Raw genomic sequence first — 55938 nt, 5'->3', positions numbered from 1 at the left:
AGCAAAGCGCACTTCATGGGTCACCATGATCATGGTGCGGCCCTCCTGCGCCAGCTCACGAATCACGGCGAGTACTTCGCCCACCAGCTCGGGGTCGAGTGCCGAGGTCGGCTCGTCGAACAGGATGACTTTGGGTTGCTGGGCCAACGCGCGGGCGATAGCCACCCGCTGTTGCTGGCCGCCGGACAACTGCTCGGGATAGACCTCGGCCTTGTGCCGCAGGTGGACCTTTTCCAGCATGGCATCAGCCAGCTCGTAGGCCTGCTTGCGCGGCATGCCCTGCGCCTTGATCGGCCCCAGCGCAACGTTGTCGCGCACGGTCAAATGTGGCCAGAGGTAGAACAGCTGGAACACCATCGCGATCTCGCGACGCTGCGGGGCCATTTCCCGATCACTCATAAGGCGTATGCGCTTGCCGTCCTTGACCTGACCGATCAGCTCGTCGCCCAGCCAGATATCGCCTCGGGTGGGTTTTTCCAGGTAATTGATGCAGCGCAGGCAAGTGGACTTGCCCGACCCGCTGGGGCCGATCAACGACAGCGTTTCCCCGGCTTTCAACTCCAGGTTGATGCCCTTGAGCACCTCCAGATCACCATAACTCTTGTGCAGGTCATGCACGCGCAGCAACGCAGGTTCGGACGGGGTCGACATCTTGGTTAACCTCTTTATTGTTATAGGTGTGGCGATGAACCGGCATGGGGCCGATTCATCCGCTCAAGCGCTTACTTGCAGCCAGGCAGTTGCCAGTCCGCCGGGCGGTCGACACCCAGCCTCAGGTTGCTGCCTTGCGGCACATACCAGACATCCTGGGTCAGGCCGTAGCGGGCACCGATCTTGCGCATTTCACAGCTTTTCCAGAGGGTCTGGATCTGCTCGTTGACGGCGGCCACCAGCTGCGGGCTGGCCTCTTTGTTGAAGCCGTACACCACCTGCCCCAGGCCGGTCAGCAGGGGGAACTTCGGATCGTTGTCGGTGAATGCGTTGAAGCGCAGGTGCCATCGTGGATTGCGGAAAATGGCGTACTGCATGACTGGAGGGTCGCCAATCACTGCATCGATGCGCCCGGCGAGCAGGTCACGCACCGCAGCATCGGAGGTGTCGTACAGCGCCACTTGCAGCCCTTCGATCTTGCGCATCTCCGGGATGAACGAAAAACCCGTGATGGTGCCGACTTTCTTGCCTTGCAGATCCTTGAGGCTGCTCCAGTTGGTGTTGTCGGTCTGGGTGATGCCGTTCTTGAAATAGTGAATCGGGTCGCTCACGGTCATGATCTTCGCGCGCTGCTCGGTCCAACCCATGGTGCCGGCCATGACATCCACGCGGTTGGCTTGTACCGAGGCAATGGTGCCGGCCCAGTCCATCAACGCAGGTTTGACCTTCAAACCCAGTTTCTCGGATATTTGTTGAAGGATTTCACCGTCGTAGCCGACCATCCGGCTGTCTTGATAACCGGTCCCTGGCATGTCCCCGGTGAAGGCGATCGTCAGGCTTCCCGGCTCTACCGTTTCCAGTGCGAATGCCGGTAGCGAGGCCAGCATGGATACCAGCAAACCCGCGTAGATACCGGCCAACCGTTGAACAATGGGCTTCTGCATCACGTGCTCCTTGATTGTTTTTCTATGAACAGCATGGTGTTAGGCAGGCGCTCATCGTATGGTGATCAGCGGCATAACTGGTTGGATGGTTTGCAGGAATGATTGAACATTTGCGACATTTCGGAGATGTGCTGCCCAACGCCTCCAGCGCAAGCCTCGTGGAAGCACTCGACAAGGGCCAGGCACGGCATCCGCCAAGCCGGCGCGGCACCACCGAGTTGTCTATCGGGATCGTGCTATGGCCGCGCTTCCCCTTGCTGTCTCTCTCGGGGCTGACCGATGCGTTGCGACATGCTGCCGACACCGGCGATCAGAGCCGCCCGATACGCTGCCGATGGAATGTCCTCGGTAGCCCCGGGCAAAGGGTCGTTTCCAGTTGCGGGCTGGATGTACCCATCGACAGTGAACTCAGCGACCCTCATCAATTCGACTACATCGTGGTGATAGGTGGGTTACTGGACTACCTGGAGACAGCGCCGAAGACTTATCCGGCATTCCTGCATCAGGCGGCTGCCGCTGGCGTGCCATTGATCGGCCTGTGCACGGGCAGCTTCGTGCTCGCACGCCATGGCCTGATGGAAGGACGTACCGCCTGCGTGCATGCCTACCATTGCGACGACTGGAAACGCCTGTTCCCCCGCTTGCGCTTTGTCAGCAACAGTGACTTCCTCATCGACAAGGATCGCATCACCTGCGCAGGGGGCATCTCGGTGATCGAGTTGGCCATCCATCTTGTCGGGCTGCATTGCGGTCCGGATCGGGCCGGCAAGGTGGTGCACCAGATGACCGTCGCGAAAAGCAGCTCTGGCAGTTTCGTCGACCGGCGCAAGGCGCTGGGCTACGCCAGCTCTTCGAACCGGCGCCTGCACGAAGCCGTGATGCTGATGGAAAAGCACATGACCGAGCCTTTGGCTATCGACGCCATCGCCAACCTGGTCGGGACCAGCAAACGCCAGCTGGAGCGGCTGTTCGTTGCTGAAACCAGTAGCACTCCGGCCCAGTTCTATCGCCAGGTTCGCCTCAGGTTTGGCCGCTGGCTGCTGATCAGCTCGGATCGTCATATCGGCGAGATCGCTTTTGAATGCGGCTTTGCCGATGCGCCCCACTTCATTCGGAATTTCCAGAACCTGTTCGGCATGTCTCCCGGCAAATTGCGCAAAGAGCTGCTGCGAAACGCCAACCCGAACCAAGCGGGGAAATAGCTTCATAGACAGTGAGCATTGATCCGCCGTGGGGCAGAATGTGCCTTCGCGCGCATAGCCGCCCACACCGATACTGCCCCAACCCTGTGGGAGCGGGCTTGCCCGCGAAGAGGCCCGATCAGCCAGCACACAAGGACTCGCCATGCACCTGACCCACCGCCCGGTACGGCCCGACGACATCCCTGCAATCTGCAGCTTCCCGCAAAGCCCGGCCGAACTGTTCTATATGTTTCCCAAAGCCGCCTACCCCCTCACCCCCGCCCAGTTGAGCGATGCCATCGCCCAACGCAGCGGCTCCACGGTGGTGGAAGGCAACGGCACGGTGCTGGCCTTCGCCAACTTCTACAAGGCCGAACACGGCGGCGTGTGCGCCCTGGGCAATGTGGTCGTGGCCCCCGCTGCACGCGGCCACGGCGTGGCGCGCTACCTGGTAACGGCCATGATCGAACTGGCCCGCCAACAATTCGCCGCCCGGGAGGTGTGGGTGTCATGCTTCAACCACAACACCGCGGGCCTGCTGCTTTATCCACAGCTGGGCTTCGTGCCGTTCGGTATCGAGGAGCGGCAGGCGTGGGATGGCTCGCGAGTGGCGTTGGTGCAGATGAAACAGCTGTTGATTCAGCCCGGCTGAGTCAGCGTGGCAGTGCGTGGGGCTGGACGAGAAGATCCACGCCCAAGGCACGAATGACTTTCAGCACAGTGTCAAAGCGAGGCTTTGCGCCTGGGCTCAGCGCCTTGTACAGGCTTTCTCTGCCCAACCCGCTCTGGGTTGCGATCTGTGTCATCCCTCGTGCCCGAGCGATATGGCCAAGCGCTCGGATGATTTCCTCGGTGTCTCCATCCGATAGCACTTGGCTAAGGTACTCACTGATCGCCTTGCAACAATCAACCAGCGAACCTTCGCCCTACCTCGACGTCGGATCCTGCATCTGCCCATTCTCGAGGTACCCCGCGTGAAAGACATCATCATCCGCAAGTACCGCCTGGCCGTGAAGACCATCGGTTATATCGGCTGGTCGCTGTTCTGGCTGCTGATCTGGGATGTGCTGGTCACCATCGACTTCATGCTGTTCTTCAACAGCAAGTTCACCCTGCCGCTGATCCCGTTGACCTTGCTGGGTTCTGCGCTGGTGGTGCTGGTGAGTTTTCGCAACAGCAGCGCCTACAACCGCTGGTGGGAGGCACGCACGTTGTGGGGGGCGCTGGTCAATAGTTCGCGCAGCTTCGCCCGGCAGACACTGACCTTGATCGACGACCCGGATGGCGCGCTCAACCCGGTCAAGGCCACCCTGCTGCGCCGGCATATCGCCTATGTGAACTGCCTGGCGGCACACCTGAAGGGCGAGAGCTGCCCGGATGAGCTGATGGCCTTCATCCCGCCCGCCGAGTTCGAACGGCGCAACCGCTCGAACAACTTCGCCAATGACATCCTCAGCGGCTCGGCGGCCCTGCTGGCGCGGGAGTACCAGGCCGGACGGCTGGACAGCATTCGTCTGGCGCGCTTGGAGTCGACACTGGTAGACCTGTCCAATGCCCAGGGTGGCATGGAGCGGATCGCCAACACCCCGCTGCCCTACCCTTATGTGTATTTCCCGCGGCTGTTCATTACCCTGTTCTGCCTGATCGTGCCGGTGGGGCTGGTGGAGTCGCTGGGCTGGTTCACGCCGCTGGCGTCGACGGTGGTGGGGTTCATGCTGCTGGCGATCGAGCGGATCGGAACGGACTTGCAGAGCCCGTTCCGCTTCAGTGAGCACCAGATCCAGATGGACAGCATTTGCGAGACGATCGAACGCAACCTGGAGTCGATGCAGCGGGAAGCGCAATGTGCCGAAGTGGCTGGTTCGTGAACGATTCCGATAGCACGCAAGCATCTGCCTTGCTCGGGGTCCTAAACCCCTGCGCGATCCTTGTGGGAGCGGCTTCAGCCGCGATCACCGGCACAGCCGGTGCCAACCATCGCGTCGCCTGCTTCGCGGATAAATCCGCTCCTACAAGAGCAGCCCCCGGCTAGCGATCAGGCGCGCACGTAGCGCTGGCGCAATACATCGCTCAAGGCATCCACCAGCAACACCAGCACCAGCATGCCCATGATCACCGTGCTGGCTTGCGCCTCCTGGAACAGGCTCAGGGTGGTATACAGCATCTGCCCCAAACCACCAGCGCCGACAAACCCCAGCACGCTGGCCATGCGGATGTTGTTCTCCCAGCGGTACAAGCTATAGGCCAGCAACTGCGGCCACAGGTTAGGCAAGGTGCCGAAGCAGAACGCCGCCAGCTGGCTGCCACCCTGCAGGCGGATGGCCGCCGCCGGCTCCGGCGGCGCGTTCTCCAGGGCCTCGGCAAACAGCCGCCCGAGCACGCCGGCGGTGTGCAGCGCCAGGGCCAGGGTACCGGCATTGGGCCCCAGCCCGGCCGCCAGTACCGTCAGCGCGGCCCACACCAGTTCCGGAATGGCCCGCAGGGCATTGAGCAGCAACCGCGCACAGCCCTGCAGCGGCCAACCAAAGCGGCCCGCAGCCGGTAGCGCCAGCACCAGGCCCAACAACATGGCCAACAAAGTGCCCAGCCCGGACATGGCCAAGGTTTCCAACGCGCCATGCGCGACCGCGCGCAGGTGCCCGGCAGACAGGTCCGGGTGCAGAAAACGCCCGGCATATTCCGCCATCTGCCCCAGCCCGCCATTGCCGAACAGGGCCTGCCAGTCCAGCTCGAGGTAGGCGAACGAGGCCACCACTGCGGCGATAATGGCCCCGAGCAGCAGCAGGTTGGTCGCCCGGTTCATGCCAGCCTCCAGCGCAGCAAGCGGCTGAGCAGGTCGGCCAGCATCACCAGCACCAGGAATGTCAGCAGCATGCTCGCCACTTCCGCACCGGCGAACATGCGCATCGACAGGTCGATCTGCTGCCCTAGCCCACCGGCACCGACGAAGCCCATCACCACCGAGGCCCGCACCGCACACTCCCAGCGATACACGGTATACGACACCACCTCCGACGCAGCGCTGGGCAAAATGCCGTAGAGAAACGCCGCCAACCTGCCACTGCCCGCTTGCAACAGCGCATGGGCCGGGCGCTGGTCGACCGACTCGAAGATTTCGGCGTAGACCTTGCCGAGCATGCCGCTGTAAGTAATGGCGATAGCCAGCACACCGGCCGTCGGCCCCAGCCCGACAGCCCGCACGAACAGCAACGCCCAGACGATTTCCGGCACACTGCGCAGGAATATCAGCAGCCAGCGCACCGGCAGGCGCAGCACGCGTGACCTTAGCCCGGCACGACCGCCACGCGAGGCCGCGCGCAACGACAGGGCCCGGCTGGCCAGCAGCCCGGCAGGGATCGCCAGCAACAAGGCCAACGCCATTCCGGCGGTGGCCACGGCCAGGGTCTGCAAGGTGGCTTCATACAGCAGCGCCAGGAAGTCTGCTGTGTGAGCCGGCGGCCAGAAGGCGCTGGTAAAACTGGCGATCTGCTGGCGATTCTGCGCCTGGAGCAGCACCCCCGGGTTCAGTTCGCTCAGTTGCACGCCCGGCCACAGCAGCAGTACCGCCAGCAGCGCCAGCAGCAACCTCGGCAGCAAGGCCGGGTCGCGCACGTCAGCCTTCAGCATCGCGGAATCTGCACAGTCAGCGTCGGCCCCTGAGGCGGCGCCGGCACCAGCTGTTCGTTTGCGTACAGCGCATCGAGCAACTGCTCGGTCACCGCGTGCGCCGGGCAGTCGAATACCACCTGCCCTTCGCGAATCCCCACCACCCGCGGAAAGTGCGCCAGCGCCAACTCCACCGCGTGCAGGCTGGCCACCAGGGTTATGCCATGGGCCTGGGCGTGACGGTTGAGCAAGGCCAGGCTGTGGTCAGCCAGTACCGGGTCCATGGCCGACACCGGCTCATCGGTCAACAACAGCTGTGGCTGCTGGTACAACGCCCGGGCAATGCCCACGCGCTGCAACTGGCCGCCGGACAATTGCCCGCACTGCACGAACAATTTGTCGGCCAGGCCCAACTCGGCCAGGACCTGGCGCGCGCCAGGCACATCGCTGGGGTACAACAGGTTGAGCAAGCCACGCAGCACACCCCACTGCCCCAGGCGGCCGGCCAGCACCGCCGTCACCACCCGCTGGCGTGGCGGCAATGGCGGGGCCTGATGCACCAGGCCGACCCGCGCACGCAGGCGCTGCCGCGCCCTGCTGGACAAAGCCCAGGGCTGTTCGCCCAGCAACTCCAGGCGCCCGCTGCTGGGCTGGATCGCCGTGGCCATCAGGTGCAGCAAACTGGACTTGCCTGCCCCCGACGGCCCGATGATGGCGACGCGCTCGCCCTGGCAGATACGCAGGTTCACCGCGTCAAGCGCACGCACCTGGCCATGGCGCAGGCTGGCGCCGTGCAGCTGAATAGCCACTTCGCAAGAGACTGTCACTTGAGCAGGCCGGCCTCGCGTGCAGCCTGCTCGGTGCCCACGTAGTTCTCAGGCTTGGTCTCGATGAAGCGGCTGGCCGCCTGCAGGTCGAGAATGGCCTTGTGCTCCGGGTTGGCCGGGTCGAGGTCGAGGAATGCCTTCTTGATCTTTTCCTTCAGCGCCGGGTCCATGTTGCCGCGCACGGTCCAGTTGTAGTCGTAGTAGGTCGGGGTGGTGGCGAACACCTTCACCTTGGCGGTATCGACCTTGCCGGCATCGACCAGCTTCTGCCAGACACTGGCGTTGAGCACGCCGCCATCGACCTTGCCGGCTTGCACCCAGGCCACGGTGGCATCGTGGGCACCAGAATAGGCCACTCGGCTGAAGTAGTCTTCAGGCTTGATATTGTCCTGCTTGAGCATGAAGTAACGCGGCATCAGGCTGCCCGAGGTGGACGAGATGGAACCGAAGGCAAACGACTTGCCCTTGAGGTCGGCCAGGCTCTTAACGTCGGGGTTGGCGGTGATGAACTTGGAGGTGAACTGCGCATCCTGCTCACGCTGCACCAGCGGCGTGGCGGTCGGGTCCTTCAGGTGGACCTGAACGAAGGTGAAACCGCCCAGCCAGGCCAGGTCCAGGCGACCGGAAGCCAGCGACTCGACCACTGCCGGGTAGTCGGCCACCGGCACGAACTTGACTTCCATGCCCAGTTGCCTGGCCAGGTACTCGCCCAACGGCTTGAACTTGCGCTGCAGTTCGGTCGGCGCTTCGTCGGGAATGGCGCTGACCCGCAGGGTTTCAGCAGCCTGGGCGACTACGGCACAGCAGGACAGCACGAGGCCGGCGGCGAGCGCCAGGGGGCGTTTGAGCATGGGTGTTCTCCGGTTCAATAGCGGGGAAAGGCCGGCCGTCAGGCCGACCACGGGAATTATAAGAGGCGCGGGCGCAAAGGCCAGCTTTGCTACAATCGCGCAATAATTTGACCTGCCGAGGTACACATGAGCGAGCCGATTCGCCTGACCCAGTACAGCCATGGTGCCGGCTGTGGCTGCAAGATCTCCCCCAAGGTGCTGGATGTGATCCTCGCCGAAAGCGGCGCCCAGGCACTGGACCCGAAGCTGTGGGTCGGCAACGCCTCGCGCGACGACGCTGCCGTGTATGCGCTGGACGACGAGCGTGGTGTGGTTTCGACCACCGACTTCTTCATGCCGATCGTCGATGACCCCTACGACTTCGGCCGCATCGCCGCCACCAACGCCATCAGCGACATCTATGCCATGGGCGGCGACCCGTTGATGGCCATCGCCATCCTCGGTTGGCCAGTCAATGTGCTGCCCCCGGAAGTGGCCCGCGAAGTGATCCGCGGTGGCCGTGCGGTGTGCGCCGAAGCCGGCATACCGCTGGCTGGCGGCCACTCCATCGACGCCCCCGAGCCGATCTTCGGCCTTGCTGTCACCGGCGTGGTGAACAAGCGCCACCTCAAGCGCAACGACACCGCCAGCGCAGGTTGCCGCCTGTACCTGACCAAGCCACTGGGCATCGGCATCCTCACCACCGCCGAGAAAAAGGCCAAGCTGCGCCCACAGGACCAGGGCCTGGCCCGTGACTGGATGTGCACCCTCAACACCCCCGGCAGCCGCTTCGGCAAGCTCGACGGGGTCAAGGCGATGACCGACGTCACCGGCTTTGGCCTGCTCGGCCACCTGGTGGAACTGGCCGAGGGCAGTGGCCTCACCGCGCACCTGGACTACGCCGCTGTGCCGCGGCTGCCGAGTGTCGAACACTACCTGGCCGAGGGCTGCATCCCCGGCGGCACCCTGCGCAACTTCGACAGCTACGGGCACAAGATCGGTGCCCTCACTGACGACCAGAAGCACCTGCTGTGCGACCCGCAAACCAGCGGCGGCCTGCTGGTGGCGGTCACCCCTGACGGGGAAGCCGAGTTCCTCGCCGAAGCCGCCGGGCTGGGCCTGCAATTGGCAGCGATCGGCCAGTTGGTCGAGCGACAGAGCCACGCGGTCGAGGTGATCTGATGCGCCCCGACTGCACCGACTTCCGCCAGCTGTTCCTCGATGACGTGCCGATGATGGACATGCGCGCCCCCATCGAATTTGCCAAGGGCGCCTTCCCCGGCGCCGTCAACCTGCCGCTGATGACCGATCAGGAACGGCAGAAGGTCGGTACCTGCTACAAGCAGCAGGGCCAGGCCGCCGCCATCGCCCTCGGCCACCAGCTGGTCAGTGGCGCCAGCAAACAGGCCCGCCTGGAGGCCTGGGCGGCATTTGCCCAGGCTCACCCGGAGGGTTACCTGTACTGCTTCCGTGGTGGCTTGCGCTCGCAGATCGTGCAGGGCTGGCTGCGTGATGAAGCGGGTATCCATTACCCGCGGGTCAAAGGTGGCTACAAGGCCATGCGTACCTTCCTGCTGGAAACCACTCAGCAGGCAGTGGAGCAATGTGATTTCGTGCTGGTTGGTGGCCTGACCGGCACCGGCAAGACCGACGTGCTGCACCAGCTGGACAACGTGCTCGACCTGGAAGGCCACGCCAACCATCGCGGCTCCAGCTTCGGCAAGCGCGCCACCGCACAGCCGGCGCAGATCGACTTCGAGAACCAGCTGGCCATCGATGTACTGAAGAAACGTGCCCGCGGCATCGAGCAGTTCGTATTGGAAGACGAAGGCCGCATTGTCGGCAGCTGCACGGTGCCGCTGGAGCTATACCAGGGCATGCAGCAGTACCCACTGGTGTGGCTGGAAGACACGTTCGCCAACCGGGTGGAGCGCATCCTGCGCGATTATGTGATCAACCTGAGCGCCGAGTTCGTCAGCGTGCATGGCGAAGAGGACGGCCGCCGGCTGTTCGCCGAGCGTCTGCTGCAGAGCATGGCCAACATCTACAAGCGCTTGGGCGGCGAACGCTATCAGCGCCTGTCGGACATCCTCCGCCTGGCCCTCGAGGAACAGCAGCGCAGCGGTGCGGTGGACTTGCATCGAGGCTGGATCGAAGGCTTGCTGAACGAGTACTACGACCCGATGTACGCCTACCAGCGCGCAGCCAAGGCAGAGCGTATCGAGTTTGCCGGGGATGCCGTGGAAGTACGCGAGTACCTCAAGGCCCGGGCGCTACGCGAACCGCGCAAGTAGCTCCGAGGCCGCTTCGCGCCCCATCGCCGCGGTTCGTCGCCACGACAAGCCTGCTCCCACAGGTACAGCGTGAGCCTCGGGACTGCGCCGCCCCCTGTGGGAGCGGGCAAGCCCGCGAAGCAGGCGATGCGGGGGCTGGCACCGGCTGCGCCGGTGTTCGCGGGCATGCCCGCTCCCACAGGAATCGCGCTAGCTTTTGGAAATTGGGCATGACAGTTGCTCTCACCCCGCCCGCGCTGCCCTCAGGGCCTGCGCAGTACATGTGGGCGATCGCCCAACCCTTTGGGCTGCGCTGTCGCGCAGAGAACCGAGTTCGCGAGCGGCCTGCGTACCTGTGGCAGCGGTTCACCCGCGAAGAGGCCAGATCAGGCGGCCTTACTGCCCCGGGCTGAGCACCCGCTCCAGCTCCGCTGCGCGGTCACGGGTCATGTCCATCAGGCAGGTACCACCTTCCAGTACCGCCATGGTCCCGCCACTGGCCTGCACATGGAACTGGCAATTGCCATCGCGGTAAGCCAGCCACGTGCGCTGCACATCCCGCAAGCTCTTCTGCTGCCCGGCATCGAGCTTGCCCATCAGTTGCTTGTACACCCGGTTCAGGCGCTGGTCCTGCACCTGCGTTTCGGCCTTGATGCATTCACTCATGGCCAGGGTGCTGGACGCCTTGTCCATGCACTTGCCATAGGCCGCCGTGTAGTCATCGGCCAGTGCCGATGGCAGCGAGCAGGCCAATGCCAGGCCGGTCAGGTAATGCTTGATCATGCAAACTCTCCTTGTGGATTTCAAAGCGTCTGCGGCTGCTCTTGCGGCATCAGCACCCTGCCCGGTTCAAAGCGCAACGTCGGCATCTGCGTCGCGGCATAGAACGCCACGCCCAACGCCGCAACCAGCACCACGTCCAGCCAGCTCCAACCCGGCATATCGGCGGCACTGCGCGCCTTCCAGCAACACCAGGCCTGTCCCAGGCAGAACACCATCATCGCCGCCAGCCACAGGTAGAACCCGGCCCCAAAGCCGGTACGCTCATGAAACGCGTAGCTCTGGTTGTCCGGCAAGCGGTCAATTCCGAAACTGCTGGCAGCCAGGTACAACGCAACCAGCCCAGCCAGGAGCGCCAGCCGGCGGAACCGCCGATGGGCCAGGACCGCCAGCGCCAGCAAAGGGTTGGCGAACCACTGATACATCCCGAAAGGCAGGCCCCATGGCCCATACAACAGCATCTGCAAGGCCGGCATGTGACGGTCGCCACTCATCAGCGCGCCATCGAAGAACAGTGCGAGCAGGTACAGCAGCAAGCTGGCGCTCAGGTAGAAAACGGGCAAGGGGCATACCTGGGGAAAGGAACAGGCTGTGACCATAACCCAGGCCCTGCCCCGCTTCCAAACCTTCGATGGGATGGCATGCGGTCAGGCAACCGGCGGCTCCAGCAGCAGGCCATAGATGCCGGAGTCGGACAGTTCGCCAGCCACACACCAGCGCGCGCGCAAAGTACCTTCGAGCACGAAGCCCTGGCGTTCGAGGGTACGTGCCGAGCCTTGGTTACGTGGGTCGATCTCGCCCTCCAGGCGGCGCATGTGCAGGGTGTGGGCGAGGTAGTCGATGAAGCAGGTCAGCGCCTCGTCCATGTAGCCTCGGCCCTGCATGGCGCTGGCCAGGCAATAACCGATCTCGCCACGGCGAGAGACATCGTCGATGTTGAACAGCTGGACCATGCCGATCAGTTCACCGTTGTCGCGCCGGTACATGCCCAGCTTGAGCTGGTCACCGTTGGCATAGGCTTCACGATCGGCGGCCAGGGCGCTTTCGGCTTCGGCCAGGTCTTGCCAGGGGGCATGGTGCCAATAGCGCATGACCTCGGGGTCGGCCATGATTGCCAGCCACTGTGCTGCATCGGCATGGCGCATGGGGCGCAATTGCAGGCGCGGGCTGTCAAGGCAGAGGTCACTGGGGAAACTGCGGGGTGGGGTCACGCCGGATCTCCTGTCCATGGCTGGGGAAATGACAGTTTAACGTCAAGCGCATGGTTCAGGCATCCGGGTGGCCCGCGCAGGCTGGCGCTCAGGCCACCTCAGCGCCGTCATCCGGCCAATGCGGCTCATTGGCCCCTGGCGGCGTCAGCGGTGGCAGCCCATATGCCGCCCGCGCATCGTCACAGCTGGGGTTGTGTACCCCACCCACCCACGACGCCTCGAACTCGCGGCAGGGGCTGGAGCGGTTGGCGTAGATGGTGCACGCCACCTGCTGGCCAATCTCGCCCTGCAGGCTGATGCAGCGGCATGGCTTGGCATCGGTGCCGATCATGGCGACACGGGTGGGGTTGATCTGTACCACCAGGTCATCCGGTACCAGGCCGCCGGATGACTGGCATTCGCCCCAGAAGAAGGACACACGGAAGTACCCGCAGCAGGCGCCGCAGTCAAGGCAAGGGTTATATTCGGACATGATGGCACGGAGGGAAGGTTGTTGTTATCGGGGCTGGCCCGCGGCGCCATTTTCAATCCAAGCCGGGGCTGCTGGATAGGGGGGCAATGCAAAAATATTCGCCGTTGATCCGGCGGCCGGCCGAGGGCGGCCAACACCTGCGCCGACCGCCCGTTTCCATTAGCAGATAGCCTTGTAAGTCGAGGCATCCGCGCGCTGCAGAGCAAGCCCGGCGTTTGGCTCATAATGGCTGCCTTGCACCTTGCTGAAGTAGGTACGCGCTTCACCACAGTGCACCAGGCGGTCGTCCGTTTCACCCTCGGTGAGGACGGTGTAGGACTCGCTGCGCATGGCCTGATATTGGCTATCTGCTGTCGCCATGGCCTGGTGATGCTTCATCAGCTGGCTGTCGTCCAGCGCCAGCCGCTTGTCGAGCTGCACACCCCAGCGGGTCAGGCAGACCTCGGCAAAATGACGAACGATCAGCCCCGGCTCCGCCAGCACCTTGCCGGCACCGGCGCCATCCGCCGAGGCGTTGCCGACCAGCGTGGCATGGCGGCCTGGCATGGGGTAAATGCATATCCGCGTCCCGCTCGCTACCGAAGGGATCACACAGGCAAACCCTTTGGAACGCTCATCCCGCGAGTAGAAGCCCACGTACTCTTTGACGTTCTCCGCCAGCGTCACACGCTCGGTCTGCACGTTGCCGACGCCTGGCACCGGGTCGATGGCAAAGATGTTCACGGGTATGTGGCGCAACACCGGGTCCTGGGCCATGGCATTGGCCAGCATGTGGCAGCTGATCCCTCCCCGGCTCCAGCCGATCAGGTTGACCTGGGCCGGAATGCGCGGCTTGCGGAAGATGCTGATAATGCGTTCTTGCAACTGCTGCGGTGTCGGATGGCGGTCACCATAGTAATGGGTACGCCAGAACCAGGAGGCAGTGGAAGATGGGTCCGGAACCGGTACTCCGGCATCTTTCAGGCGCAGGTATTCTTGCTCGCTCAGCTCGGTACGCTGCCAGCTGCTTTCGCCTTTTATCACTTGCAATACATGCTTGACGTTCTCTTCCCAGCCACGCCCGAACAGCTGGCCGGTCCAGTTGAAATAGCCACCGGGCTCGACGAACAGGTTGTCATCCTGCAGGTTGCCGCTGCCGGGGCCATCCACGGCGATCCAATGGGCGAACTCGCGGCCTAGATCGTTGCTGGCCAGGGTAGATACCAGCTCGCCGTTCCAGAAATTGGGGTTGGCGTGGTCGAAGCGGTGGGAGCCGGTGCCGCAGAAATAGGCAGTGAAGACACTCATTTGTGGGCCTCTGTGGTGAGAAATGAGTGCACAAGGTAGGGCGATGGACAGTGACAAGGCAGGCGGAAGGCCGATCCCTTTACCCCCTGCTATTGGGGGCTGCTTCGCAGCCCATCGCCGGCACGCCAGCTCAACAGGCCCCAGGGCGTGCGCATACCTGTGAGGCGATGGGCCGCAAAAGCGGCCCAAATGGCTTACTTGCGGGTCAGACCATCGGCCCGGAACATCTGCCGGATCCCGCGAATCGCCTGGCGAATACGGTCCTGGTTCTCGATCAGGGCAAAGCGCACGTGGTCATCACCGTAGTCACCAAAGCCGATTCCCGGCGACACGCACACCTTGGCCTCGGCCAGCAGCTTCTTGGAAAACTCCAGCGAACCCAGGTGCGCATACTCCGGCGGGATCTTCGCCCACACGTACATCGAGGCCTTGGGGTTCTCGACCATCCAGCCCAGCTCGTGCAGCCCTTTCACCAGCAAGTTACGGCGCTGGCGGTACTGTTCGGCAATGTCGCGAACGCACTGTTGGTCACCTTCCAACGCAGCGATGGCGGCTACCTGCAGCGGGGTGAAGGTGCCGTAGTCGTGGTAGCTCTTGATCCGCGCCAGGGCGCTGACCAACTCGGGGTTGCCAACCATGAAGCCGATGCGCCAGCCGGCCATGTTGTAGCTCTTGGACAGGGTAAAGAACTCCACGGCGATATCCTTGGCCCCCGGCACCTGCATGATCGACGGCGCTTTCCAGCCATCGTAGACAATGTCGGCATACGCCAGGTCATGCACCACCAGAACCCCATACTGCTTGGCCAGGGCCACCACGCGCTCGAAGAAATCCAGCTCCACGCACTGCGCGGTAGGGTTGGACGGGAAGCCAAGGATCATCATCTTCGGCTTGGGGATCGACTCGCGTATGGCCCGCTCCAGCTCGTTGAAGAAGTCCACCCCCGGCACCAGCGGCACCGAACGCACCTGGGCACCGGCGATCACCGCACCGTAGATATGGATCGGGTAGCTGGGGTTGGGCACCAGCACCGTATCGCCCTGGTCGAGCGTGGCCAGCATCAGGTGCGCCAGGCCTTCCTTCGAACCAATGGTGACGATGGCTTCGCTTTCCGGGTCGATGTCGACCTCGTAGCGTTCCTTGTACCAGTTGGAAATGGCCCGGCGCAGGCGCGGAATACCGCGAGAGGTGGAATAGCCGTGGGTGTCTTCACGCTGGGCGACCTGCACCAGTTTTTCGACGATGTGCGGCGGCGTCGCGCCATCGGGGTTGCCCATGCTCAGGTCGATGATGTCCTCGCCACGGCGGCGGGCAGCCATCTTGAGCTCGGCAGTGATATTGAAGACGTAAGGGGGGAGACGATCGATGCGCGCAAAGCGGCGCGGCGAACCTGGGTTGGCCATGGCTTCCTCTGAGTACGTAAGCGCCCGGAACCGTCCGAGCGACGTTGGCCGATGTGGCGGCCTGATTTAGAAGATAATGCCGAAACAGGATGCCTGTAAAGGACAATTTCCTGTTTTATTAGAACTTTTCAGATGTATTTTTTGAAAATAAAAGATCTATGTTTCCAGGCTTGGCCTCTTCGCGGGCTCGCCCGCTCCCACAGGGGACAGCGCTTTACCTGTGGGAGCGGGCGAGCCCGCGAAGAGGCCGGCACAGGAAAACGCCCATAAAAAAACCCCGGCACATGGCCGGGGTTTTCGTGAAACAGGCAGCAGCCTCAGCGTGCGTAAGTCATCAGCACGTCCGCAGCGGTCTGGCTGTCCACACCCATCATCACGCTGAGCGCAGTGACGGTGAGGATGGAGAAGCCGAACACCTTGCGTGCCCATTTGCTGTCGTCCTCGGCCTTGTAGCCACCCCAGGCCATGTACAGCCAGTACAGGCCCATGGCAGCAGCCACGGCCAGGTAGCCGAGGCCGGCGTAACCGCCGAGGGTAAGCATCAGGGTGGCGAGCACGAAAGCCAGCACGTACAGCACGATCTGCTTCTTCGCCGCGAGGACACCGCGCGCCACCGGCAGGACCGGAATGTTGGCAGCGCTGTAGTCCTTGAAGCGGAAGATCGCGATGGCAAAGCTGTGCGGCATCTGCCACAGGCTGAACATCACCAGCAGGGTGACTGCAGCCAGGTCGAAGCTGTTGCTTACGGCGCAGTAGCCGATCACCGGAGGCATGGCACCGGACAGGCTGCCAACCAGGGTGCCGTGCACCGATTTACGCTTCAGCCACAGGCTGTAGAAACCGACGTAGACGATGAAGCCGATCAGCGCGCAGAACGCCGACAGCGGGTTGGCCTGGACATACAGCAGGCTGAAACCCGCCACCCCGAGCAGGGTGGCGTAGATCAGCGCGAGGGGCAGCGGCATGCCGCCCTGAACCATGACGCGGTTCTTGGTGCGTTCCATCTTCTGGTCGATGTCGCGGTCGATGCAGTTGTTGAACACGCAACCGGACGCGACTACCAGCGAAGTACCCACTACCACCGCCAGGAACAGGGCGAAATCCACATGGCCCTTCGCGGCAAGGAAGAAACCGCCTGCCACGGAAAGCACGTTACCGAAAATGATCCCCGGTTTGGTGATTTGGATAAAGTGCTTAACGGACATGCAGTCTTACCTCACTTGGCCAACATTTCGAAGTGGATGCTGAACATGATCCACAGCGACAGGCCGACCAGCAGCGCGATCACCAAGGTGGTGAACAGGAACGTCGAAACGTTGTTGCGTTGCTCTTTCGAGCGGTCCATGTGCAGGAAGTACACGAGGTGTACGACTACCTGGATCACGGCCATGGCAACAATGATCAGAACGGTCAGGTTCTTCGGCAGGCTTGGCGACATGGCCAGGCCGAACGGAATCGCAGTCAGGATGATCGACAGGATGAAGCCGATCATGTACGACTTGACGCTGCCGTGGTTACCTTCGTGATGAGTGTCGTGTGCGTTAGCCATTACAGAACTCCCAACAGGTAGACGACGGTGAATACGCAGATCCAGACCACGTCCAGGAAGTGCCAGAACAGGCTCAGGCAGCTCATGCGGGTCTTGGCGGTCGGCGTGATGCCGTGCTTGTTGATCTGGTACATCATGATTGCCATCCAGATCAGGCCGGCGGTCACGTGCAGACCGTGGGTACCTACCAGGGCGAAGAAGCCCGACAGGAAGCCACTGCGGTTCGGGCCGAAGCCTTCGCCGATCAGGTGATGGAATTCATAGATTTCCATCGCGATGAAGCCTGCACCGAACAGGAAGGTCACAGCCAACCAGCCCAGTACGCCAGCTTTCTTGCCATCGAACATCTTCAGCATGGCGAAGCCGAAGGTGATCGAGGACAGCAGCAGGAACAGCGTTTCAACAGCTACGAAATCGAGCTGGAAGATGTCATGACCCGACGGGCCGCCGGCAAAACTGCCGGACAGCACCGCGTAGGTGGCGAAGAGCGACGCAAACAGGATGCAGTCGGTCATCAGGTACAGCCAGAAGCCCAGTACGGTCATCTGGCCCGAGTCGTGGTGGTGGTCGTCATGCCCATGGTCGTGACCATGAGCAGCACCGTGCATTACTTGACTGGACATTGATTACACCCGCTCAAACGATTCGACACGTGCGCCGGCAGGCAGAGCACCTGCTTTGGCCAACGCTTTCATGCGCTCGCCTTCGATGCGCGCCACTTCTTCGGCCGGAACCATGTAGCCCTGGTCGTCACGCGCAGCGTGGCGAACGAAGACAGCGATGGTTGCAACCAGGCTCGCGCCAACCAGCCACCAGATGTGCCAGATGAAGGCGAAGCCGAAGACGGTCAGGAACAGGCCCATGAACAAACCGGTGGAGGTGTTGCTCGGCATGTGGATCGCTTCGTACTTGGCCGCTGGCTTGTAGGCGACACCGGCTTCCTTGGCTTCGTGCCAGGCGTCCAGGCCAACCTTCTCAGGCATGTGGGCGAAGTTGTAGAACGGAGGTGGCGACGAAGTCGACCATTCCAGGGTACGGCCGCCCCATGGGTCGCCGGTCACGTCCAGGTTCTGGTTGCGGTCGCGAACCGATACGTACAGCTGGATCAGCTGGCAGGCGATACCGAACAGGATCAGCACGGCGCCGACAACGGCTACGTACAGGTAGGGTTCCCACAGCGGGTTGTCGGAGTGGTTCAGACGACGGGTCATGCCCATGAAGCCCAGGGCGTACAGCGGCATGAACGCTACGTAGAAGCCCGAGATCCAGAACCAGAAGGCAGCTTTGCCCCACTTCTCGTTCAGGGTGAAACCGAAGGCTTTCGGGAACCAGTAGGCGAAGCCGGCGATGTAGCCGAATACCGCACCACCGATGATCACGTTGTGGAAGTGAGCAATTACGAACAGGCTGTTGTGCAGGACGAAGTCAGCACCCGGAACAGCCAGCAGAACGCCAGTCATGCCACCGATGGAGAAGGTGATCATGAAGCCCAGGGTCCACATGATCGGCGCGGTGAAGCGCAGACGGCCCTGGTAGATGGTGAACAGCCAGTTGAACAGCTTCACACCGGTCGGAATGGAGATCAGCATCGTCGCCAGGCCGAAGAAGGTGTTGACGCTGGCGCCGGCACCCATGGTGAAGAAGTGGTGCAGCCATACAGCGAAGCCCAGCACGGCGATCGCGCCCGATGCATAGATCATCGAGTGGTGGCCGAACAGACGCTTGCCGGAGAAGGTCGAGGTAACTTCCGAGAACACACCGAAGGCCGGCAGGATCAGGATGTAAACCTCAGGGTGACCCCACGCCCAGAACAGGTTGACGTACATCATCGGGTTCCCACCAAGCTCGTTGGTGAAGATGTGGAAGTCCAGATAACGGTCAACAGTCAGCAGAGCGAGTGCAGCGGTCAGGATCGGGAAGGAAGCCACGATCAGCACGTTGGCCCAGGTGCAGGTCCAGGTGAAGATCGGCATGTCCATCAGCTTCATGCCAGGTGCGCGCATCTTCATCACGGTGACGAGGAAGTTCACACCGGTAAGCGTCGTACCCAGGCCGGATAGCTGTAGCGCCCAGATGTAGTAGTCGACACCCACCCCAGGGCTGTACTGGATGCCCGCGAGCGGCGGATAGGCAACCCAGCCGGTCTTGGCGAATTCACCAACGCCCAGCGAGATGTTGACCAGCAGCACGCCTGCCAGCAGCAGGTAGAAGCTCAGCGAGTTCAGGAACGGGAAGGCAACGTCACGTGCACCGATCTGCAGCGGAACCGCCAGGTTCATCAGGCCGGTGAAGAACGGCATCGCCATGAAGATGATCATGATCACACCGTGAGCGGTGAAGATCTGGTCATAGTGTTCAGGCGGCAGGTAGCCTTCGGAGCCACCGGTAGCGGCAGCCAGCTGGGTACGCATCATGATGGCGTCGGCAAAGCCGCGCAGCAGCATGACCATCGCGACGATGATATACATCACCCCGATCTTCTTGTGGTCGACAGTCGTCAACCACTCGGTCCACAAGTAGGTCCACTTGCGGAAGTAGGTGATAGCACCGACGACAGCGATACCACCGAGCGCGATCATGGCAAGTGTCACCATGACTATCGGCTCGTGATAGGGTATCGCCTCCAGGCTTAGTTTACCGAACATCTCTTACTCCTCTGCACCGGCAGCTGGTTGCATACTCGATTCCACACCCTTGGTAGTGGCCAGATCTTTGCTGCCTGCTTCTTCGTGGCTCGGACGACCGCGGTTCATGCCTTCGTACTTGTCGACGATCAGCTGGAACTGGTCAGGCGAAGCCTCGCTGTACAGCGCGACCGGGTTGTTTTCGCTTGGTTTGGCCAAGGCGTCGTATTCGGCCTTGTCCAGCTTCTTCGGCGACTGCTTGACCTCGGCGACCCACTTGTCGAAGTCTTCCTGGGAGGTGGCAGTAGCCTTGAATTTCATGCCGGTGAAGCCAGCACCGCTATAGTTGGCGCTGATACCGTCGAACTCGCCGTTTTCGTTGGCGATCAGGTGCAGCTTGGTGGTCATGCCGGCCATGGCGTAGATCTGGCCGCCCAGGCCCGGGATGAAGAACGAGTTCATCACGGCGTCGGAAGTGACGCGGAAGTTGACCGGGGTGTTAGCCGGGAAGACGATCTTGTTGACCGTGGCAATGCCCTGCTCCGGGTAGATGAACAGCCATTTCCAGTCCAGCGCGACCACGTCGATCTGCACCGGCTTCACATCGGAATCCAGCGGACGATACGGGTCCAGCTTGTGGGTGGAGTGGTAGGTGAAGTAACCCAGGGCGATGATGATCAGGATCGGGATGATCCACACCGCAGCTTCGATCTTGGTCGAGTGCGACCAGTCAGGGGTGTAGGTGGCGGCCTTGTTGGAAGCACGGTACTTCCAGGCGAAAACCACGGTCATGATGATGACCGGAATCACCACCAGCAGCATCAGGCCGGTAGCGATGAGGATCAGGTTCTTTTGCTCAATGCCGACCTGGCCCTTCGGGTCGAGCAGGGTCCAGTTGCACCCACTGAGTAAAAGCATGCCTAAAAAGGGCAATATGCCAAACAGTCTGGGGTAACGCTTTTTACTCATCTCACGACCTCTAGATCAGCTTGCTTCAATGCAATTTGTGTTTTGGTAGCCAACACTTCGTCCTGCCAAGTGCGGCATTTCGCGCCCGTACTCGCTCCTGCCCGGGTCCGACTGCAGGGCCTTGGCGTCAAGCGGGTTAGCGGTGCTTATGGTTTCGTAGGCAACAGGCCTGTACTTCAGACCAAGTCCATTTGGTGCGGGAAAACGCGGAGGGGGGTCCGCCCGGTATCGCCGTTGGGCGAAACTTGACGAAGTCAGCAAAAAGGAGCGCTGGGGCTTCCTTCAATCCTGCGACTCGCAAGCAGTGCCGAACGGAAATTGGGGGCGATTGTAGATAGGTCGCCAACCCTTGACTATGACTTATTGAGCAACAGTCTTTTACAGATTCCGCAACAATACTGCTCAAAAATTCAACTTCGCGACAGTTTGTCGCACCCCGCTTGCTAGGCCCCAAAGCCGCATTCTGCAAGGCCTGCGGGTTGATCTGGATCAAGCGGGGAGCAACTTTTCACTGTTCTCGTGGGGCGCAAAAGACCCCACGCAATTCGGTACTTTTGTCTAAGCCTGGCGTCGGTTGCGGTAGATCCCGAGCGGAACCAGCACAGCCGTCAGGACAAACGCCAGCAACGCCCACTGCGCCAGGGACAGGCCGAGGATCGGCGGATACGGCGTGCTGCAGAAACCATCGACCTGGAACACCAGCGGCCACAGCTTGGCCAGAGGCAGGTCGTCCACGATCGGCTGCAGGGTATCGATGCCACAACTGACCATGGGGTTGGCGAGTATATACACATGGTTGCCGGCCGCAACGATTCCGCCAATGGCGCTGAGCACTACCAGTGCCTCGAAGAAGGTCAGGCTGCGGCGCCCGGGCATTGCCGCCGCGATGAAGGCGAACAGGGCAATGAACAGCAGCGCATAACGCTGCAGGATGCACAGAGGGCACGGCGCCTCGCCGAGCACGATCTGCATGTACAGGGCGCCGCCGATCAGCGAAATGCAGATCAGGCCCAACAGCACCAGAAAGCGCCGTTCCCGATTCAGGCGCGATGTTTGTTCGTTCATTGCCGATTCCTTCGATGGATAGTGGCAGCGTGGTCCGCCTGCCTGGGCGCAAGTCTACACGCTGGGCAGGGCCTTTGAGCGTGCCGAGGAAGCGGCGCGATAGCGCGGCGCAGGGCTATCCGGTGTGGCTGAGACCGGCCGCAGCGACGTCGGTTCAACGTCAGGCGGCAAAAAGCGGCTGCCCAGGTGCCGCGCAGGGCCAAGCCCCTCGACACCCGGGAGTGAAGGATACCGTGATTAAAGGAGAATTAAAGATCAAACCTACGCTGCGGTTTTAATCCTTCCTTATATATAGGCACAAGGTGGGGAAGCCCAGCCGCTGGCAAGCCAGCCCCCAGGCAGCGAATGCTGTCGACCGTTTCGTTCTCGATTACCCACGGGCGGGAGCAAGGCTGCAAGGGAGCTGGCTTGCCAGCGGCTGGGATGAATAGTTTCCACAAGCCTGTAGCGGCCATTTCGCGGGTGAACCCGCTCCTGCAGGGACCGCGCCAATCGTGAATGCGGCGCTGCACTGTGGGGAGCGAGTTCACCCGCGAGGAGAGCCGCTACCGGGGCTGCATCACTCCAGCGCCGCCGCCGGCCCGAAGAACTCGTAGCGGCTCTGCTGCTCCGGCACACCCAGGCCTTTCAGCTGGCGCTTGACCGCCGCCATGAAGCCCTTCGGCCCAAGGAAGTAGGCATCCACATCGCGCTCCTGCGGCAGCCACTCGGCCAGCAGGTCTTCACTCAGCAAGCCCACCGCATCGGCTGCAGCAGCACCTTCCGGCTCGGCATAGCAATAGAAGCGCTTGAGCTGTGGATAACGCTCGGCCAGGCCGTCGACCCAGTCACGGAAGGCATGCACGGCGCCGTTACGCGCACAATGAATGAAATGCACCTCGCGCCGGGTTTGCAGAGCCGCCTGCAGCATCGCCAGGGTCGGGGTGATGCCCACGCCACCACTGATCAGTACCAGCGGCTTGTCGCCCGCGGCCAGGGTGAAATCACCTGCCGGCGGGAACAGCTGCAGGGTATCGCCCAGCGCCAATTGGTCATGCAGGTAGTTGGAAACCTTGCCGCCCTGCTCGCGCTTGACGCTGATGCGATATTCCTTGCCGTCGCACAGCGCCGACAGGGAATAGTTGCGGCGCTGCTCGGCACCGTCGATGTCCAGTTTCAGGCCGATGTACTGGCCAGGCTCGGCCTTGAGCACCGGTTTGCCATCCACCGGGGCAAAGTAGAACGAAACGATCTCACTGCTTTCCTGCTCGCGGCGGACCAGGCGGAATTCACGGGTACCACGCCAGCCGCCTGCGGCTTCTTCCTTCTGTTTGTAGAGGTTTTCTTCAGCGCCGATCAGAATCTCGGCCAGTTGGCCATAGGCCGCGCCCCAGGCCTCGATGACGGCGGGGGTGGCGATATCCTTGCCCAGCACTTCCTCGATGGCGCGCAGCAGGCAGCTGCCGACGATCGGGTAGTGCTCCGGCAGAATCTGCAAGGCGACATGCTTGTTGATGATCTGACCGACCAGGCCGCCCAGCTGCTCCAGTTGATCGATGTGGCGGGCATACATCAGCACGCCGTTGGCCAGGGCACGCGGCTGGTCACCGCTGGCCTGGTGGGCCTGGTTGAACAGCGGGCGTACCTGCGGGTACTCGCTGAGCATCATCTTGTAGAAGTGGGTGGTCAGCGCTTCGCCGCCGCTTTCCAGCAGGGGGACCGTGGCCTTGATGATTGCACGTTGTTCGGCATTGAGCATTGCGACAACTCCTGAGCCTGTGGCTTCGAATGACTGCCGCGGTTATTACAGCAATCGTGCCAACTTTTATTCCCAGCAAAATCAGGGCTTTGACCGGCGTCATGTCAAAACGACCCGCCCGCGCGTATAGTCATATCGACCCACAGGAGTCTATATGACTACAAAGCCACTGCTCACCGCCCTGCTGCCCCTGGTCAGTGACCTGTCCCGCGACTTGCCGGACCAGGAACGATACCGCCGCCTGTTACAGGCCATGCGCGGGCTACTGCCCTGCGATGCCGCCGCGCTGCTGCGCCTGGACGGTGAGTGGCTGGTGCCGCTGGCAGTGGACGGCCTGAGCCCGGATACCCTTGGCCGGCGCTTCCGGGTCAGCGAGCACCCGCGCTTCCAGATCCTGCTCAGCCGCCCGGAGCCCACCCGCTTCGCCAGCGACTCCGAGCTGCCCGACCCTTACGATGGCCTGGTCAACGCCGCCCATGCCAACCTGGAAGTACATGACTGCATGGGCTGCCCACTGATGGTCGATGAGCGCCCCTGGGGCCTGGTCACCCTCGACGCCCTCACCCCCGGGCAGTTCCAGAGCCTGGAGCTGGATGCCCTGCAGGCCTTCGCCAGCCTGGCTGCCGCCACGGTTACCGTGGCCGAACGAATCGAGCACCTGGCCCTGCGTGCCGAAGACGAGCACCACCGCGCCGAGATCTACCGCCAGGCCAGCGGCCAGGATAGAGAACTGATCGGCCAGAGCCCCGCCCACAAGCGCCTGGTGGAGGAAATCCGCCTGGTTGGTGGCAGCGACCTGACCGTGCTGATCACCGGTGAAACCGGGGTTGGCAAGGAACTGGTGGCGCAGGCCTTGCATCAGGCCAGCAACCGCGCCGACAAACCGCTGATCAGCCTCAACTGCGCCGCCTTGCCCGACACGCTGGTGGAAAGCGAACTGTTCGGCCATGTCCGCGGCGCTTTCACCGGCGCCCATGGCGAGCGCCGCGGCAAGTTCGAGCTGGCCAATGGCGGCACGCTGTTCCTCGACGAAGTGGGTGAACTGCCGCTGACGGTGCAGGCCAAGTTGCTGCGTGTCCTGCAGAGCGGCCAGTTGCAGCGCCTTGGCTCGGACCGCGAGCACCGGGTGGATGTGCGCCTGATCGCCGCCACCAACCGCGACCTGGCGGCGGAGGTGCGCAGCGGTAACTTCCGCGCCGATTTCTACCACCGCCTCAGTGTCTACCCGCTGCACGTGCCGCCGTTGCGCGAACGCGGGCGCGACGTGCTGCTGCTGGCTGGCTACTTCCTCGAACAGAACCGTTCGCGCCTGGGCCTGAACAGCCTGCGCCTGAGCAGCGGCGCCCAGGCGGCACTGCTGGCCTACGACTGGCCAGGCAACGTGCGGGAACTGGAACACCTGATCGGCCGCTCGGCGCTCAAGGCGCTGGGCCAGCACACAGACAGGCCACGCATCCTCACCCTGGAAGCCATCGACCTCGACCTGCGCGCAAACGCCGCGCCTGGCACCCCGCCCTCCCCTGCTGCCCCCATACAGGCGGCGGCCCTGGCCGACGGTGGACTGCGCGCAGCCGTTGACGTCTACCAGCGCCAGCTGATCGAAGCCTGCCTGCAGCGGCATCAGCACAACTGGGCGGCCGCAGCCCGAGAGCTGGGCCTGGATCGGGCCAATCTCAGCCGTTTGGCGCACCGCCTGGGATTACGCTGAGGGGTTGCCGCTTGGCTCTGTACGAAAAGTCTTGAGACGCAGGTCAGGCAAGACGAAAACAGCCGAGGAAGCGGAGTGTACTGGAGTACATGAGCATTCCGAGGCTGTTTTCAACGCAGCATGAACAAGTATCAAGGCTTTTCGTACAGAGCCTAAAGCCCGAACAGATCAGGCCGATAACCGGTTACCCCTGTTCCCGACGAAGGTCACCATGGCCACGCAAAATGCCCGCGCGGACTCGCTGTCCCTGCTGCTGTTCACGCTGCGCAGCGGCAAGTTGATGGCAATCAACCTGCTCAAGGTCAGCGAGATCATCCCCTGCCCAGCGCTGACCAAGCTGCCCGAATCGCACCCCCACGTGAAAGGCGTGGCGACCCTGCGCGGCCATTCGCTGTCGGTCATCGACCTGTCCCGCGCCATCGGTGAACAGCCTTTGACCGACCCGGACGGCGGCTGCCTGATCGTCACCGAGATCAGCCGCTCGCGCCAGGGCCTGCATGTGCAGGCGGTCAGCCGTATCGTGCACTGCCTGAGCACCGACATCAAACCGCCACCCTACGGCTCGGGCAACCGCTCGTTCATTACCGGCGTGACCCGGGTCGACAACACCCTGGTGCAGGTGCTGGACATTGAAAAGGTCATCCACGCCATTGCCCCGCCGCTGCCTGAGCCGCCGCAGAAAACCTTGAGTGAAGAAGACATCAGCCTGCTGGCCGCCGCCAACATCCTGGTGGTGGACGACAGCCAGGTGGCCTTGCAGCAGTCGGTGCATACCTTGCGCAACCTCGGCATCGAATGCCACACCGCGCGCAGCGCCAAGGACGCCATCAACGTGCTGCTGGAGCTGCAGGGCACCGCGCAGGAAATCAACATCATCGTATCCGACATCGAAATGTCCGAGATGGACGGCTACGCATTCACCCGCACCCTGCGCGAGACCCCGGATTTCCAGCACCTGTACATCCTGCTGCATACTTCGCTGGACAGCACCATGAGCGCCGAGAAGGCCAGGCTGGCCGGAGCCAATGCCATCCTCACCAAGTTCTCCTCGCCGGAGCTGACCGATTGCTTGGTGGTGGCGGCGCGTACCGTGGTGTTTGCCGAGCGCTGATAAATTCAGCGACAAAATCACCGGCTTGCCGCCGGGGCCGAGCCAGGCATAATCGCGGCCTACGCATGCAATTTGCCGGTATCGCCATGAAATGCTTCAGCTCCATCCTGGTCGTCTACGCCCTGTTCAGCGCAGCCGCCCAGGCCTCGACCAGCCAGGCCTGGAACGAGCAGCGCCAGCAGATGCTCAAAGCCTGCCTGGCCGCCAGCCAGTTCAAGGATGCCCACGCCCGCGGCAAGCCCGCCGAGTTCGATGACCAGGTCGGCATGAGCGCCCTGCTGATCGAAGGCGTCTACCCACAGCAGCACATGCAGCAGCGTACCGGCAGCGAACTGTGCCTGTACGACCGCCGTCAGCAGCGCGCCTTCGTCAGCGAATGGAGCCCCGAGGCCAGGTGACCGGCAGCTTGCGTTTCGCCTGCACTGGCTGCGGCAAGTGTTGCACCGGCCACCACGTGCCACTGACCCTGGCCGAAACCCGTCGCTGGGCGGCAGACAACGGCCAGGTGATCGTGTTGCTCGAAGCGTTCGTGACCGACGGCCCAGGCATGCCGCAGGAGCAGCGCGAGCACGTACTACCCCGCTCCCATCCCGTGCGCTGCGGCGAAGGCGAAATACGCGTCGCGGTGACCTTTGCCGCGTTCAACCCTGGCCGCTGCCGCAACCTCGACGCCAACGACCGCTGCACTATCTATGACCAGCGCCCGCTGGTCTGCCGCATTTACCCGGTAGAGATCAACCCGCATATCCCGCTGCGCCCAGGCAGCAAGGACTGCCCGCCACAAGCCTGGCAGCAGGGGCCCGTGCTGATCCACGGCACGCGCCTGGTCGACACCGAGCTGGAGGCGCTGGTGCAAGCGTCGCGTCAGGCTGACCGGGATGACATCGCGGCCAAGGTGGCGCTATGCCAGGCGCTGGGCATGACCACCAGTGCGCTCAAGGGCAATGGTTTTACTGCTTACCTGCCCGACATGCACGTATTTGCCGCGGCGCTGGCGCAAATGCCGGACGATGCCGGAGCACAATGGACCCTGCACGTGGAGGATGAAGCGTTGCTGGCGGACTTGCGACAGCAGGGATTGCGCACCACCCACAAGCCCCCGGTGTACTACGCCTTCATCGGCTTCTGACCAGGCCGTACGCGCCCCCGTGCACGGGCCTGTCTAGCACGGGGCTTTCCGGCGAAAGTCCAATTGATTTCCGTGCAATCATTACCTTTTGCGCAACAGTTCTTATCGCGCTTCGCTCTGTTTCAAATGCATTGAAAGGACTAACTTTAGCCCTGTCCTCATTAGCACTTGCACTGCAAGAAGGTAGTTTCAAATGTCCAACAGTAAGGGTATTGCCAGCCTCTTCGTCCTGTCGTCCCTGTTGTTGTCGCCGCTGGCCATGGCCGAAGAATCCCAGGCTTTCATCACCCGTAACGCTGAGCTTGCCGCCATTCATCAAGAGGCCCGCGAAGCCGTACCCGCACAGAAGGCTGATGCCGCCAAAGGCGCAAAACAGACAGCTTCGAAAGCTGACGTCGATGCCAATGCCGACAGTTGAGCAAACGCTGTCGCTGCTCCCGTTTTCCCTTGGCTACGCCATGGGCACCACCGGTGCCGATATGTTAGCCTTTTAAAGCCGCTGCCGATCAGCGGCTTTTTTTATGTGCTTCAACTATCAGCCCGGCTGTAACGTACATCAATAAAAAGACGCACATTCGAAAATAAAAACTGCCCCACCGCCAGACCAAAGGAGCGAGTACCGGTGCCTTCCGCGTTTCGTTTTACCCCGCTGTTCATTGCGTTGACTGCAACGATCCCTTTCGCCGCCCAGGCAGATGAAGACAAGGCTGATGGCTTCATCGAAGGGTCGTCGCTCAACCTGCATTTGCGTAATGCCTATTTCAACCGCGACAACCACAACGCTGGCGTGCGTGACACCCGCGAGTGGGGCCAGGGCGCGGTTGCGCGCTTCGAATCGGGCTACACCCCAGGGGTGCTTGGCGTTGGCCTGGATGCCCATGCCATGCTGGGCTTGAAGCTCGATGGCGGTGGCGGCCACGCCGGCACCAGCATCCTGCCCGAGCACATCAAGGACGATGGCGAGCTGGGTGCAGCGCCGCATTCGTTCTCCACTGCCGGGGCCGCGATCAAATTCAAGGCATTCGACACCGAGCTCAAAGCCGGTGACCTGTTCCTCACCAACCCGGTGATCGCCGGTGGCGAAAGCCGCATGCTGCCGCAGACCTTCCGTGGCGTGAGCCTGACCAACACCAGCATCGACGGGTTGCTGCTCGAAGGCGGCCAGGCGAGCTTCACCAAGCCCTACAACCAGAGCGGCCACCGCCGTATCGACACCTACTACGGCGCGCTGGACGAGCACGACAAGAGCAAGCACCTGAACTGGGCCGGCGCGTCGTGGAGCGGTACCCCGAACATTACGGCCAACCTGTATGCCGCCGAGCTGAAGGACATCTGGAACCAGTATTACGCCGACTTCGACTACACCTATGTAGTCAATGACCTGGTCAGCCTGAACCCGGGCGTGCATTTCTATCACACCCAGGACACCGGCCAGGCACTGCTGGGCAAGATCGACAACAATACCTACAGCGTGCACTTCACCGTCAACGCCGGGTACCACAGCGTCACTGCCGCCTACCAGCGGGTCAACGGCAACACGCCGTTCGACTACATCAACCTTGGCGACAGCATCTACCTGGACAACTCGCGCATGTACTCCGACTTCAATGCGCCGAACGAGCGTTCGTGGAAGCTGCAGTACAACTATGACTTCGCTGGCTGGGGCGTCCCAGGCCTGACCAGCGCGCTGTCGTACTCGCGCGGTGAGGCCGACCTGACCAAGGCCACTCAGGACACCAGCCACTACGACTACTACCGTGCCGATGGCAAGAACGCCATGCACTGGGAGCGCGACCTGGACCTGAAGTACGTATTCCAGGAAGGTGACCTGAAGGACTTGTCGGTGCTGCTGCGCTATGCCGTGCACCGTGGCAGCCAGGGTTATGCCTCGATCGACAGTAACAGCGACAACGATGAATTGCGGGTGATCGTCGATTACCCGTTGAACGTGTTCTGATTCGAAACCGCCAGCGAAGGCTTTGCCCTCGGTTCGCTAAGAAGGTGGATGGCACCGGCTTTGCCGGTGATCGCGGCTGAAGCCGCTCCTACAGGGCAGTTCACATCTGTAGGAGCGGATTTATCCGCGAAGCAGGCAACGCGGTAGCTGTGGGAGCTTGCCGGCGATGGGCTGCGCAGACTCGCCTGCGTAATTCCGTCGGACAAATCTTGTTCGACAATCCCCACTTCCCTAGAATGTGGCCGCCGCGAATGGCCCTGCCCACGCAGTAGCGAGCATGACCCCCCGACCCCCGCGTTTCGCACTTTACAGGTCACACCCCGAGCTGTTCCTCAACCTGGGCAGTTGCCTTGCCGTGCTCGCCATCGTGGCCATCGTCAGCTACCTGCTGGCCCTTGAGCGCGATAGCGTCGAGCTGTCGGCGATCCGCTCGTCCAACAACATCGTCCAGCTGATCGAAAGCGATATCCTGCGCAATGTCGAACTCTACGACCAGTCCCTGAAGGGCCTGATCTGGGCAGTCGGGCGCCAGGAGCTGCCAGACATACCCAGCCCGCTGCGCCAGCGCCTGCTGTTCAACGAAGCCTTCGTCGACCGCAAGCGCGGTGATGTGCTGTGGCTGGACAAACAGGGCAATGTGGTAGGCGACTCCACCAGCAGCGTACCGCGTAAAGCCAACTTCGGCGCTACCGGGGTGTTTCAGGCGCACCAGCGCGATGCCAACCTCGGTCTGCTGGTCGGCCCACCGTTCAAGGCGCAGCTCGGCGACCTGGACTGGTGCATCAGTTTCAGCCGACGGATCTCCGGCGCGGATGGCGAGTTTGCCGGGGTGGCAGCTGGCGCACTGCGCCTGTCGTACTTCAGCGAACTGTTTCAGCGCCTGGACATTGGCGACGACAGCAGCATCAACCTGATCAACACCGACGGCCAACTGCTCGCACGCCAGCCATCACGTGCACAGGACCCGCTGATTGGCACCAACTTCGCCGACCGCCCCAATTTCAAACGCATCCTCAACGACCAGAGCGGCAGCTTCACCGCCCGCTCCGGCAGTAGTGCAAAACTGCGCATCTATACCTTTGCCCGGGTCCCGCAGCTGCCGCTGATCGTACTGGTGGCGCACTCGGCCGACGAAGTGTTCCAGTCCTGGCGCCGCACCGCGATCATGGTCAGCGTCGCCACCGGCGTACTGTGCGTGGGCATCCTCTGGCTGACCCTGCTGCTGGGCCGCGAATTACGCCGCCGCCACGAGGCCGAACAAGGCCTGGAAACACTGGCCTCTACCGACAGCCTGACCGGCCTGGCCAACCGCCGTCGCCTGGACCAGGTGTTGCGCCAGGAGTGGGCGCGCGCGCAACGCAACCGCAAGCCGTTGGCGGTATTGATGGTGGATGTGGACCATTTCAAGGCCTTCAACCAGCGCCATGGCCACGCGGGAGGCGACCATGCCCTGCGCGAAGTGGCCAAGACCATCGAGGCTTGTATCCGCCGCCCTGCCGACCTGGCGGCGCGCTATGGTGGGGAGGAATTCCAGGTGGTGCTGCCGGAAACCGACCTGGCAGGCGCACACTGGCTGGCCGAACGTATCCGCGCCAGTGTCGAAGCGCTGACGCCATTCGCCGATGATACCCACTCGGTCACGGTGAGCATCGGCATTGGCGTTTCCGGCACCCAGCACGACCTGGCAAGGGTGCTGGGTGCTGCGGATGAAGCCCTCTACCGGGCCAAGGCCAAGGGCCGCAACCGGGTAGAAGGGCCGGCCGATTAGGAACTGGCGCGTGCAGCGTTACGCAGTGCCTTGACCTGGTCATGATTGCGCTGCACGCCCTGCAGCTGCTTTTCCACCAGGTTGTAGGTCTGGTCGCTGGCGGTGCGGCCCAGTTTTACCAGTTTTTCCCGGGCGTCCTTGTAGGCCTTGAGTGCGTAGTCTTCACCACGCTCGACCTCGTTCAACACGGCCTCTTCGCTCTTGCCGGTAAGCATCGACTTGAAGTTGACCCAGCCACGGTGCAGGTCGCCGCTCAGGCTGGTCGAGGTTTCCGGATCACCGCCCAGGCGCCGCACCTCGCTTTGCAGCTCACCAGCAGCATTGGCGCACTCGCCGGCACGTTGCACGAAGAAGGCTTTCAGCTCCGGGTTCTTGACATCATCGGCCGATTCACGAAAACCCTTTTCGCCGTCCTTGCTGTACTCGATCAGGTCGTTCAGTACGTCGATCACATCTTTGTTCGGGTTGCTCATGGCAATACTCCTTGGCAGGTGATAGTCCACTAGATGAGAGCAGTGATCGTGCCAACCCGTTTGAAAAATAAAAAACGCCTGATATCAATGACTTGGCCTGATGACCACAACCCCGGCAAGCGGCGTTCTGCATGATTGCCGCTTGGGCGTTCGTGCACTTTGCAGTATGGTCGGCGCTCTCTACTGCCAGGTGCGCCGATGATGAAGCCGGAAACCCTAGAACTGCTGGTGACCCGCAGCATGCCGTTCGGCAAGTATCAGGGCCGGCTGATAGCCGACCTGCCGGGGGACTACCTGGCATGGTTCGCCCGCAAAGGCTTCCCGGCAGGGGAACTGGGTGGGTTGTTGGCGTTGATGCACGAGATCGACCATAACGGGTTGGGCGACTTGCTGGTGCCATTGCGGCAGAAGCATCGACGCTAGCCGGCAGCGGCCACCTCGCGGTTGAATCCGCGAAGCGGCCAGTGCGCCAACCCAGGCCTCTAGCCTTTCGCCGGTGCTACCGCCAGCTCTACCCCTTCGCTCTTCTTGATCAGCGCATACACCACCGCCGTCAGCAAGCTGCCGGCCACGATCGCCAGCAGGTACAGCGCCGCATGGTTGATCGCATTCGGGATCAGCAGCACGAACAGGCCGCCATGCGGTGCCATCAGCTTGCAGCCGAAGTACATCGACAAGGCCCCGGTCAGCGCGCCGCCGGCGATGCTGGCGGGGATGACCCGCAGCGGGTCCTTGGCGGCAAACGGTATCGCCCCTTCGGAAATGAAGCACAGGCCCAGCGCCAGGGCTGCCTTGCCCGCCTCGCGCTCGCTTTGGGCGAACTTGCGACGGGCCAGGAAGGTGGCAATACCCAGGCCGATCGGCGGCACCATGCCCGCGGCCATGGTCGCCGCCATCGGCGCGTAGCTCGACGAGGCCAGCAGCCCCACCGAAAAGGCATAGGCGGCCTTGTTGATCGGCCCGCCCAGGTCGACGCACATCATGCCGCCCAGCAACAGCCCCAGCAGGATGGCGTTGGTGGTGCCCATGCTGTCGAGGAAGTGGGTGAGGCCGTCGAGCATCGCCGCCACCGGCTGGCCAACCACGTAGATCATCACCAGGCCGGTGAACAGGCTGGCCAGCAACGGGATGATCAGGATCGGCTTGAGCGCCTCCAGGCTGCTGGGCAAGCGGGCCCAGCGGGCAATGGCCTTGGCGCTGTAACCGGCGAGGAAGCCGGCGACGATGCCGCCGATGAAGCCCGCACCCAGGGTGCTGGCCAGCAGCCCGCCGATCATGCCGGGGGCCAGCCCCGGGCGGTCGGCGATCGACCAGGCGATGTAGCCCGCCAGCAATGGCACCATCAGCTTGAATGCCGCCTCGCCACCGATCTGCATCAATGCCGCTGGCAGGGTCCCCGGCTGTTTATAGGCCTCGATACCGAACACGAACGACAGGGCGATCAGCAGCCCGCCCGCCACCACCATGGGCAGCATGAACGACACACCGGTGAGCAGGTGCTTGTACACCCCGGTCTTCTCGCCCTTGGTTGGCGTAGCCGCTGCCGAGGCATCGGCGCCGCTTTCCACCTTGGCTTCGGCCAGGGCCTTGTCCAGGGTGGCACGGGCCTGCTTGAGGGCGATGCCAGTGCCGCAGCGGTAGATGCGCTTGCCGGCGAAACGCGCGGTGGGCACTTCGATGTCGGCAGCCAGCAGGACCACGTCGGCGGCGGCGATGGCTTCGGCAGACAAGGGGTTGCGCGCACCGACCGAACCCTGGGTCTCGACGGTGAGCTGGTAGCCCAGCTGCTGCGCGGCCTGCTGCAGGGCCTCTGCGGCCATGAACGTGTGCGCGACGCCGGTCGGGCAGGCGGTGACCGCGACGATGCGTGCACCGGCACTGGCCAGCTCGGCCGGGCCGGTTGCCACTGAAGTCAGCAGCTCGGCATTGGCGGCGGCTTCATCGAGAAAGCCCTCACGATCGGTCAAGGCCTGGGACGGCGTACTCTGGTAGACCCGCTTGCCGACGAAGCGGGCGAGGTCCACCGGCCCGGTGCTGATCACCAGCACCCAGTCGGCCTCGGCGATCTGCGCGGCGCTCAGTTGCCGCTCGGGGTGCTCGACGTCCTGTACCTCGACGCTGGTACTCCAGCCGCGCCGCTGGGCCGCGGCGGACAGCAAACGCGCGCTCAGCACGCTCGACACCTGGCCGTTGGGGCAGGCGGTGACAATGGCAATGTTCATCGGCAACCCTCTTGTTGTTCTGTCAGTTGCACGGCGGCTTCCAGGCGCGCCAGTTGCTCCCGGTCACAGATGCCGAACCCCACCTGGGTAACGGCCTGGGCGGCGATAGCGGTGGCGCGGGCCAAGGTCTGTGCCGGGGCTTCGCCCAGCAGCAAGCCATGGACCATGCCGGCCACCAGCGAATCCCCCGCCCCTACCGTGCTGGCTACCTGCACCTTGGGCGGGCGGGCATGCACGGCGAGCTCGCGGGTGAACCAGCTGACCCCCTGCTCGCCCGCCGACACCACCACGTGTTCGATGCCACTGGCCACCAGGCGGGCGGCGGCGGCACGCTGCTGTTGCGGGTTATCCACAGCCAGGCCCAGCACTTCGCCCAGCTCTTCGGTATTCGGCTTGACCAGCCAGGGAATGCTCTGCAAGCCAGCACGCAGGGCTTCGCCACTGCTGTCCAGGGCAACCTTCAGCCCCAGGGCTTTCAATCGTTCGAGCAACTGGCAGAACCACTCGGCACTGATGCCGCGCGGCAGGCTGCCCGCCACCACCACCGCGTCATGCCCCGGCGCAACCTGCTCCAGCAGGCGCAACAAGGCGCTGCGGGCCGCCTCGTCGACCTCCGGGCCCTGGCCGTTGACGTCGGTGACACGGCCATCGGCCTCGACCAGCTTGATGTTGCTGCGGGTCTCGCCGGGCACACGGACAAAGCAGTCGGCAAAGCCACGCCACTGGATCAGCGCTTCGAACGGCTGCAGGTTATCGCGGCCGAGGAAGCCGCCTACCGTGACACTGTGCCCCAGGTCGGCCAGTACCTGGGCAACGTTCAGCCCTTTGCCCGCAGCGTGGCTGTGCTGCGTCTGGCTGCGGTTGACCTGCCCCGGGCGCAGGGTCCCCAGGCCGATGGTGATATCCAGCGCCGGGTTCAGGGTGAGGGTGAGGATCTTGGCCATTCAGTAACGCTCCACCAGCGCGCGAACCGCTGCGGCGCTGTCCTGTTGCAGGGCCTCGCGCGCCAGGGCGCGGGCCGTCTGGTGATCGGCCTGGCGGACCAGGGCCTTGACTTCGGCAATGCTGCGCGCCGCAACGCTGAGCTCGTCCACGTCCAGGCCGAGCAGCACCGCCACCGCCTGCGGGTCGGCCGCCAGTTCGCCGCACACGCCCACCCACTTGCCATGGGCATGCGCGGCGCGCACGGTCATGTCGATCAGGCTGAGCACCGCCGGATGCAGGCCATCGGCCTGGGCCGAAAGGCTCGGGTGGCCACGGTCGATGGCCAGGGTGTACTGGGTCAGGTCATTGGTGCCGATGCTGAAGAAGTCGACTTCGCGCGCCAGTTGCGCGGCCAGCAGGGCTGCCGACGGCACTTCGACCATGATGCCCAGTTGCAAATCGGCCACCGGGATTTCCGCCCGCAGGCGCTCGACCATGGCCCGCGCTTCGCGCCACTCGTGCACCTGGCCCACCATCGGGAACATGATGCGCAGCGGGCGCTGGTCGGCGGCCCGCAGCAAGGCGCGCAGCTGGTCCTCCATCACCTGCGGGCGCTGCAAGGTCAGGCGTACCCCACGCACGCCGAGGAACGGGTTTTCCTCGGCAGCGATCGGCCAGTACGGCAGCGGCTTGTCGCCGCCGACATCGAGGGTACGCACCACCAGCGGGCGACCGTCGAGGCCATCGAGTACGCGCCGGTATTCCGCCTCCTGGGTGGCCACGTCCGGCACCTGGGGGTGGGCCATGAAAATCAGCTCGGTGCGCAGCAAGCCCACGCCTTCGGCGCCCTGCTCCACCACCTTGGCGATGCCGCTGCTTTCGCCGATGTTGGCGAACACCTCGATGGCATGCCCATCGCGGGTGACTGCCGGCTCGAAGCGGTTGGCCCAGGCCGCCTGCAGGCGTTGCTCGCGCAGGTCCCGCTCGGCCAGGGCACGTTGCAGTTCATCTGCCGGTGGCGCCACGCTGACCACGCCGCGCTGGCCATCGAGCAGCAACGGCGTGCCCGCCTCCAGCAGCAGGATCGCGGCGCCGGCGCCAACCACCGCCGGGATGCCCAGGGCACGGGCGACAATCGCGCTGTGGGCGGTGGCGCCGCCCTGGGCAGTGACGATACCGGCAACACGGCTCGGGTCCAGCCGGGCGACATCGGACGGGCCGACTTCAGTCATCACCAGGACGTACGGTTGTTGCGGTTCGGCTTGCGCCTGCACGCCACACAGTTGCGCCAGCACCCGGCGACCGATGTCGCGCAGGTCAGCGGCACGCTCGGCGAGCAAGGCATCGTGCAGCGACTCCTGCTGGCGTGCCGCCGCCTCGATCACCGCCATCCACGCCGCCGCGGCGCTCTCGCCCTGGGTCAGGCGCTGCTCGACATCGTCGCTCAGGGCCGGGTCGGCGAGCATTTCCTGGTGGGTCACGAAGATCTCGCCAATGGCCTTGTCACTGCGCTGGACCAAGGCTTGCAATTCGCTGTTCACAGTCGCCACGGCTTCACGCAGCTTCTGCCGCTCCTGGGCGTACGACTCGCCGCGCAGGGGGTAGTCGAACTCGCGCTCGACACACACGTGGGCCGGGCCACTGGCAATACCCGGGGCGGCGCCCACGCCCTGGACACGGCTACCGGCCGGCGGTGCCTGCAGCACTTCGGCGGTGGCGCTGACGGCAGCCGCGCTGCCCTGCGGCAACGGTTCCACCTCCTCGCCCAGACCTTGTTCGATGGCAGCCAACAGCACCGGCAAGGCATCGGCGGCACTAGTGGGTTCAGCCACCAGTTCCAGCGCCTGGCCACGACGGGCGCCGAGGCTGAGCAACTTGCTCAGGCTCTTCACCGATACCGCTGGCTGCGCGCTGTCGACCAGGCGCACGCGGATTTCCCCCTCGAAACCTTTGGCCAACTGCGCCAGCACCTTGGCTGGGCGGGCATGCAAGCCATGCGGGTTGGCCAGCACGATACGCGCGCTGGGCCAGTCCGCCGGCGCCTCTCCGCCCAGCACTTCCAGGACTGCGCGGCTGCTGGTGGCCTGGTAGAGCATCTGCCCGCGCCCTTCGATCAGTACTTCACACAGGCGTTCGAGCAAGGCCTGGTGGGCTGCGCCGAGGCTGGCCAGGCAGAACAGGCCGTTGAGCGGCTGGTCGCGATAGCGCAATGGCTGTTGCGGGGTGATGAAGGCCAGCCCCGGCTGACGCACCTGGCGTTCGCTGTGCAGCCACCACAGGCCCTCGCCCAGCGGTAACGGTTCGGCCTGCTGCAGCACGGCAGCGAACCCGCTGTCGACGCACTCGGCCCGCTGCAACAGGCGAGCGCCGCGCCAGGCCAGTTCGTCGAAGTCTTCAGCAGGCAGGTTCAGGCCGACCAGTTGCGCATCCAGGGCCAGTTCCTGGGGCGCGCCTTGCAACAGCTTCAGCAATGCCTCGGCGGAGCCGGCGCGACGCAGCGCTTCGGCCAAGTCGGTCTCGCCCAGGGCGCGGGTCAGCAGCTGCAACAGGCGCAGGTGTTCGTCGGAACGGGCGGCGATGCCAATGGCCAGGTAGACCATTTGCCCATCGCCCCAATCCACACCCTCGGGAAACTGCAGCAGGCGCACGCCGGTGGCGTACACCAGGTCGCGTGTCTGCGGGGTGCCGTGGGGAATGGCGATGCCCTGGCCAAGGAAGGTGGAGCCCTGCGCCTCGCGGGCCTGCAGCCCTTGCAGGTACCCTTCGGCGACCAGGCCGTCGGCGACCAACCGGTCGGCCAGCAGGCACAAGGCCTCGGCCTTGGTGGCGGCCTTCTGGCCCATGGCTATCTGCTCCTTGGCGAGCTCGAGCATGACCTTCTCCTTTTGCAGTTCCCGGTCGGGTACTGGAGTATTGTTGTGGAATTCACATGAACGGCCAGTTCGACAGCCTTGCACGATGGCAGCCGAGGCAGAAAAATCGGCAGCTGAAACGTTTAATCTGACCAGGCGGCCACGTTACTCGATAATCTGCCAGGGAAAAAGCCCCATCCTGTCGGACAATTGCGACAATGGTCGTCTGCGCGTGGCGCCGCTGCCGGGTCAAACTACCCGGTCAGGCTTCACAGCCAGCCCCGGTAATAACAAGGAAAATTCGGTGAAACTCAGCGATATCGCCCGTCTGGCCGGTGTGTCCGTGACCACTGCCAGCTACGTCATCAATGGCAAGGCCGAACAACAGCGCATCAGCAACAGCACCGTCGAGCGGGTGCGTGCGGTGGTCGAAGCCCATGGCTTCACCCCCAACCCGCAGGCTGCTGGCTTGCGCAGCCGGCATACGCGTACCTTGGGCTTCATTCTCCCCGATCTGGAGAACCCCAGCTACGCGCGCATCGCCAAACAGCTCGAACAAGGCGCCCGAGCCCGTGGCTACCAGTTGCTGATCGCCAGCAGCGACGACCAGCCCGACAGCGAGCGCCAGTTGCAGCAGCTGTTCCGCGCGCGCCGTTGCGATGCGCTGTTCGTCGCCAGCTGCCTGCCACCGCAAGACGACAGCTACCGCGAACTGCAGGACAAGGGCCTGCCGGTGATCGCCATCGACCGCCGCCTGGACCCGGCGCACTTCTGTTCGGTCATCAGCGACGACCGCGATGCCAGCCGCCAACTGGCCGCCAGCCTGCTCAGCGCGGCCCCGCGCAGCATCGCCCTGATCGGCGCACGCCCGGAGCTTTCGGTCAGCCAGGCGCGTGCCGGCGGCTTCGACGAGGCCCTGCACGGTTATGCCGGCGAAGTTCGCCGCTACCAGGGCGAAGCCTTCAGCCGTGAATGCGGCCAACGCCTGATGCAACAGCTGATTGGTGACCTCGGCGGCCTGCCGGACGCCCTGGTGACCACCTCCTACGTGCTGCTGCAAGGGGTGTTCGACGCCCTTCAGGCACGCCCGGCCGACTCACGCCAGCTGCAGCTGGGCACCTTCGGCGACAACCAGCTGCTCGACTTCCTGCCGCTGCCGGTGAACGCCATGGCCCAGCAGCATGGCCTGATTGCCGCCACCGCGCTGGAACTGGCGTTGGCCGCGATCGAGGAGAAACGCTACGAACCTGGCGTGCACGCCGTCGGTCGAACCTTCAAGCAACGCATCGCAGCGGCCTGAACATGCGCCTGATCGACACGCACACCCACCTGGACTTCCCCGACTTCGACGCCGACCGCCCGCGCCTGCTGGCCAACGCGGCGGCGCGCGGGGTGGAACGGCTGGTGGTGCTGGCGGTGCACCAGGCCAATTTCCAACGGGTGTGGGACCTGGCCTGCAGCGATCAGCGCCTGTTCGCCGCGTTCGGCCTGCACCCGGTCTACCTCGAGCAACATCGCCCGCAGCACCTGGGCCAATTACGCGAGTGGCTGGAGCGCCTGCGCGGCCACCCGCGGCTGTGTGCGGTAGGCGAGTTCGGCCTGGACTATTACCTCGAAGACCTGGACAAGGCGCGCCAGCAGGGCCTGTTCGAAGCGCAACTGCAAATGGCCTGCGACTTCGAGCTGCCGGCCCTGCTGCACGTGCGCCGCAGCCACGCCCAGGTGATCGCCACGCTCAAGCGCTACAAGCCGCTGCGAGCGGGGGTGATTCATGCGTTTGCCGGCAGTTACGAAGAGGCCCGGGAATACATCAAGCTGGGCTTTCGGCTTGGCTTGGGCGGTGCGGCTACCTGGCCGCAGGCACTGCGGCTGCGCAAGACCCTGGCACGGTTGCCGCTGGACAGCGTGGTGCTGGAGACCGATGCACCGGACATGGCACCGGTGATGTACCCGGGGGAACGGAACAGCCCGGAGCACCTGCCGGAGATCGCCACGGTGCTGGCAGAGGTGATGGGGGTGGACGTCGGGGAACTGGCCGCAGCCAGCAGCCGCAATGCTTGCGAGGTGTTTGGCTGGTAGCAGCTGGATCGCCTCGGTCCCAGGATTTTCACGGTCCTTGCAGGAGCGGCCTTGGGTCGCGAAGGGCCCCAACGCGGCCCCCGACCATCAGGTGGCGAATCTGAATCCCCGGGGCTGCTGCGCAGCCCATCGCGACACAAGGCCGCTCCTACAAAGGGACGCGTCTACGTCAGACCAGCACCGTCCACAACGCAAACCCGGCATACCACAGCACCGCACAGCGCAGCAGCAATTCCCACAGGCTGTCCAGCCGCCCCAGCCCACGCTGGTCGTCTTCTTCCTCTGGAATGTCATCGGCAATGCGCCCGACCCGAGCCACCAGATGCGCGGCGCTGATATGCCAGTTCAGCAACTCATGCAGCATCACCCGTGTGACCGCGACAAAATTGCCCACCAAGGCAAAGCTCAATGCCAACACCCGCACCGGCAACCAGTCCATCACATGCCGTAGCTGCTCGGCACGGGCCTTGAGCGCTGGCTGCTTGCTGTGCTCGCCACACAGTGCCAGCAGACGATAGGCCAGCGCGGCGCCCGGGCCGAGTACGAAGTACCAGAAGATCACCGCGAAAAAGCCTTGGTATACCTGCCACAACAGGTTGCCCTGAACGCTTACCAGCAAGCTGCGGGGATTGTCGGCAGCCAGCCCCAGGTCACGTTCTGCCACGTGCAGCGCGGCTTGGTCATCGCCCCGGCGCCAGGCGTCGCGGAACGGCCCCAGCGATGCCTTGGCATCGCCGCGGCCCAGGCTGTAGATCAGCACCAGCAGATGCACCGGTAAGGCCAGCAGGCCATACGCCACAGGGTCCAGCACATGCAGCAGCAACACCAGCAACGCGACCGGAGCCAACACCAGAATGGCCAGCGTCCACCACGGGTGCACCTTGCCGCTGCGCTCCAGGCGCACCAGTTCGCCAAGGAAGAACCCGTCACGCTGCACCTGATGGCGCAACGCCGAGAACTTCTCGACCCACAGCGCCAGCAACAACACCAGAAAACTCATGCCTTGTCCTCGTTGTGCAGCAGCGCCTTGCGGTAGCGTGGCCAGTCGAAGGCCGGGCCAGGGTCGGTCTTGCGCTGCGGGGCAATGTCGCTGTGGCCTTGGATACGGCTGAGGTCGATGGCCGGCCAGGCGTTGCGGATATGCCGGGTAAGTTGCTCCAGCACTGCGTACTGGGCATCGGTATAGGGCAGCTCGTCAGTGCCTTCCAGCTCGATACCGATGGAGAAGTCGTTGCAACCCTCGCGCCCGTCGAAGCATGACACACCGGCATGCCAGGCGCGGTCGAGCAATGACACGAACTGGGTCACCGCGCCGTCGCGCTCGACGAACAGGTGCGCCGACACGGTCAGGTGGTTGATGCTGGCGAAATACGGATGCTCGTCAGGGTCCAGGCGGTTCTGGAAGAATTGCTGGACCTTGCCGGTGCCGAAACAGGCCGGAGGCAGGCTGATGTTATGGATCACCAGCAGGGAAATCGATTCGCCCTGGGGGCGGGCATTGAAGTTCGGCGAGGGGCAGTGGGTGATTCCGATTCCGTGGAACCAGCCAGTGGCACGGTCCAATTGCATGGGGGCAGATCCTGAAAGCGCCATGAACAGGGCATCAGTATGCCCTGTGGCCAAGGCCGTTTGCATGTGAATGATTGTAATGTTTGCGCCTACAGGCCTGGTTACTGTCGCAACGCCTGGAGCACCGCGTCCAGCGCCCGCTCGAACAGCAGGCCGTCGTCCAGCACCCGCACCTCGCCGCGGTGCAGGGCCCGGGCCAGGCTGGCGCCGTTCCACTCGCGCACTTTCATGCCGGTGCGGTTGGCAAACACCAGCCTGTCGCTACTGTCGATGCGCGCCACCAGCTTGCAGCGCAGCGGCTCGTCCTCGTCGAGCACCTCGACCCAGGTACCGATACGCAGGCGCTGTACCTGACGCAGCGCAGCGGCCTGGCCATGGGCGACATGCAACGGCGCGCAGGCGGGCTCTTCGGCAATGGCCAACACGATATCCTCGGCCACCAGCACGTCGCCCAGGCGTTGGCCCTCTGCGCCAGGCTGTAGCTCGGTGCCGGCGCAGGCGCGCAAGTGCAACTGCTCCAGTTGCAGGAAGAATTCGCGGGTCGCGGCCGAGTCCAGGGCCACGCTGGCGAGGCCATCGCGCAGTGCCTTGAGCAGGCCAGGCACCTGCTGCAACAAGGCTTGTGTTTCATGCGGTGGGGTGATGCTGGCCAGCAGCGCGTCCATGGTCTGCACTGCATCCCGCCAGGCCTGGGAAGCCTCGCCCTGCTTGAGCCAGGCCAGCAGCATGACCTGGCTCCACGACTGCACCAGCATCTGCACCACCACCTGCGGCCATACCCGGCCGCGCAGGCGCAGGTTCAGCGCATGCTGCACCTGTTGCCTGGCCTGCTGGGCGCGGGCACGCCCTTCTTCGGCATCGCGGGTGCGTTGTTCGAGCAGTTCGTTGCGCCGCCGCTCGTCCTGGTTGAAAGCGAGGAAGTCTTCCAGCAGTTCAGCGAACAGGCTGGTATTTTCGGCAAAATCGTTGAGCAGGCGCTGGATGGTCCGCTCCACGCGCAGATGCAGGCTGTCGCGCAGACCATCGCCGGCACATTCCCAGCCGATGGCGGCACCGGCGATCTCGTTGAGCAGTCGCCTGGCCGGGTGGCTGGCCCGGCTGAACAGCCCCTTATCCAGCAGGGCGACTTTCAACAGCGGAATATGAAGGCGCACGATCAGCGCGCGCAGGCTGGCCGGCAGATTGTCGTCGTTGCGGATGTAGCCGAACAACAGGCCTACCAGGTTGATCATGTCCTCGTCGGCCACTTCGATGCGCCGGCGTGTGCCGCTGCGCACGCTGACCCGCAAGAGCAACTGTTCAAGCTGCTGGCCGAGTTCGAAATCCTCGTCTTCGTGGGTAGCGGGCACGTAGTGCTGCAAATGGGAGAGCAGCCGCAGCAGATCGGCGGTGCTGATCGGCTGGGCAGCGGCTACCGCTTGCAGACGCGGCGCAAACTGCCCGCGCAACGGCGCCAGCAGGGGCTGCAACGCTGCAAAGAAGGCCTGCCCTGCCGCATCGGCGCCAACCTCCTGCGCCAGGTTCGCCGTGCCACGTCGAGCGCCCATACGCCGGTCTTCGGCACGCCGGCGCGGTGCCGGCGGCAACTCGGGTAGCACGCCTGCAGCAGCCAGCAACTGGTTGGCTTCGCCATAGATGACGTCGGCATCGCGCAGTACATAGCGCTCGAACAGTTTCAGCAGCACCAGCTTTACCCGCAGGACAACCCCCAGGTTACGCCCGGCATCGAGGAAGTAGCCACACAGTGCAGCCGGCCCCAATGGGTTGTGCTGCTCGTGCAGCGGGCGATCGAGCAGTGCCTGCAAGCGCAGGCCCAGTTGCTGCAGGGCAATGCCGTCACGCGACAGCACCCGCGCGACCATGCCTTCGATCGCGGCGGCCCGCTCGGCCTGGGCCTTGCTGCGCAGGTCGCGAGGATCGCCCAGGTGGGCCAGCAGGTCGACCTGGCCCATCCGGGAAAAGGCGTCGTAGAAGGTGTCGAGAAAGCCCCGTTCGATGCTCTTGCGCTTCAGGCGCAGGTCGCGCATGGCCTCGAAGTAGAGGTTCTGGTCCCCGCGGTCGAATGCCTTGTCGGCCATCTCGAAGAGGGTGTCGTCGGCGTTGTCGAACAAGCCTTGCAAGCCCTGGCGCAACTGCAAGGCGGCTTTGTCGCGCACTTGCAGGAGCAATACCGGAAGGCAAGGCAGGGGCGCACGCCCCCCTCGGTCGATGGCGGCCGCCAAGGGCACCACCTTGCCTTCTTTTTGCATCCTGGACTCCTTGCAGGGTGTCTCGCCCGAAGGGGCTGAAGATCGTCAAAGCTATGACGCCAAATACTGGTCGCTATTATCGGCAAAAAACCATACCGCTGCCAGCGCCGTTTCACTCGCTGGCTAGTGACCCCGATTTGCCCCGGTTGCTCAATGCGCCCGACCGAAGGTCGCTGCCAAGGCGGCTGTACACACCGGCCCCCTGCCCTATAATCGCGGGCATCTAGCTTGTGGAGCCGACCATGCCGAACCTACGCCTCGCCGATCTGACCGCTGAAATCGAAGCCAACGTGCGCCGCGCGCTGTTGGAGGACATCGGCAGTGGCGATATAACCGCGCAGTTGATCCCGGCCGAGCGCCTGGCCAAGGCGACCATCATCACCCGCGAAGACTGCGTGATTGCCGGCACCGCCTGGGTCGATGCGGTGTTTCGCCAACTCGACCCGCGGGTGGCGGTGCACTGGCAGGTGGCCGACGGGGAACGCGCCACGGCCAACCAGGCGTTGTTCCACCTGGAAGGCCCGGCACGCTCGCTGCTCAGCGGTGAACGCAGTGCGCTGAACTTCCTGCAGTTGCTGTCGGGTGTGGCCACCCGTGCACGCTTTCTCGCCGACCTGGTGCAAGGCACCCAGGTACGCCTGCTGGACACCCGCAAGACCTTGCCCGGCCTGCGCCTGGCGCAGAAGTACGCAGTGACCTGTGGCGGCTGCGACAACCACCGCATTGGCTTGTACGATGCCTTCCTGATCAAGGAAAACCACATTGCAGCCAGTGGCGGCGTGGCCGAGGCAGTGGCAGCCGCGCACCGTATTGCACCGGGCAAACCGGTGGAAATCGAAGTGGAAAGCCTGGACGAACTGCGCCAGGCGCTGGCCGCCGGTGCGGATATCATCATGCTCGACGAGCTGAACCTGGAGGAAATGCGCGAAGCGGTGCGCATTACCGCCGGCAAGGCCAAGCTCGAGGCCAGCGGCGGGGTCAACGAACAGACCTTGCGCGTGATTGCCGAGACCGGGGTGGACTACATCTCGATTGGTGCCATGACCAAGGATGTGAAGGCCGTGGACCTGTCGATGCGACTGAGCCTGTAATCGAATTGCAGGCATGAAAAAACCGGCCTCTGGCCGGTTTTTTCATGCGACATCTGGGGCGTAGCCATTCTGTTGCAATGGCCTTGTGTCGCGATGGGCCGCAAAGCGGCCCTGGCATTCCCGGATCAGAACGAGGCGTTGGCCAGACCGTCCAGGTAACGCTCGACGTCCAGTGCCGCCATGCAACCGGCACCGGCCGAGGTGATGGCCTGACGGTAAACGTGGTCAGCCACGTCACCGGCGGCGAACACGCCCTCGACGTTGGTGGCGGTGGCGTTGCCTTCACGGCCACCGTTGACCACCAGGTAGCCGTCCTTCAGGGTCAGCTGGCCTTCGAACAGCGAGGTGTTCGGGGTGTGGCCGATGGCGATGAACACGCCGTCGACCTTGATTTCGTCGCTGCTGCCGTCGTTGTTCTTCAGGCGCGCACCGGTGACACCCATGTTGTCGCCCAGTACTTCATCAAGGGTGGCGTTGAGCTTGAGCTCGATCTTGCCTTCGGCGACACGAGCGTGCAGCTTGTCGACCAGGATCTTCTCGGCGCGGAAGGTATCGCGACGGTGCACCAGGGTAACCTTGCTGGCGATGTTGGCCAGGTACAGCGCCTCTTCAACGGCAGTGTTGCCGCCGCCGACCACGGCAACCGGCTTGTTGCGGTAGAAGAAGCCGTCGCAGGTGGCGCAGGCCGAGACACCTTTGCCCATGAACGCTTCTTCGGACGGCAGGCCGAGGTAGCGGGCGCTGGCACCCGTGGCGATGATCAGCGCATCGCAGGTGTACTTGCCACTGTCACCCTGCAGGGTGAAGGGCTTGTTGGCCAGGTCGACGGCATTGATGTGGTCGAAGACGATTTCGGTTTCGAAACGCTCGGCGTGCTCCTGCATGCGCTGCATCAGCGCCGGGCCGGTCAGGCCATGGGGGTCGCCCGGCCAGTTGTCGACTTCGGTGGTGGTGGTCAGCTGGCCGCCGGCCTGCATGCCGGTAATCAGCAGCGGCTTGAGGTTGGCGCGGGCGGCGTACACCGCGGCACTGTAACCGGCAGGGCCGGAACCGAGAATGATGACGCGCGAATGACGTACTTCAGACATGTCGAACTCCTGTCGAGCGGGCCGCACGGGCCGGCATCGTGTGCACCGGCTGCGCCAGCTGGAATTTAAAAGGGACCCACGCAGCACTTGGGGAAGGCTACAACGCGCAGGCCCGAAAAGCGGAAAGTTGAACGCACTGTAGCGAGGTGGCAAAGATTAAGGAAATATCCTTAGACAATCCACCTCATAGGCATCGCCTATCCATCGATTTGTTCGGATAGCCATGGGCTGGCGCTTTTGTTACACCCCGTTTCCCTGCCGCTGGCCGCCTTTCGTCGGCGCGGCAAACTCGGTAAGGTCAGCGCGTTTACCTTCTCTGCGGAGTCTCCCGATGCAAGCCCCTGTCCTGTCTGGCCCCCAGTACCTGCGCGAAGGCCTGAAACTGGTGCTGAGCCCCAACCTGCGGTTGTTCGTGCTGCTGCCGCTGGCGGTCAACCTGCTGCTGTTCGGTGGCCTGATCTACTTCGCCGGCCACCAGTTCAGCCTGTGGGTGGATGCCCTGATGCCCACCCTGCCGAGCTGGCTGAGCTTCCTCACCTACATCCTCTGGCCGCTGTTCGTCGCCCTGGTGGTGCTGATGGTGTTCTTCACCTTCACCCTGGTGGCCAACATCATTGCCGCACCGTTCAATGGCTTCCTGGCGGAAAAGGTCGAGGTGGTGCTGCGTGGCGAAGACACCTTCCCGGCCTTCAGCTGGGCCGAGCTGGTGGCCATGGTGCCACGTACCTTCAGCCGCGAAATGCGCAAGCTGGGCTACTTCCTGCCACGGGCCATCGGCCTGTTCATCCTGTCGCTGGTCCCGGTGGTCAACGTGGTGGCTGCGCCGCTGTGGCTGATCTTCGGGGTCTGGATGATGGCCATCCAGTACATCGACTACCCGGCAGACAACAACAAGATGAGCTGGCAGGACATGCTCGCCTGGCTGCGCCAGAAGCGCTGGCAGTCGCTGGGCTTTGGCGGCATCACCTACCTGGCGCTGATGATACCGCTGGTGAACGTGCTGATGATGCCGGCAGCGGTGGCCGGCGCCACGTTGTTCTGGGTGCGGGAGCGCAACTGACGCCAAGGCTGTACGCATTCCCGGCAGGAGCGGCCTTGTGTCGCGATAGGGCCGCACAGCGGCCCCAGTCGATTGTATGCCTCAGCGCTGCAATGCCGGGGCCGTGTTGCGGCCTGTCGCGATACCGCGCCGCTTCTACAGGAACCAGGTCCGGCTTGGGTTTCACTGCCCCAACCGGCTGGAAAACTGCCCCACCACATCCACTACGCGCTTCGCCCCGTCCTGGATCTCGACAATCACCTCGCCCGTCTCATCGGCCAGCGCCAGCCCCTGCTCGGCCTGGCGCTTGCTGGTGTCGATGATGGCCACCGCCGCCTGGGCCAGCTGCTCGTTCTGCTGCACCACCCGGGCGATTTCCTCGGTGGCGGTGCTGGTGCGCGAGGCCAGTTGCCGTACTTCATCAGCCACCACGGCAAAGCCACGGCCCTGCTCGCCAGCGCGGGCCGCTTCGATGGCCGCGTTGAGCGCCAGCAGGTTGGTCTGCCCGGCGATGTCGCTGATGGTCTTGATGATCGAGCCGATCACCCGCGACTGGGTGTCCAGCGCCTGGATGCCCTCGGCGGCTTCTTGCATCGAGGCTTCCAGCCCACGCATCACGCTGACCGTCTGGGTCACCACATCGGTCGCCTTGCGGGCACTGGCATCGGTGCCCAGCGAGGTGTTGAACGCCACGTCCGCCGCCTCGGCCACGGCCTGCTCCTGGTTCACCTGGTCGGTGATCACGGTGGCGAACTTGACCACCTTGTACAGTACGTCATGGGCGTCGAAGATCGGGTTGTACGAAGCCTCCAGCCAGACCACCCGGCCGTGGGCATCGATACGCTTGAAGCGGTCGGCAACGTATTCGCCACGGCGCAGCTTGTCCCAGAACGCCTGGTAGCCCGCCGAGTTGACCTCCTCCGGCTCGCAGAACATGCGGTGATGCTTGCCACGGATCTGTTCCAGGCGATAGCCGAGCGCGGACAAGAACCGATCATTGGCGGTGAGAATGGTGCCGTCGAGGGAAAATTCGATCACCGCAGTGGAACGCATCAATGCCTTGATCAGGCTCTCGTGCTCCCGAGAGGTCTCGATGGTACGCGTCAGGTCGCTGGAGTGCAGGGTGAAGTACTTGATGCGCCCCTGGCTGTCCTTGACCGGTTGCAGGATCGACCGCAGCCAGGCTTCCTGGCCATTGCCGCGCAGCAGACGGAAGGCGCCGTTCAGGTGCTCACCGCGGCTGATCGCACTTTTCATGCGCTGGTAGAAGTCCAGTGACTTCACGTGCGCAGGGACGATTTCCTCGATGTTGCGACCAAGCAGTTGTTCGGCACGGTAGAGCATCTCGCTCTCGAAGTTGCCGTTGACCATCTCGATCCGCCCCTGAGGGTCCAGTTGCAGTACCAGCATCTCGCTGTCGAGGCTGCTCTTGACCTGTTCGATGGACATCAGGTCTTCACGCAGTTGCCGGATTTCTTGCTTGAGCTTGTTGTTGAACATCACCGCTCTCCTGGAGCGCATCAGGTCGTCGAATGCTTCTGCATCGGCTGCCGGCCACAGCTTCTTGAGTGCCTTGCAAGGAAAATTTCACAAACCCGGAACGTCAGCGATCAGGCGTCATGCATCCGTCACAACGCCGTCACATCGGCGCAACTCAGGGGGCGGAAACTTTTTGTCATGAACACACCCGCGCTACGTATCACGCTGGTCAGCGAAACCTTCCCACCCGAAATCAATGGCGTGGCCAACACCCTTGGCCGGCTCAGCGAAGGCTTGTGCCAACGCGGCCACATGGTCGAGGTGGTGCGCCCGCGCCAGGCCGGTGAAGGGCCACTGCACAACGACCCGGCCTTGGTGCTGTGCCGTGGCTGGCCACTGCCCGGCTACCCGGGTTTGCAGTGGGGCGAGGTGTCGATGCACAAGCTGTTGCGTCGCTGGCGTCGGCAGCGCCCGGATGTGTTGTACATCGCCACCGAGGGGCCGCTGGGGCTCAGCGCCCTGCGCGCCGCGCGGCGCCTTGGGGTGGCCGTGGTCAGCGGTTTTCACACCAATTTCCCGCAGTATTCCGGCCAGTACGGGCTGGGCCTGCTGACGCGCTTGCTCACCCATTACCTGCGCTGGTTCCATCGGCGCACGGCCACCACCCTGGTACCCAGCCTCAGCCAGCGCCTGGAACTTGAACGCCGTGGTTTCGAACGCCTGGCACTGCTGGCAAGGGGGGTCGATGCCGGCCTGTTCAATCCGGCACGCCGCAGCCAGGCATTGCGCGACAGCTGGGGGCTTGGCCCGGACGATATCGCCGTACTGCACGTCGGCAGGCTGGCAGTGGAAAAGAACCTGAGCTTACTGCGCCCATGCCTTGATGCGTTGCACAAGGCTTATCCGCAAAAGCGCCTGCGCCTGATCGTGGTCGGTGATGGCCCGCAGCGCAGCACCCTCGCCCAGCAGTTGCCCGATGCCGTGTTCTGCGGCGCCCAGCGCGGCGAGGTGCTGGCCAAGCACTATGCCAGCGGTGACCTGTTCCTGTTCCCGAGCCTGACCGAGACCTTTGGCAATGTGGTGCTCGAAGCCATGGCTTCGGGGTTGGCGGTAGTCGCCTATGACGAGGCGGCCGCAGCGCAGCATATTCGCCACGGGCACAGCGGTGCACTGGCCATGCCGGGCGACCAGGCGGCATTTGTCGATGCCGCCTGCTGGCTGCTGGAAGAAGCGGAAACCTTGCGCCGGGTGCGCCTGAATGCACGGCAGCATGCCAGCCGCCAGGGCTGGCCGGCGATTGTCGAGCAGTTCGAGGGGTATCTCCATGCAGCCCGGAACCAGGCTGCGAGTGCAGCTTCGAGGCTGGGTTCCACGCGATCTGTGTAGGAGCGGCCTGGTGTCGCGACCGGGCTGCAGAGCAGCCCCTCGATAGTGTGGCAATGCTGATATCCGGTGCCACCTTGCGGCCCGGTCGCGACACAAGCCGCCCTGCATACATCGCGTCAGGCGCTTCAGGCCAAGGCTTTCTCGATTGCCTGCACCACCGCCGGATCATCCGGTGCCGTGCGCGGCGAAAAACGCGCCAGCACCCGCCCGTCCTTGCCGACAAGGAATTTCTCGAAGTTCCAGGTGATGTCACCGGGGAACTCGGCGCCCTCGCCCGCCAGCAGGCGATACAGCGAATGGCGATGTGGCCCGTTGACTTCCAGCTTGGCGCCCAGCGGGAAGCTCACCCCGTAATTGAGGCTGCAGAACTCCTGGATTTCCTTTTCACTGCCCGGCTCCTGGCCGGCAAACTGGTTGCACGGCAGGCCAAGCACATTGAAGCCCTTGTCCTTGTAGTCCTGGTAGAGGTTTTCCAAGGCCTTGTATTGTGGCGTCAGGCCGCACTTGGAAGCTACGTTGACCACCAGCACCACTTGGCCCTTGAAGGGGGCGAGAGGCAGCTCCCCGCCGTTCAGCGCGTCCAGTTTCAGGTCGTGAAATGCACTCATGATGAATCCCTCTCAGGTTGCCGGTTGCCGCGCAGGCGAATTCCACCCACTAAAAAGGCGCCCGGCCAAGCCGTCCACCTCCCGAAGGAAGGCAAGTCGGCTTGCCCGAGCGCCTGGCGACTTTCTGAGCTTAGCGCAGAAAATCAGTGGTGATGGCCACCTTCACCGTGGATGTGACGGTGAGCGATTTCTTCATCGCTGGCGTCACGCACGTTGACTACCTTGACCTGGAAGGTCAGGCGCTGGCCGGCCAGCGGGTGGTTGCCGTCGACAGTGATGTCGTCGCCGTCGATGTCGCGGATGGTGACGATCTGCATCTGGCCGTCCGGCGCCGAAGCGTGGAACTGCATGCCCACTTCCAGCTCGTCGACGCCTTCGAACAGGCTGCGGTTCAGGGTGCTGACCAGCTCGGCCAGGTATTCACCGTAGGCGTCTTCCGGCTCGACGGAAACGTTCAGCTCGTCACCGGCCTGCTTGCCTTCCAGGGCTTTTTCCAGGCCCGGGATGATGTTGCCGGCACCGTGCAGGTAAACCAGCGGCGCGCCACCGGCGGAGCTGTCGATGGTCTCCCCGGCGTCGTTGGTCAGGGTATAGTCGATGGAGACAGCCTTGTTGGCGGCGATCAGCATGGGGCAAGACCTTTTGCAAAAGAATGTAGAGCGGACAAGTGTAACCAAGCCATCGTCCGATTGCGACCGCACTGCGGATGAGCAGCGGCCCATCAGTCGGATCATCGGCTTTCACCAGGACGAACAAGGCCACTGGGTGGTCGAACTGTCCTGCGGCCATACCCAGCATCTGCGCCACCAGCCGCCGTGGCAGGCGCGCCCGTGGGTGCTGGACCCGGCCCAGCGCGCGCAGCGCATCGGCCAGCCTTTCGCTTGCGGCTGGTGCGCACAGGGGGCCGATAGCGCTACCCTTGGCCGCTAATTTCTTGCACCGCTTATTTCGAGAAGCACGCATGCAGACATTTTTCATTGCGCCGACCGACTTCGGTGTCGGCCTGACCTCCATCAGCCTGGGCCTGGTGCGCACCCTGGAGCGCGCCGGCCTGAAGGTCGGCTTCTTCAAGCCGATCGCCCAGCCGCACCCGGGCGACACCGGCCCCGAGCGCTCCACCGAACTGGTCGCCCGCACCCACGGCATCAAGCCCCCGGTACCGCTGAGCCTGGCCCACGTCGAGCGCATGCTCGGCGAAGGCCAGCTGGACGAACTGCTCGAAGAAATCATCCGCCTGTACCAGCAGGCCTGCATCGGCAACGACGTGGTGGTGGTCGAGGGCATGGTGCCTACCCGCCACGCCAGCTATGCGGCGCGGGTCAACCTGCACCTGGCCAAGAGCCTGGATGCCGAGGTGATCCTGGTCTCGGCGCCAGAAAACGAAGTGCTCAGCGAGCTGTCTGGCCGGGTCGAACTGCAGGCGCAGCTGTTCGGTGGCCCGCGCGACCCGAAAGTGCTCGGGGTGATCCTCAACAAAGTGCGCACCGACGAGAGCATGGCGGAATTCTCCGCCCGCCTGCGTGAGCACTCGCCGCTGCTGCGCGGCAATGACTTCCGCCTGCTCGGCTGCATCCCCTACCAGCCGGAACTGAACGCCCCGCGTACCCGCGACGTGGCCGAACTGCTCGGCGCCCAGGTGCTCAACGCCGGCGACTACGAGCAGCGGCGCATGAGCAAGATCATCATCTGCGCACGCACGGTGGCCAACACGGTGCCGCTGCTGACCTCGGGCACCCTGGTAGTCACCCCGGGCGACCGCGACGACATCATCCTCGCCGTCAGCCTCGCGGCGATCAACGGCGTACCGCTGGCCGGCCTGCTGCTGACCAGCGACAGCAAGCCTGACGCGCGCATCCTCGGCTTGTGCCGTGGCGCCCTGCAGGCCGGCCTGCCGATCCTGTCGGTCAGTACCGGCTCGTACGACACCGCCAACCAGCTCAACTCGCTGAACCGGGAAATCCCGGTGGACGACCGCGAGCGCGCCGAATTCATCACCGACTTCGTCGCCAGCCACCTCGACGCCGCCTGGTTGCACCAGCGTTGCGGTACCCCGCGCGAACTGCGCCTGTCGCCGGCGGTGTTCCGCTACCAGCTGATCCAGCGGGCGCAGCAGGCCAACAAGCGCATCGTCCTGCCGGAAGGCGCCGAGCCACTGCTGGTACAAGCTGCGGCCATCTGCCAGGCCCGTGGCATCGCCCGCTGCGTGCTGCTGGCCAAGCCCGAGGATGTCGACGCGGTGGCCCGCGCGCAGGGCATCACCCTGCCACCGGGCCTGGAAGTTCTTGACCCGGAACTGATTCGCGGGCGCTACGTGGAGCCGATGGTCGAGCTGCGCAAGAGCAAGAACCTCAACGCGCCAATGGCCGAGCAGCAGCTGGAAGACCCGGTAGTGATCGGAACCATGATGCTGGCGCTGGATGAAGTGGATGGCCTGGTATCGGGCCTGGTGCACTCGACCGCCAACACCATCCGCCCGGCCCTGCAGCTGATCAAGACTGCACCGGGCTCGAGCCTGGTGTCGTCGGTGTTCTTCATGTTGTTCCCCGAACAGGTGCTGGTATACGGCGATTGCGTGATGAACCCGCACCCGAGCGCTGCCGAACTGGCCGAAATCGCCCGGCAGAGCGCCGAATCGGCGCAGGCCTTCGGTATCGCGCCGCGGGTGGCGATGATCAGCTATTCAAGCGATTCGGCCAGCGATGAAGAAGTCGAGAAAGTGCGCGAAGCGACCCGCCTGGCGCAGGACGCGGCACACGAGCTGCTGATCGACGGGCCGTTGCAATATGACGCAGCGGCCAACCCGGCGATTGCCCGTGAACTGGCGCCGGGCAGCCCGGTGGCCGGGCGTGCCACGGTGTTCGTGTTCCCCGACCTGAATACTGGCAACACCACGCACAAGGCGGTGCAGCGCAGCACCGACGGGGTCAGCCTGGGGCCCATGCTGCAGGGGCTGCGCAAGCCAGTGAACGACTTGCCGCGTGGCGCCCAGGTGGACGATATCGTGCATACCATCGCCCTTACCGCCATTCAGGCCAGCGTGACGGGCTAGAAACCGGGGCTGCTTTGCAGCCATCACGACACAAGGCCGCTGCTGCAGGGGTTACCTGCAGCAGCGGCCTTGTGTCGTGATGGGCCGCAAAGCGGCCCCAAGGGTCAGTCAGGGATACTGCTGAACCTGGCCTTGCTGGTCATACTGCTGACCCGGAATCGGCTTCAGGTTCACCTCCACCCGACGGTTCTGCGCACGGCCATTGGCATCGGCGTTGCTGGCGATCGGCTGATCCGGGCCCATGCCACGTACCGAGATCCGCGAGGCGTCGACACCCTGCGAAGTCAGGTAGGTGCTGACTGCCTGCGCGCGACGCTGGGACAGGTCCATGTTGTGCTGGCGGCTGCCGGTGCTGTCGGTGAAGCCGACCACCTCGATGGTGTTCTGGTTGAACTGCTTGAACGAGTTGGCCAGGTTGTTCAGCGGCGAATAGAAGCTTGGCGCGATATTCGCGGAGTCGGTGGCGAAGGTGATGTTGCCCGGCATGATCAGCTTGATCTGGTCACCCTGGCGCTGCACTTCCACGCCGGTGTTGGCCATTTGCGCGCGCAGCTCGGCTTCCTGCTTGTCGGCGTAGTAGCCATAACCGGCGGCGGCGGCCCCCACGGCGGCGGCGCCGATCAGCGCACCCTTGCCGCGGTTGTTGTGGTCGATGGCGGCACCGGCAATAGCGCCGGCCAGCGCGCCCAGGCCACCGTACTTGGCGGTCTTGCTCATCCCTGTGGAGCCCTGCGCCTGACCCTGGCTGTCATACGGGTTCTGGCCGGCACAGCCGGTCATCAGGGCAGCGGCGGTTGCGACGATAATCAGACGACGCATGGTGAACATGGACAAGCTCCTACTGAATTCATGAATGCGAGAGATCGCAAACGGATCTATGCCAGCCTTGGATTGCGCAGGCAACGAAAAATTCCGTGAAAGTGCCTTCATGTGCCATCAGGCCCGCACGAAGGGGTTTTCGCGCATCTCGTCACCCAGCCGGGTATCAGGCCCATGGCCGGTCACCACGATGGCCTCTTCATCCAGCCGGTACAGCCGCTCCCTGATAGAACGCACGATAGCCCGCTGGTCGCCGCCCCACAAATCGGTGCGGCCAATACCGCGACGGAACAAGGTGTCGCCGGCGATCAGCAGCTTGGCATCGGCAAACCAGAAACTCATCGAGCCCGGCGTGTGGCCTGGGGTATGCAGGGCCACGCCGTAGCCGCAGGCCAGCTCTTCGTCGTCATTCAGCCAGCGGTCTGGCGCGGGTACCGGGGTATACGGCACGCCGAACATCTGGCACTGCATCTCCAGGTTGTCCCACAACGCCTGGTCGTCCTTGTGCAGGTGCAGGGTGGCACCGGTCAGCGCCTTGAGCTTGCCAGAGGCCAGGAAGTGATCGAAGTGCGCGTGGGTATGGATGATGCTCACCAGCGTCAGGCCATGGGCCTGCAGGCGGGCCAGGATCTTCTCCGGGTCACCGCCCGGGTCGACGACGATGGCCTTCTTGCTCAGCGGGTCGCCAATCAGGGTGCAATTGCATTGCAAGGGGCCTACGGGGAAGGTTTCGCGAATAAGCGCTGGCGATGGACTATGCATGGGGGAATACGGCAGCTGGTTGATCGGAAGAGTTTGCATGCGTGCCCGTCCGAAATGCAAACCCTGCCAGTTTCAAGGCAAGAACAGTTTGAACAGCCCGCCGCCGAGCGCCCCGCCATTGGCGATCTCGATGCGCCCGCGCACCCCGCCGCTTTCATGTAACGCCGCGATGCGTGCGGCAAAGTAAAGGCCAAGGCCGGTACTGCCGCTGGTCGAATCGATGCCCTGGATGAATTCTTCCTGGCGTTCGAGCATGCGCTGTGGATAACCTGGCCCGTCATCGTTGACGCAGATGGCCAGCTGGTTGTCGGCTTCCTCGATGGTGATCAGCAAGGCATGCGCGGCAAAGCGAGTGGCGTTGGTGATGACGTTGGCGACCACCGAGGCCACCAGCTCGCGGTCGAAGAAGCCCAGTGGGTTGTCGGTGTCGACGCGCCAGGTGGCGAGGATGTCCTTGTGCCTGAGCACTTCCTCGTGGGCGGCCAATTGGGCTTCGATGAAGTCGTCCAGCTCGTGGTAGTCCGGGCACACCGGCAGCTGGTTGACGCCTAGTTTGTACAACCCCAACAGCTGCACCAGCATGCCGTTGAGGTGGCGAAACTCATGTTCCATCACCCCCTGCTCGGTACCACCGCGCAGTTCTTCGGGCAAGCGCTCCATCCACTGGTTGTGGGCCTGGATCAGCGCCGACAGGGAATTCTTCAGGTCATGCACGGTGGAGGCGATCACCGTGGAAAAATCCAGCCCTTGATTGTCTTGATTCATGCGCCGAACACCCGAATGTGCAATTTGCGGTAACGGTCGTAACGGTTGTCGCTGGCGGGGATGCCGGCCACGCTGGTCAGTGCGTCGCGGCATTCCTGCATGATCGCTGGCTGGGGGTTCTCACCGCCGATGCGCAGCAGCGCCTGGGCGGTGTTCAGGGCGATACTGATGTTTTTCGGCTGCAAGCCCAACGCCTTGCGGAACAGCTGCAACGCCTCGCCAAGCTGCCCCTCCTGGTAACTGCGCACGCCTTGGCGATTGAGGCTGACGGCTTCGGTAATGGCATTGAGCACGCCCGGGTCGCTGGTCAGCTTGCCCACCTTTTCCATGACCTTGGGGTCATCGCCGTAGCTTTCCACACAGCCCTTCAGCACACCGGCGGCGGCGGCTTCCTGGCCCAT

The 55938-nt window shown here is 63.7% G+C and carries 54 protein-coding genes and 2 pseudogenes (2 of these 56 only partly in view); 20 read left to right on the top strand and 36 right to left on the bottom strand.

The window, feature by feature from the left end:
• A protein-coding gene (locus HG549_RS04450; RefSeq protein ID WP_170028331.1) for an amino acid ABC transporter ATP-binding protein crosses the window boundary here: on the bottom strand, window positions 1–651 show its 5' portion. Its footprint begins 138 nt before the window's first position; only the first 651 of its 789 coding nucleotides appear in the window; its start codon is at window positions 649–651; its stop codon lies off the left edge, out of view.
• 71 nt (window positions 652–722) lie between these two features.
• Window positions 723–1595: an ABC transporter substrate-binding protein gene (locus tag HG549_RS04445; protein ID WP_170028330.1), complete on the bottom strand. Its 873-nt coding sequence runs from the start codon at window positions 1593–1595 to the stop codon at window positions 723–725.
• A gap of 98 nt (window positions 1596–1693) precedes the next feature.
• On the opposite strand from HG549_RS04445, the gene HG549_RS04440 reads away from it, so the two are divergent.
• Together HG549_RS04440 and HG549_RS04435 are read left to right on the top strand one after the other, a co-directional pair.
• Window positions 1694–2797: a GlxA family transcriptional regulator gene (locus HG549_RS04440; protein WP_170028329.1), complete on the top strand. Its 1104-nt coding sequence runs from the start codon at window positions 1694–1696 to the stop codon at window positions 2795–2797.
• A gap of 142 nt (window positions 2798–2939) precedes the next feature.
• Window positions 2940–3428, top strand: a complete 489-nt coding sequence (locus tag HG549_RS04435) for a GNAT family N-acetyltransferase (RefSeq protein WP_170028328.1) — start codon at window positions 2940–2942, stop codon at window positions 3426–3428.
• Window position 3429: 1 nt separating this feature from the next.
• On the opposite strand, the gene HG549_RS04430 is transcribed toward HG549_RS04435, so the two are convergent.
• The gene (locus tag HG549_RS04430; RefSeq protein WP_170034044.1) at window positions 3430–3690 is read right to left on the bottom strand and encodes an addiction module antidote protein; all 261 of its coding nucleotides are present in this window, start codon (window positions 3688–3690) and stop codon (window positions 3430–3432) included.
• A gap of 60 nt (window positions 3691–3750) precedes the next feature.
• On the opposite strand from HG549_RS04430, the gene HG549_RS04425 reads away from it, so the two are divergent.
• On the top strand, window positions 3751–4644 hold the full coding sequence (locus HG549_RS04425) for a bestrophin family protein (RefSeq protein WP_170028327.1): 894 nt from the start codon (window positions 3751–3753) through the stop codon (window positions 4642–4644).
• Between the two features lie 167 nt (window positions 4645–4811).
• Here the strand turns inward: HG549_RS04425 and phnE are convergent, their stop codons facing one another.
• From phnE to HG549_RS04405, 4 genes are read right to left on the bottom strand one after another with little or no spacing between them, the layout of a single operon-like run.
• A complete protein-coding gene (phnE, locus tag HG549_RS04420) occupies window positions 4812–5579 on the bottom strand; it encodes a phosphonate ABC transporter, permease protein PhnE (RefSeq protein ID WP_170028326.1) in 768 nt (255 codons plus the stop codon).
• Window positions 5576–6403, bottom strand: coding sequence for an ABC transporter permease (locus HG549_RS04415; protein ID WP_170028325.1), 828 nt, complete (start codon window positions 6401–6403; stop codon window positions 5576–5578). Before HG549_RS04415 ends, phnE begins: the two co-directional genes overlap by 4 nt.
• Window positions 6397–7191, bottom strand: coding sequence for a phosphonate ABC transporter ATP-binding protein (locus tag HG549_RS04410; RefSeq protein ID WP_170028324.1), 795 nt, complete (start codon window positions 7189–7191; stop codon window positions 6397–6399). The genes HG549_RS04415 and HG549_RS04410 overlap by 7 nt, the downstream gene beginning before the upstream one ends.
• Before the next feature lie 14 nt (window positions 7192–7205).
• The gene (locus tag HG549_RS04405) at window positions 7206–8060 is read right to left on the bottom strand and encodes a putative selenate ABC transporter substrate-binding protein (protein ID WP_170028323.1); all 855 of its coding nucleotides are present in this window, start codon (window positions 8058–8060) and stop codon (window positions 7206–7208) included.
• 126 nt (window positions 8061–8186) lie between these two features.
• On the opposite strand from HG549_RS04405, the gene selD reads away from it, so the two are divergent.
• Both selD and mnmH read left to right on the top strand, forming a co-directional pair.
• Window positions 8187–9221: a selenide, water dikinase SelD gene (gene selD, locus HG549_RS04400; protein ID WP_170028322.1), complete on the top strand. Its 1035-nt coding sequence runs from the start codon at window positions 8187–8189 to the stop codon at window positions 9219–9221.
• Window positions 9221–10333, top strand: coding sequence for a tRNA 2-selenouridine(34) synthase MnmH (gene mnmH, locus HG549_RS04395; protein WP_170028321.1), 1113 nt, complete (start codon window positions 9221–9223; stop codon window positions 10331–10333). The genes selD and mnmH overlap by 1 nt, the downstream gene beginning before the upstream one ends.
• 375 nt (window positions 10334–10708) lie before the next feature.
• On the opposite strand, the gene HG549_RS04390 is transcribed toward mnmH, so the two are convergent.
• The 13 genes from HG549_RS04390 to hmpA form a co-directional block, all read right to left on the bottom strand.
• Window positions 10709–11095: a lysozyme inhibitor LprI family protein gene (locus HG549_RS04390; RefSeq protein ID WP_170028320.1), complete on the bottom strand. Its 387-nt coding sequence runs from the start codon at window positions 11093–11095 to the stop codon at window positions 10709–10711.
• A gap of 20 nt (window positions 11096–11115) precedes the next feature.
• Window positions 11116–11655 carry a hypothetical protein gene (locus HG549_RS04385; RefSeq protein WP_170028319.1) on the bottom strand — a complete coding sequence of 180 codons (540 nt, stop codon included), beginning with the start codon at window positions 11653–11655 and terminating at the stop codon, window positions 11116–11118.
• An 84-nt stretch (window positions 11656–11739) separates the two neighbouring features.
• Window positions 11740–12303 carry a GNAT family N-acetyltransferase gene (locus HG549_RS04380; protein ID WP_170028318.1) on the bottom strand — a complete coding sequence of 188 codons (564 nt, stop codon included), beginning with the start codon at window positions 12301–12303 and terminating at the stop codon, window positions 11740–11742.
• An 88-nt stretch (window positions 12304–12391) separates the two neighbouring features.
• Window positions 12392–12775 carry a YkgJ family cysteine cluster protein gene (locus tag HG549_RS04375; RefSeq protein ID WP_170028317.1) on the bottom strand — a complete coding sequence of 128 codons (384 nt, stop codon included), beginning with the start codon at window positions 12773–12775 and terminating at the stop codon, window positions 12392–12394.
• 159 nt (window positions 12776–12934) lie between these two features.
• The gene (locus HG549_RS04370; protein ID WP_170028316.1) at window positions 12935–14062 is read right to left on the bottom strand and encodes a hypothetical protein; all 1128 of its coding nucleotides are present in this window, start codon (window positions 14060–14062) and stop codon (window positions 12935–12937) included.
• A gap of 194 nt (window positions 14063–14256) precedes the next feature.
• Window positions 14257–15465, bottom strand: coding sequence for an alanine transaminase (gene alaC, locus HG549_RS04365; RefSeq protein ID WP_013970982.1), 1209 nt, complete (start codon window positions 15463–15465; stop codon window positions 14257–14259).
• A 317-nt stretch (window positions 15466–15782) separates the two neighbouring features.
• Complete coding sequence (gene cyoE, locus HG549_RS04360; RefSeq protein WP_170028315.1) at window positions 15783–16670, bottom strand: heme o synthase; 888 nt, start codon at window positions 16668–16670, stop codon at window positions 15783–15785.
• Between the two features lie 11 nt (window positions 16671–16681).
• Window positions 16682–17014 carry a cytochrome o ubiquinol oxidase subunit IV gene (cyoD, locus tag HG549_RS04355; RefSeq protein WP_003259128.1) on the bottom strand — a complete coding sequence of 111 codons (333 nt, stop codon included), beginning with the start codon at window positions 17012–17014 and terminating at the stop codon, window positions 16682–16684.
• Entirely contained in the window at window positions 17014–17637 is a 624-nt protein-coding gene (cyoC, locus tag HG549_RS04350) for a cytochrome o ubiquinol oxidase subunit III (RefSeq protein WP_170028314.1), read from the bottom strand. The genes cyoD and cyoC overlap by 1 nt, the downstream gene beginning before the upstream one ends.
• 3 nt (window positions 17638–17640) lie before the next feature.
• Window positions 17641–19659: a cytochrome o ubiquinol oxidase subunit I gene (cyoB, locus tag HG549_RS04345; protein WP_063911280.1), complete on the bottom strand. Its 2019-nt coding sequence runs from the start codon at window positions 19657–19659 to the stop codon at window positions 17641–17643.
• A 3-nt stretch (window positions 19660–19662) separates the two neighbouring features.
• Window positions 19663–20607, bottom strand: coding sequence for a ubiquinol oxidase subunit II (cyoA, locus tag HG549_RS04340; RefSeq protein ID WP_015268993.1), 945 nt, complete (start codon window positions 20605–20607; stop codon window positions 19663–19665).
• A 558-nt stretch (window positions 20608–21165) separates the two neighbouring features.
• Window positions 21166–21672, bottom strand: coding sequence for a disulfide bond formation protein B (locus HG549_RS04335; protein ID WP_170028313.1), 507 nt, complete (start codon window positions 21670–21672; stop codon window positions 21166–21168).
• Window positions 21673–22231: 559 nt separating this feature from the next.
• Entirely contained in the window at window positions 22232–23410 is a 1179-nt protein-coding gene (gene hmpA, locus HG549_RS04330) for an NO-inducible flavohemoprotein (protein ID WP_170028312.1), read from the bottom strand.
• Window positions 23411–23564: 154 nt separating this feature from the next.
• Between hmpA and norR the strand changes: the two genes are divergently transcribed.
• From norR to HG549_RS04295, 7 genes are all read left to right on the top strand, one after another.
• Window positions 23565–25118 (top strand): nitric oxide reductase transcriptional regulator NorR, encoded by a 1554-nt coding sequence (gene norR / locus HG549_RS04325; protein ID WP_170028311.1) that lies wholly within the window; start codon window positions 23565–23567, stop codon window positions 25116–25118.
• 211 nt (window positions 25119–25329) lie between these two features.
• On the top strand, window positions 25330–26229 hold the full coding sequence (locus HG549_RS04320) for a chemotaxis protein (RefSeq protein WP_170028310.1): 900 nt from the start codon (window positions 25330–25332) through the stop codon (window positions 26227–26229).
• Between the two features lie 86 nt (window positions 26230–26315).
• Window positions 26316–26627 carry a hypothetical protein gene (locus tag HG549_RS04315; protein WP_170028309.1) on the top strand — a complete coding sequence of 104 codons (312 nt, stop codon included), beginning with the start codon at window positions 26316–26318 and terminating at the stop codon, window positions 26625–26627.
• Complete coding sequence (locus HG549_RS04310) at window positions 26624–27358, top strand: YkgJ family cysteine cluster protein (RefSeq protein WP_170028308.1); 735 nt, start codon at window positions 26624–26626, stop codon at window positions 27356–27358. The genes HG549_RS04315 and HG549_RS04310 overlap by 4 nt, the downstream gene beginning before the upstream one ends.
• A gap of 193 nt (window positions 27359–27551) precedes the next feature.
• Entirely contained in the window at window positions 27552–27776 is a 225-nt protein-coding gene (locus HG549_RS04305) for a hypothetical protein (protein WP_170028307.1), read from the top strand.
• A gap of 204 nt (window positions 27777–27980) precedes the next feature.
• Window positions 27981–29315 carry an OprD family porin gene (locus HG549_RS04300; RefSeq protein ID WP_170028306.1) on the top strand — a complete coding sequence of 445 codons (1335 nt, stop codon included), beginning with the start codon at window positions 27981–27983 and terminating at the stop codon, window positions 29313–29315.
• Between the two features lie 277 nt (window positions 29316–29592).
• Window positions 29593–31083: a diguanylate cyclase gene (locus HG549_RS04295; RefSeq protein WP_170028305.1), complete on the top strand. Its 1491-nt coding sequence runs from the start codon at window positions 29593–29595 to the stop codon at window positions 31081–31083.
• Here the strand turns inward: HG549_RS04295 and HG549_RS04290 are convergent.
• Window positions 31080–31556 (bottom strand): PA2169 family four-helix-bundle protein, encoded by a 477-nt coding sequence (locus tag HG549_RS04290; RefSeq protein ID WP_170028304.1) that lies wholly within the window; start codon window positions 31554–31556, stop codon window positions 31080–31082. The genes HG549_RS04295 and HG549_RS04290 overlap by 4 nt on opposite strands.
• A 201-nt stretch (window positions 31557–31757) precedes the next feature.
• Here HG549_RS04290 and HG549_RS04285 point away from each other — a divergent pair, with 201 nt between their 5' ends.
• The gene (locus tag HG549_RS04285; RefSeq protein WP_170034042.1) at window positions 31758–31979 is read left to right on the top strand and encodes a DUF3820 family protein; all 222 of its coding nucleotides are present in this window, start codon (window positions 31758–31760) and stop codon (window positions 31977–31979) included.
• A gap of 59 nt (window positions 31980–32038) precedes the next feature.
• On the opposite strand, the gene HG549_RS04280 is transcribed toward HG549_RS04285, so the two are convergent.
• From HG549_RS04280 to ptsP, 3 genes are read right to left on the bottom strand one after another with little or no spacing between them, the layout of a single operon-like run.
• On the bottom strand, window positions 32039–33778 hold the full coding sequence (locus tag HG549_RS04280) for a PTS fructose-like transporter subunit IIB (protein ID WP_170028303.1): 1740 nt from the start codon (window positions 33776–33778) through the stop codon (window positions 32039–32041).
• A complete protein-coding gene (pfkB, locus tag HG549_RS04275) occupies window positions 33775–34722 on the bottom strand; it encodes a 1-phosphofructokinase (RefSeq protein ID WP_170028302.1) in 948 nt (315 codons plus the stop codon). Before pfkB ends, HG549_RS04280 begins: the two co-directional genes overlap by 4 nt.
• The gene (gene ptsP / locus HG549_RS04270; protein WP_170028301.1) at window positions 34723–37575 is read right to left on the bottom strand and encodes a phosphoenolpyruvate--protein phosphotransferase; all 2853 of its coding nucleotides are present in this window, start codon (window positions 37573–37575) and stop codon (window positions 34723–34725) included. It abuts the gene before it with no gap.
• A gap of 283 nt (window positions 37576–37858) precedes the next feature.
• On the opposite strand from ptsP, the gene cra reads away from it, so the two are divergent.
• Together cra and HG549_RS04260 are read left to right on the top strand one after the other, a co-directional pair.
• Entirely contained in the window at window positions 37859–38854 is a 996-nt protein-coding gene (gene cra, locus HG549_RS04265; protein ID WP_170028300.1) for a catabolite repressor/activator, read from the top strand.
• Between the two features lie 2 nt (window positions 38855–38856).
• Complete coding sequence (locus HG549_RS04260; RefSeq protein WP_170028299.1) at window positions 38857–39633, top strand: TatD family hydrolase; 777 nt, start codon at window positions 38857–38859, stop codon at window positions 39631–39633.
• 169 nt (window positions 39634–39802) lie between these two features.
• Here the strand turns inward: HG549_RS04260 and ampE are convergent, their stop codons facing one another.
• From ampE to HG549_RS04245, 3 genes are all read right to left on the bottom strand, one after another.
• Window positions 39803–40633 (bottom strand): regulatory signaling modulator protein AmpE, encoded by an 831-nt coding sequence (gene ampE / locus HG549_RS04255; protein WP_170028298.1) that lies wholly within the window; start codon window positions 40631–40633, stop codon window positions 39803–39805.
• A complete protein-coding gene (ampD, locus tag HG549_RS04250) occupies window positions 40630–41202 on the bottom strand; it encodes a 1,6-anhydro-N-acetylmuramyl-L-alanine amidase AmpD (RefSeq protein WP_170028297.1) in 573 nt (190 codons plus the stop codon). Before ampD ends, ampE begins: the two co-directional genes overlap by 4 nt.
• Window positions 41203–41303: 101 nt before the next feature.
• Complete coding sequence (locus HG549_RS04245; RefSeq protein WP_170028296.1) at window positions 41304–43451, bottom strand: DUF1631 domain-containing protein; 2148 nt, start codon at window positions 43449–43451, stop codon at window positions 41304–41306.
• A gap of 242 nt (window positions 43452–43693) precedes the next feature.
• On the opposite strand from HG549_RS04245, the gene nadC reads away from it, so the two are divergent.
• On the top strand, window positions 43694–44542 hold the full coding sequence (nadC, locus tag HG549_RS04240) for a carboxylating nicotinate-nucleotide diphosphorylase (RefSeq protein WP_170028295.1): 849 nt from the start codon (window positions 43694–43696) through the stop codon (window positions 44540–44542).
• A 125-nt stretch (window positions 44543–44667) separates the two neighbouring features.
• Here nadC and trxB read toward each other — a convergent pair whose 3' ends face one another.
• Window positions 44668–45630 carry a thioredoxin-disulfide reductase gene (gene trxB, locus HG549_RS04235; protein ID WP_170028294.1) on the bottom strand — a complete coding sequence of 321 codons (963 nt, stop codon included), beginning with the start codon at window positions 45628–45630 and terminating at the stop codon, window positions 44668–44670.
• A gap of 331 nt (window positions 45631–45961) precedes the next feature.
• On the opposite strand from trxB, the gene cysZ reads away from it, so the two are divergent.
• On the top strand, window positions 45962–46690 hold the full coding sequence (gene cysZ / locus HG549_RS04230) for a sulfate transporter CysZ (RefSeq protein ID WP_170028293.1): 729 nt from the start codon (window positions 45962–45964) through the stop codon (window positions 46688–46690).
• Window positions 46691–46852: 162 nt separating this feature from the next.
• Here the strand turns inward: cysZ and HG549_RS26200 are convergent.
• Together HG549_RS26200 and HG549_RS26195 are read right to left on the bottom strand one after the other, a co-directional pair.
• Window positions 46853–47269, bottom strand: a pseudogene (locus HG549_RS26200) (methyl-accepting chemotaxis protein); the annotation flags it as partial.
• A gap of 171 nt (window positions 47270–47440) precedes the next feature.
• Window positions 47441–48040: pseudogene (locus HG549_RS26195) on the bottom strand (PAS domain-containing protein); the annotation flags it as partial.
• A 306-nt stretch (window positions 48041–48346) separates the two neighbouring features.
• Between HG549_RS26195 and HG549_RS04220 the strand changes: the two are divergent.
• Complete coding sequence (locus HG549_RS04220) at window positions 48347–49534, top strand: glycosyltransferase family 1 protein (protein ID WP_170028291.1); 1188 nt, start codon at window positions 48347–48349, stop codon at window positions 49532–49534.
• 125 nt (window positions 49535–49659) lie between these two features.
• Here HG549_RS04220 and HG549_RS04215 read toward each other — a convergent pair whose 3' ends face one another.
• Both HG549_RS04215 and HG549_RS04210 read right to left on the bottom strand, forming a co-directional pair.
• Window positions 49660–50142, bottom strand: coding sequence for a glutathione peroxidase (locus tag HG549_RS04215; RefSeq protein ID WP_170028290.1), 483 nt, complete (start codon window positions 50140–50142; stop codon window positions 49660–49662).
• 143 nt (window positions 50143–50285) lie between these two features.
• Complete coding sequence (locus HG549_RS04210) at window positions 50286–50771, bottom strand: peptidylprolyl isomerase (RefSeq protein ID WP_170028289.1); 486 nt, start codon at window positions 50769–50771, stop codon at window positions 50286–50288.
• Between HG549_RS04210 and HG549_RS04205 the strand changes: the two genes are divergently transcribed.
• Both HG549_RS04205 and pta read left to right on the top strand, forming a co-directional pair.
• The gene (locus HG549_RS04205; RefSeq protein WP_170034040.1) at window positions 50770–51072 is read left to right on the top strand and encodes a DUF3565 domain-containing protein; all 303 of its coding nucleotides are present in this window, start codon (window positions 50770–50772) and stop codon (window positions 51070–51072) included. The two genes, HG549_RS04210 and HG549_RS04205, sit on opposite strands and share 2 nt — an antisense overlap.
• A gap of 31 nt (window positions 51073–51103) precedes the next feature.
• The gene (pta, locus tag HG549_RS04200) at window positions 51104–53191 is read left to right on the top strand and encodes a phosphate acetyltransferase (RefSeq protein WP_170028288.1); all 2088 of its coding nucleotides are present in this window, start codon (window positions 51104–51106) and stop codon (window positions 53189–53191) included.
• A 108-nt stretch (window positions 53192–53299) separates the two neighbouring features.
• Here the strand turns inward: pta and HG549_RS04195 are convergent, their stop codons facing one another.
• The 4 genes from HG549_RS04195 to HG549_RS04180 form a co-directional block, all read right to left on the bottom strand.
• Window positions 53300–54019: an OmpA family protein gene (locus HG549_RS04195; RefSeq protein WP_170028287.1), complete on the bottom strand. Its 720-nt coding sequence runs from the start codon at window positions 54017–54019 to the stop codon at window positions 53300–53302.
• A 108-nt stretch (window positions 54020–54127) separates the two neighbouring features.
• Complete coding sequence (locus HG549_RS04190; protein ID WP_170034038.1) at window positions 54128–54772, bottom strand: MBL fold metallo-hydrolase; 645 nt, start codon at window positions 54770–54772, stop codon at window positions 54128–54130.
• Window positions 54773–54844: 72 nt separating this feature from the next.
• Entirely contained in the window at window positions 54845–55537 is a 693-nt protein-coding gene (locus tag HG549_RS04185; RefSeq protein ID WP_170028286.1) for a sensor histidine kinase KdpD, read from the bottom strand.
• Window positions 55534–55938, bottom strand: the 3' end of a protein-coding gene (locus HG549_RS04180) for a response regulator (RefSeq protein ID WP_170028285.1). It continues 1203 nt past the right edge of the window; only the last 405 of its 1608 coding nucleotides appear in the window; its start codon lies beyond the right edge, outside the window — the gene reads right to left on this strand; it ends in the stop codon at window positions 55534–55536. Before HG549_RS04180 ends, HG549_RS04185 begins: the two co-directional genes overlap by 4 nt.

Source organism: Pseudomonas sp. SK, from assembly GCF_012975065.1.
GTDB lineage: Bacteria > Pseudomonadota > Gammaproteobacteria > Pseudomonadales > Pseudomonadaceae > Aquipseudomonas > Aquipseudomonas anuradhapurensis.
Note: the sequence above shows the minus strand (reverse complement) of the source record. Positions and strands in the feature narration are given on the sequence as shown.

What these genes read in the sequence shown, in the direction of transcription:
- HG549_RS04375 (WP_170028317.1), bottom strand. Translation starts at nt 12,775, where the DNA reads ATGTCCGAATATAACCCTTGCCTTGACTGCGGCGCCTGCTGCGGGTAC.
- cyoE (WP_170028315.1), bottom strand. Translation starts at nt 16,670, where the DNA reads ATGTCCGTTAAGCACTTTATCCAAATCACCAAACCGGGGATCATTTTC.
- cyoC (WP_170028314.1), bottom strand. Translation starts at nt 17,637, where the DNA reads ATGTCCAGTCAAGTAATGCACGGTGCTGCTCATGGTCACGACCATGGG.
- ampD (WP_170028297.1), bottom strand. Translation starts at nt 41,202, where the DNA reads ATGCAATTGGACCGTGCCACTGGCTGGTTCCACGGAATCGGAATCACC.
- HG549_RS04205 (WP_170034040.1), top strand. Translation starts at nt 50,770, where the DNA reads ATGGGGCAAGACCTTTTGCAAAAGAATGTAGAGCGGACAAGTGTAACC.
- HG549_RS04435 (WP_170028328.1), top strand. Translation starts at nt 2,940, where the DNA reads ATGCACCTGACCCACCGCCCGGTACGGCCCGACGACATCCCTGCAATC.
- HG549_RS04320 (WP_170028310.1), top strand. Translation starts at nt 25,330, where the DNA reads ATGGCCACGCAAAATGCCCGCGCGGACTCGCTGTCCCTGCTGCTGTTC.
- mnmH (WP_170028321.1), top strand. Translation starts at nt 9,221, where the DNA reads ATGCGCCCCGACTGCACCGACTTCCGCCAGCTGTTCCTCGATGACGTG.
- HG549_RS04285 (WP_170034042.1), top strand. Translation starts at nt 31,758, where the DNA reads ATGAAGCCGGAAACCCTAGAACTGCTGGTGACCCGCAGCATGCCGTTC.
- HG549_RS04445 (WP_170028330.1), bottom strand. Translation starts at nt 1,595, where the DNA reads ATGCAGAAGCCCATTGTTCAACGGTTGGCCGGTATCTACGCGGGTTTG.
- HG549_RS04185 (WP_170028286.1), bottom strand. Translation starts at nt 55,537, where the DNA reads ATGAATCAAGACAATCAAGGGCTGGATTTTTCCACGGTGATCGCCTCC.
- alaC (WP_013970982.1), bottom strand. Translation starts at nt 15,465, where the DNA reads ATGGCCAACCCAGGTTCGCCGCGCCGCTTTGCGCGCATCGATCGTCTC.
- HG549_RS04390 (WP_170028320.1), bottom strand. Translation starts at nt 11,095, where the DNA reads ATGATCAAGCATTACCTGACCGGCCTGGCATTGGCCTGCTCGCTGCCA.
- phnE (WP_170028326.1), bottom strand. Translation starts at nt 5,579, where the DNA reads ATGAACCGGGCGACCAACCTGCTGCTGCTCGGGGCCATTATCGCCGCA.
- HG549_RS04290 (WP_170028304.1), bottom strand. Translation starts at nt 31,556, where the DNA reads ATGAGCAACCCGAACAAAGATGTGATCGACGTACTGAACGACCTGATC.
- HG549_RS04315 (WP_170028309.1), top strand. Translation starts at nt 26,316, where the DNA reads ATGAAATGCTTCAGCTCCATCCTGGTCGTCTACGCCCTGTTCAGCGCA.
- HG549_RS04195 (WP_170028287.1), bottom strand. Translation starts at nt 54,019, where the DNA reads ATGTTCACCATGCGTCGTCTGATTATCGTCGCAACCGCCGCTGCCCTG.
- nadC (WP_170028295.1), top strand. Translation starts at nt 43,694, where the DNA reads ATGCCGAACCTACGCCTCGCCGATCTGACCGCTGAAATCGAAGCCAAC.
- HG549_RS04370 (WP_170028316.1), bottom strand. Translation starts at nt 14,062, where the DNA reads ATGAGTGTCTTCACTGCCTATTTCTGCGGCACCGGCTCCCACCGCTTC.
- norR (WP_170028311.1), top strand. Translation starts at nt 23,565, where the DNA reads ATGACTACAAAGCCACTGCTCACCGCCCTGCTGCCCCTGGTCAGTGAC.
- trxB (WP_170028294.1), bottom strand. Translation starts at nt 45,630, where the DNA reads ATGTCTGAAGTACGTCATTCGCGCGTCATCATTCTCGGTTCCGGCCCT.
- ampE (WP_170028298.1), bottom strand. Translation starts at nt 40,633, where the DNA reads ATGAGTTTTCTGGTGTTGTTGCTGGCGCTGTGGGTCGAGAAGTTCTCG.
- pfkB (WP_170028302.1), bottom strand. Translation starts at nt 34,722, where the DNA reads ATGGCCAAGATCCTCACCCTCACCCTGAACCCGGCGCTGGATATCACC.
- selD (WP_170028322.1), top strand. Translation starts at nt 8,187, where the DNA reads ATGAGCGAGCCGATTCGCCTGACCCAGTACAGCCATGGTGCCGGCTGT.
- HG549_RS04335 (WP_170028313.1), bottom strand. Translation starts at nt 21,672, where the DNA reads ATGAACGAACAAACATCGCGCCTGAATCGGGAACGGCGCTTTCTGGTG.
- cysZ (WP_170028293.1), top strand. Translation starts at nt 45,962, where the DNA reads ATGCAAGCCCCTGTCCTGTCTGGCCCCCAGTACCTGCGCGAAGGCCTG.
- HG549_RS04305 (WP_170028307.1), top strand. Translation starts at nt 27,552, where the DNA reads ATGTCCAACAGTAAGGGTATTGCCAGCCTCTTCGTCCTGTCGTCCCTG.
- HG549_RS04245 (WP_170028296.1), bottom strand. Translation starts at nt 43,451, where the DNA reads ATGCAAAAAGAAGGCAAGGTGGTGCCCTTGGCGGCCGCCATCGACCGA.
- ptsP (WP_170028301.1), bottom strand. Translation starts at nt 37,575, where the DNA reads ATGCTCGAGCTCGCCAAGGAGCAGATAGCCATGGGCCAGAAGGCCGCC.
- HG549_RS04210 (WP_170028289.1), bottom strand. Translation starts at nt 50,771, where the DNA reads ATGCTGATCGCCGCCAACAAGGCTGTCTCCATCGACTATACCCTGACC.
- HG549_RS04440 (WP_170028329.1), top strand. Translation starts at nt 1,694, where the DNA reads ATGATTGAACATTTGCGACATTTCGGAGATGTGCTGCCCAACGCCTCC.
- hmpA (WP_170028312.1), bottom strand. Translation starts at nt 23,410, where the DNA reads ATGCTCAATGCCGAACAACGTGCAATCATCAAGGCCACGGTCCCCCTG.
- HG549_RS04280 (WP_170028303.1), bottom strand. Translation starts at nt 33,778, where the DNA reads ATGAACATTGCCATTGTCACCGCCTGCCCCAACGGCCAGGTGTCGAGC.
- pta (WP_170028288.1), top strand. Translation starts at nt 51,104, where the DNA reads ATGCAGACATTTTTCATTGCGCCGACCGACTTCGGTGTCGGCCTGACC.
- cyoA (WP_015268993.1), bottom strand. Translation starts at nt 20,607, where the DNA reads ATGAGTAAAAAGCGTTACCCCAGACTGTTTGGCATATTGCCCTTTTTA.
- HG549_RS04190 (WP_170034038.1), bottom strand. Translation starts at nt 54,772, where the DNA reads ATGCATAGTCCATCGCCAGCGCTTATTCGCGAAACCTTCCCCGTAGGC.
- HG549_RS04415 (WP_170028325.1), bottom strand. Translation starts at nt 6,403, where the DNA reads ATGCTGAAGGCTGACGTGCGCGACCCGGCCTTGCTGCCGAGGTTGCTG.
- cyoB (WP_063911280.1), bottom strand. Translation starts at nt 19,659, where the DNA reads ATGTTCGGTAAACTAAGCCTGGAGGCGATACCCTATCACGAGCCGATA.
- HG549_RS04405 (WP_170028323.1), bottom strand. Translation starts at nt 8,060, where the DNA reads ATGCTCAAACGCCCCCTGGCGCTCGCCGCCGGCCTCGTGCTGTCCTGC.
- HG549_RS04215 (WP_170028290.1), bottom strand. Translation starts at nt 50,142, where the DNA reads ATGAGTGCATTTCACGACCTGAAACTGGACGCGCTGAACGGCGGGGAG.
- cyoD (WP_003259128.1), bottom strand. Translation starts at nt 17,014, where the DNA reads ATGGCTAACGCACACGACACTCATCACGAAGGTAACCACGGCAGCGTC.
- HG549_RS04295 (WP_170028305.1), top strand. Translation starts at nt 29,593, where the DNA reads ATGACCCCCCGACCCCCGCGTTTCGCACTTTACAGGTCACACCCCGAG.
- HG549_RS04220 (WP_170028291.1), top strand. Translation starts at nt 48,347, where the DNA reads ATGAACACACCCGCGCTACGTATCACGCTGGTCAGCGAAACCTTCCCA.
- HG549_RS04260 (WP_170028299.1), top strand. Translation starts at nt 38,857, where the DNA reads ATGCGCCTGATCGACACGCACACCCACCTGGACTTCCCCGACTTCGAC.